This is a genomic window from Ferdinandcohnia sp. SAFN-114 (assembly GCF_059415045.1).
This window is the reverse complement of sequence record NZ_JBPFDQ010000026.1, coordinates 3079-60660: the sequence shown is the minus strand read 5'-3', so window position 1 is coordinate 60660 and position 57582 is coordinate 3079. Positions and strand designations below refer to the sequence as shown.

Here is a 57582-nt window from a genome sequence, read left to right as displayed (position 1 = left end):
ATCAAATTAATGAAAAAGTGTTAAATTTAATATGGATAGGTGTTTTATATATGTCTCATTTGGCTAGGTCAGTTCAGGGAGTAACCTTTTTACCTAGACTTATTTGTAGTCTAGCTTCAGCAACTAGAAATTCAGGAAACTTCAACTCCTCCGGCAAAGGCAAATTACGCCTCGTAGTCGCAGTATCCAGTTTCCTCATTTCTGGTCAAGTCGCTTCCGCTTTTTTATTTTAAGTTGTTTTTAGCTACAGTTGCTAATTCTGCAAATGCTTTTTCATCGCTAACAGCTAGGTCAGCAAGCATTTTGCGGTTTACTTCGATACCAGCTACTTTTAACCCGTGCATTAAACGGCTGTAAGAAAGTCCGTTCATACGAGCAGCTGCGTTGATACGAGTAATCCATAGCTTACGGAAGTCGCGTTTCTTTTGACGACGGTCACGGTAAGCATACATTAATGATTTCATTACTTGTTGGTTTGCAACTTTATATAAAGTGTGTTTTGAACCGAAATAACCTTTAGCTAATTTTAATACCTTTTTACGACGTTTGCGTGTAACTGTTCCGCCTTTTACTCTTGGCATTTTGTTTCCCTCCTAAGATCAATAACCGATTATTTAATGTTGTCTAACATGTGGCGAATACGTTTGAAATCGCCTTTGCTAACTAATGTAGCTTTACGAAGCTTACGCTTTTGCTTTTGAGATTTATTTCCGAATAAGTGGCTTGTGTATGCATGTGAACGTTTAAGTTTACCAGATCCTGTTTTCTTAAAACGCTTTGCAGTACCACGGTGTGTTTTCATTTTTGGCATAGGGAGTTCCTCCTCAATTCATTACTTTTCGATTTTAGGTGCTAGTACTAAAAACATGCTTCTTCCATCCATTTTTGGGTGGGATTCAATCGTAGCTACTTCAGCACAAGCTTTAGAAAAACGATCTAAAACACGTTGACCGATTTCTTTATGTGTAATCGCACGACCTTTAAAGCGAATAGACGCTTTAACTTTGTCGCCCTTTTCAAGGAATTTAATTGCGTTACGAAGCTTTGTATTAAAATCATGCTCATCAATTGTCGGACTAAGTCTAACTTCCTTAATATTGATAACCTTTTGGTTTTTACGAGCTTCTTTTTCTTTCTTCTGTTGCTCAAAACGGAATTTACCGTAGTCCATTATACGACATACAGGTGGTTTCGCGTTAGGTGCAACCAATACAAGATCAAGATTTGCTCTTGCAGCAATTTCTAATGCTTCATTTTTGGATTTAATTCCAAGCTGATCACCGTTTTGACCAATCAAACGAACTTCGCGGGCACGAATGCCTTCGTTTACCATCATGTCTTTGCTAATAATTAGCCACCTCCAAGGTTTTTTAAAGAATGCCTCGTTTGAAATCTTGCGCATTTTACAGATTTGAGACAAACAAAAAAGTGTGAATGTATACACACCCACACTATTACAATTCATTTACACATTAATGATTAATGAACGTAAGACCTACCAACTGCAATTTGCGTCAATCAGGTGAGAAGCGGGTGCCTCTACTTTCTCAAACAAGTATTCAATTACCTACAAAAGTATAACATCTATGATGATAACTGTCAAACGGTGCAACTAGAATAGTGCAACGAAATTCATTCTAGCATGCACCTTTATGTTTGACAAGCTTTTTTTATTTTTTTACTTCCTGTAGGATCGCTGAAAGGAAAGCATCAAAGGACATAGTCTCAGATTTCTGCTCACCGTATTTACGGACATTTACCGCTTTTTCTCCCATTTCATTGTCACCTACAACAAGCATAAATGGAATTTTTTGCATTTGTGCTTCACGGATTTTATAGCCTATCTTTTCATCACGGTCGTCAATTTCGACACGTAATCCTTCTGCCTGAAGTTTCTCTTGAACACTCTTCGCATAGTCAAGATGTACATCAGGAGAAACTGGAATGACTTGAACTTGAACAGGGGCTAACCAAGTTGGAAATGCCCCTTTATACTCTTCAATCAAGTAAGCAACAAAGCGTTCCATTGTTGATACAACACCACGGTGAATAACAACTGGACGATGTTGTTTTCCATCTTCACCAATATAAGTTAAATCAAAACGTTCTGGTAATAAGAAGTCAAGTTGAACAGTTGAAAGTGTTTCATCTTTTCCAAGTGCTGTACGAACCTGAACATCAAGTTTAGGACCATAGAATGCTGCTTCACCTTCTGCCTCGAAGTAATCCAGACCAAGGTCATCCATCGCTGCCTTTAACATAGATTGAGCTTTCTCCCACATTGCGTCATCATCGAAATATTTTTCAGTGTCAGCAGGATCGCGGTAAGAAAGTCGGAAGCTAAAGTCTTGAATATCAAAGTCTTTATAAACCTCTAAAATAAGATTTACAACGCGTTTGAATTCTTCCTGAATTTGGTCAGGTCGAACGAAGATATGTGCATCATTAAGAGTCATTCCTCTAACACGTTGAAGACCCGATAATGCGCCACTCATTTCGTAGCGGTGCATTGTTCCTAATTCTGCAATTCGAATTGGAAGCTTGCGATAGCTATGAATACCATTTTTATATATCATCATGTGATGTGGACAGTTCATTGGACGTAACACAAGCTCTTCATTATCCATTTCCATTATTGGGAACATGTCTTCTTGATAATGATCCCAGTGACCAGAAGTTTTATATAAATCAACGTTTGCAAGTACTGGTGTATACACATGGTCATAGCCTAGTCTTACTTCTTTATCTACAATATAGCGTTCGATAACGCGGCGTATCGTCGCGCCTTTTGGAAGCCATAATGGCAATCCTTGACCTACTTTTTGTGAATTTGTAAACAGGCTTAGTTCCTTACCTAATTTACGATGGTCACGTTCTTTAGCCTCTTCTAGTAAACGAAGGTATTCGTCAAGTTCAGCTTTTTTAAAGAATGCAGTTCCGTAAATACGTTGTAGCATTTTATTGTCACTATCTCCACGCCAGTACGCACCAGCAATGCTTAATAGCTTAAATTCTTTAATTTTTCCTGTTGAAGGAACATGGACACCACGGCAAAGGTCAAAAAATTCACCTTGTTCGTAAATTGATAAAGGTTCTCCCTCCGGAATATCTTGAATTAATTCAATTTTAAGCTCATCGCCGATTTCCTCGTATCTTCTTAATGCCTCATCACGCGAAACCTCGACACGATGGATTTCAAGATTTTCATTTATGATCTTTTTCATTTCTTTTTCGATTTCAGGCAGATCTTCAGGTGTTAATGATTTTTCCATATCAATGTCATAGTAAAAACCATTTTCAATAACTGGCCCTACACCAAGCTTAACATCCTTGTATAGGCGTTTAATTGCTTGAGCCATAAGGTGAGCTGTACTGTGTCGCATGATTTCTAATGCTGCATCAGTATCTTGGGTAATGATTGCTATTTCACCATCTTCATGAATTTCAGTTCGTAAATCAATCTCTTTTCCATTAAACTTACCAGCGATTGACTTTTTCTTTAGGCCTGGGCTGATTGATCCTGCAATATCTTCTGTTGTTGTTCCTTTAGGAAACTCCTTCACTGCTCCGTCTGGGAATGTAATTTTTACTACATCTGACATCAGTTTTCAACTCCTTTTAAATTAAAAGCACAAGGCGCGCATCCTTAGGCTACAAGTATAAGATTAGCGCCGACAGAAGGTGCCTTTTTCCTTCTGAAGCGATTTGCTTAGACCCGAGAGCCGATGGCGCCTTGGGCTAGATATAAAAATGTGAAAATAAAAAATACCCGTCCCCAAAAAAAGGGACGAGTATATGTATCGTGGTTCCACCCTTGTTTCCACTCGAGAAAAATCGAATGGCTCAAGAAACAAATAACGGTTATCCCGTCAGTAATTACAACTTTGATAAGCAAAGGTTCACTACTGAAGTTTAGAGGTGGTAAAAGTATCATTCGTGTTAGGAAGCTTCCAGCCTTGGCCTCCCTCTCTGAAAACCGTAATTATACAATCGTGTCCTCATCATAACTTTTAAATTATAGACTACTCATTCATGAGTATTTGTAATATGTAGGTATTATAGTCTTATTTAAAAGTTAAATCAAGGGCAGTTCGTATATTTCATATTTTTTTTGCTTTCTGCCGTGTGTTTTCAAAGGACTTCTTCGTGTAAATTGTGACATTCTCTAAAAAAATATTGTGGATGGTCTGTACCATTCCATTATCAATCTGGTCCGTATAAATTGAAATTGACTTCGGAGCAATTGATACTAAAGGTGCCAATACTGCAGAATCAATGTACAAGGGCTGGTGTAGGATTAGTTTTCGATCAATATATTTAAACAATTCATCTCGCTTAATTTCAGTAAACTCATGATTATAAAAATAAAATTGCTCATCATGTAAAATATGTAATTGTTCAAGCTTTGGTTCTCGCTTCTCTCTAAATTCCCTCAGTCCTTGAATAAATGTTTGATACTCCTGCTCAAGCTTGTATTCATCAATAGCAGATTCGATTATTTGCAATAATGCCTCATTATACGACCGCATGCGAAACTTTAAAAATGATTCAAACGAGAAAGAAATAGGAATTTCCATAAAATCGTGAAGCGCTTCCTCTATCAGTTGTTCCCGCGGCACGACATCTTGAACCCCTGGGATATCAGGGTTATTCCCATCCATCAATCCTTTGGCAATTTCTAATATTTGCTTCTTCTCTTCATAATCGGTAAAGTAAAATAAATTTTCAATGTAATCGAGAATCCAATTGTCCTCTTTGTTATGAATGATAAACTCGGCCATTACCGGAATGACCACAACCTGAACTGCATATTGTATTTTCTCTGAAATGAAAACAGACACGACATTCTCCTCATCATTGACAACTTCTATGTAATCTATAGAAAGAGCTTTTGCCTTTGCAACTAAGCCCTTATACATTTTTTGTGCATCTGTTATTTCTTGGAAATGCATTTCAATCAAGCTAGTCCCCCCATTTCACCAATACCATTACCCTGTTACATGTATATGGTGAATCGGACAACTTTAGAATAAAAAAATTGGCTTTCTCTTTTTTGAGAAAGCCAATTCGATTAGTATCGTCTGTTTTTTCCTTTAAGTTCAACTGGTTTTGCTAAATATTTGATTCGTTCCATGATTCGAGCAGCTTTGACCTTTTCCTCTTCACCACGTTGCGTATATGATAAATGGTGTTCAAGACCTTTAAAATCGAAATTTGATGTAAAGAAGGTCGGTAAGTTTTCAAGCATACGGTATTGCAGGATACTACCAAGAATATCGTCACGCATCCAACTAGACATCGATTCTGCACCAATATCATCTAGCATTAAAACTGGTACTTTTTTAACTGCATCAATTTTTGAATTGATTGATTGGTCCTGTAAGGAACCTTTTAACTCCCTCATAAATTCTGGTACATACACAAGCATCGAAGAGACCTTTTTCTGAGCTAGTCCATTTGCAAGGGCCCCTAAGAAGTAAGTTTTCCCAATTCCAAACGAACCGTGTAAATATAATCCCTGCATCCGTTTGCCAGGTTCATAGTAGTCGAGAAATTCCTGAATTAAAAGAATTGCATCTGACCGTCCTTCATCAAATTCTAGAGATTCGAGGGATGCATCAAGGATATCTTTTGGAACATACATACTCTTAATTAAAGATTTATATTTAATCTGTTCATCGTGCATTACCTTTTTCGGACATCTTTCATAGCTTAATTCAATTGAGTTACCTTTAAGTTCAAGATGAGGATGAAAGCCCTGTAGCATATTTTTACACGAATGAAGGCTTTCACATTTATTACATTCCTTGCTTTGATTGATATATTCGTAAAGCTTAACAAGACTTCTATTAATCGTATCATTAGTAATTTGATCCTGATGTGCGTTAATAAAGTCCCTTACCTCAGAATGGTTTAATACCTCATGTTTAATTTGTTCATATCGCTGCTGAAAGCCAGCATGATTTGAAAGTTTTTTCAAAGAATCCTGAATCGGTTTCATATCCTCACCCCCGTCTTATTGGTTATTCTTTTTTAATCTTTCTTCAAACAGACGCTTCTTCTCTTCAAAGGAAGGACTTGATGCATTTTCCTTTGCTTTTTCCTTTTTGGGAGTTTCTTCTTTTGTACCTTCATCCTCTTGTTTTAACCAGTCAGGTAATAACTCTTTGCGAATCGGTTGTCTTTTATATTTATTTGTCTTTTTATCTGCAGTCCAATTATGCTTTTTGGCCGTCTCCATTGCATCCTTAACTGTCTTTATATTTAATCTTGCCCAGTTACTTGCAATGGTTTCGATATAAGACTTTGTTAATCTCATATCCGATTTTAACATGACATAATATAACAGTACATTCACAACACCTGGAAGTAAGTTTTGACGGAACATCACATCTTCTATAATTTTCAATTCAGAGACAGAAGGCTGTGACCCTCCAGATACATCGATTAGAAACTCTTTTGGTGAGATTCTTTCCAGTTTCTGAATTAATTCTTCTTCCTTTGTTTGAGGAGCTTTGTTTACCATTGTTTGATTTGGTAATGGTTGAACCCTTTCTGTTAAATTAGGTAATTCATTACCAGTTTCAAATTGATACCAGTCTCTTGAAGCCTTTCTTAATTTTTCGATATCAATTTTTTCGTTTGGATCAAAAGCACTCATAACAATCCCCTGCATCTCAACCGGATCGATTCCATAAAGAAAAGAAAGCTTAGTGATTGCTTCTCTTACTCTAGGTGTAATGGCATTTCTCGGAATCATTACATCTGAAAGACCTGCAAAAAACAAATCGAAATTAAAGCTTTCGTTTTCGATTACAAGCTTTTTCTCATGACTACGATCCATGTATTCTGTATTGTCATCACGTTCAAGATTGCTTTTCATTTCATCACTAATCGATGAAATCATTTTCGAGACTTGAGCAGAGGCAAATACCTCATTAAATGCTTTCGTAATCGGTTGATATGAATCTAAATCAGGTTCATGATCTGAAAAGAACTGCTTGAGTTTAAAAAATTTACCTTTTCCTAATCTGTTATACAAATAAACATTAAGAACACCATCTGTAAAAAAAGCTCTAGGTGAGAGTGGTGCCTGCAACTCATAGATAAAACTCCTAGAATGCTCATCGGATTTTACAAATGTTTTTAATAAGCCGATACCTTCAAGCTTTAATCGTTCTTGATAAATATCCTGTAGATTCGTTTGTAACAGTGCCATTAACGTATAATGGGTACTTTCCTCTCCCCATAGTCGGTTTTGCTCTAACTCACTCCACAAAGTCATATATAGACTGAAGGCTTTCATTCCAATAAGAGGTTGGTAAAGCAAAGATACAATTTTCCGGTCATAATCATGCAAAAGGTCTGCAGAATGCACAATATAACGATCAACTGGTACTAATTCCTTCCAATGCTCCATTTCATCAAAGCCTTCCATTTTTATAGGATGTCAAAAAACGGCCGAAAATGACACATCGAATTTCTGCGTAAACTGCTCCAAGTACATTGTAAATAACCTGGTTATGCGCTTGCGTCTACTAGATTATTCAAGATGTAAATTCCTCAACGCAAGGCTGCAAGGGAGTTAACTCAAGCAGTTGCCTCGCTCCGGTACTCGGGAGCGCTGCGCCGCCTTGAAATTTCGACGCACAGGACGTGCTAGTGTCGACAATACATGAGGCCGTGGCGTTTTTGTCGACGTGGTCCTTTTCAACCTCTTTTTTGAACAAGCATTTATAGTTCAAAAAAGAGCTTAACACGTATCTTAAGCCCTTTAGCGTTCTCTTTTTATTAGTTCCTTTAATTCATCGATAAAAACATTTATATCTTTAAATTGGCGGTAAACTGATGCAAAACGAACATACGCAACTTCATCTACCTTTGCCAAATGGTTCATTACATATTCACCAATAATATCGCTATTGACCTCTGCAATCCCTTGACTACGTAGTTCCTTTTCAACGTCATGAGTGATATCCTCTAATTGTTTCAAGGAAACTGGACGTTTTTCACACGCTTTAATTAGCCCCCGCAGCATCTTTTCCCTGCTGAACTCCTCGCGGGTACCTTCTTTTTTAACCACAATCAAAGGAATTTCTTCCACTTTTTCAAATGTCGTAAACCGATACTGGCATTTTTCACATTCTCGTCTTCTACGGATTGAACGACTATCATCAACTGGGCGTGAATCCAAGACTCTCGTTCCATTATGTTGACAAGTAGGGCATCTCATTCCTAACAACTCCCTTCTTAGGAGATCTCTATGTATTCATATTATAAGAAAGATTTTCTTTGGACAAGGGTTTCACATCATAAAATCCGACTTATGATTCTTTTTTACCTATAAGAGGAAGTTCTTTATCTAAGCGTTGATATAAATTCATGATGACTTTTTTACTGTAGCCAAAGTCTATTGGTAATAAAAGTGTTTCGGTTGTAACCGCGAAGTCAATCGCTGTTTCAAACGGTCTTACAGAGACAACAGTTGCAACAACAAAGGCTTTTCTTCCTTTTTTTATTGAAATGCTTATTTCCCCTCGTTCTTCTGATACAGAGTTAATATGGTAACCATCTAAATCATTAATAACCTTTTTTACAGCATCAATCGCCTTTTTATTTGTTGTTTTATAATAATGACTTCTTAACTGCTCGTCCGAATGTTTGTCTCTCGTCTCGCTGTGATTAGAAAAAAACGTTTGCAATCCCATTAGTTCCACTCCCTATTTTTATCTATATAAATGAAAATTACTGTTCTAAATGTAAAAAAGAGGTGTAATTTATACACCTCTTTCTATTTTAGTTGATTCTTATTTATTTTTAAAGTACTTTTACTTGTGCTGGCTTTACTTGTACTGGTCCCATACCACGTGGAAGTTCAATATTCTCGCGTGTTTGTGCACCAAGTGCCTCAGCAATATAGTCTGCAGCAATATTCGGATCTAAATCTCCACATGTGTACACATCTATACTTGCGTATCCATGTTCAGGAAAACTGTGAATCGTTAGATGTGATTCAGAGATGATAACAACACCACTAACTCCCTGTGGAGCAAATTTGTGAAAAGCTACTTCACGAATTTCTGCACCTGACTTTAGTGCCGCTTGAACAAAAGTTTCTTCAATACCTTGCATGTCGTTTAATTTTTCAAAATCGCAACCCCATAATTCAGAGATTACATGACGTCCCATAGTTTCCATAATTTAATTGTTCCCCCTCTTACCATAATTTCGATGAGTTCTTCGCGTAAAGCATGAGCATAACTACCACGGGGGAAAGTTAGTCCAGAGAGGTCCTAACCCTTTAAGTAGCTACAAAAGCATAAGCTTTTAAGAAGTTCACGAAAACTAGTATACTAAGTTTATATACATTTAGCAATACGTTTTATTAAACTAAATAATAAAACCTTCCCACAATTGGGAAGGTTTTTGATTTAGCCGACTTTTGCTTCAGTTTTTTGGATAATTTTTTCGCCAACAAATTTGACTAAATCTACGACTCTACAAGAATATCCCCATTCATTATCGTACCAAGCTAATACCTTTACCTTACGCTCACCTATGACCATTGTAGATAACCCATCGACAATAGACGAATGTGGATTTGTATTAAAGTCAATGGAAACTAATGGTTCAGTCGTAAAATCCAAAATCCCTTTTAATGCCCCAACGGATGCAGTTATAAAAGCCTCATTAATTTCTTCAATCGTTACATCTCGTTCAACATCTACAACTAAATCAACTAAAGAAACATTAGGAGTTGGTACACGTAATGCCATTCCATGTAATTTTCCTTTTAGTTCTGGCAATACAAGTGATAATGCTTTTGCCGCTCCAGTCGATGTCGGAATAATAGATTGTGCACAAGCTCTTGCTCTTCTTAAATCTTTATGTGGATTATCGATATTTTTTTGGTCATTTGTATAAGCATGAACTGTTGTCATTAAACCGTTCACAATTCCAAACTGCTCGTTTAAAACTTTTGCAACTGGTGCTAAGCAATTTGTTGTACAAGAAGCGTTTGAAATGATTGCATGATTTTCATGATCATATTTGTCTTCATTTACACCCATTACAATTGTAACATCCTCATCCTTACCAGGTGCAGTTAAGATGACTTTTCTGGCACCAGCCTGTAAATGAAGGCTCGCTTTTTCCTTTGAATTAAATTTTCCTGTTGCCTCAATCACAATATCTATATTTAATCTTTTCCAAGGAAGCTCTAAAGGATCACGGGAGCTAAGAAGCTGAATACGCTTACCATTCACCAATAATGAGTCGTCCTGTGGAATGATTTCCGCATCGAACTTACCATGGTTTGTATCATATTTTATTAGATGTGCTAGTGTGTCCGCAGGGTAGCTTGCATTGATAGCGATTATTTCTAAAGTATCATCCATAATTGCTTTTCTAAATACCATTCTTCCAATACGGCCAAATCCATTGATTGCGATTCTTGGCTTCATCAAAACCCCTCCACGATATATGTTATACTTTTTGTTGTTATTTTCTACGATTAGTATAACACATTAAAATAGATATGTAACACTTTAATTCATTTTTTTATAAAATTGGTCATTTATACGTCCTTTAGGCTATTTCATATGGTTATTTGACCTAATAAAAAGTATAAAAAGGAATCTTATATAAACATATAGGCTTCATATTGAGTTACAAACAACCCCATTATGTCAAATAATAATAAAACTCATCTGAAAATATTAGTCAGGATAGTCTTCGGACAAGCGAAGATCAAAACAGCATGAGTGCATCGGGGGGCGGATAGCTTACAGTGGGGGGCTATGTCAGTGTGGCTTTGTTCGAAGTGGAGGTATCTTCGGACACAGGAGTGCAATATATGCGTGAATGGGTCTGAAGTTGAGAGATCTTCGGACAATGGATGGATAAATTTGCGCACTAGTGTCGGAAGTTGAGGCTGCTTCAGACAATTGGTTGCTATTTTTGCGTTGCTTTGTCCGAAGTTGCGCTATCTTCGGACAATGATTAGCTATATCTGCGAGGACGTGTCCGAAGTTGTGCTAGCTTCAGACAAATAGTATCCAAATATGCGCGGCTGTGGCCGAAGTTATGCTATCTTCGGACAATGATTAGCTATATCTCCTTAGTCGTGTCTAAAGTTGTGCTAGCTTCAGACAATGAATTGCTAATTCTGCTCGGACGTGTCCGAAGTTCAGCTAGCTTCAGACAAAGATTAACTAAATCTGCGAAGACGTGTCCGACGTTCAACTAGCTTCAGACAAAGATTAACTAAATCTGCGAAGACGTGTCCGAAGTTCAACTAGCTTCAGACAAAGATTAACTAAATCTGCGAAGACGTGTCCGACGTTCAGCTAGCTTCAGACAAAGATTAACTAAATCTGCGAAGACGTGTCCGACGTTCAGCTAGCTTCGGCCAAAGATTAACTAAATCTGCACAGACGTGTCCGAAGTTCAGCTAGCTTCAGACAAAGATCAACTAAATCTGCGAGGACGTGTCCGAAGTTGTGCTATCTTCAGACAAAAGATGGCTAAATTTGCTTATTCGTGTCCGAAGTTGCGCTATCTTCAGACAAAGATTAACTAAATCTGCGAAGACGTGTCCGAAGTTCTGCTAGCTTCGGACAAAGATTAACTAAATCTGCACAGACGTGTCCGAAGTTCTGCTAGCTTCGTACAATGGATGGCTAAATATGCGCGGCTGTGGCCGAAGTTGAGGTAACCTCAGACAAAGGATAGCTAAATCTGCTTAGTCGTATCCGATGTTGTGCTAGCTTCGGACAATGAATAGCAAATTCTGCACAGACGTGTCCGAAGTTCAGCTAGCTTCAGACAAAGATCAACTAAATATGCGCAGACGTGTCCGAAGTTCAACTAGCTTCAGACAAAGATTAACTAAATCTGCACAGACGTGTCCGAAGTTCAACTAGCTTCAGACAAAGATTAACTAAATATGCGCAGACGTGTCCGAAGTTCAGCTATCTTCGGACAATGATTAGCTAAATCTCCTTAGTCGTGTCCGAAGTTGAGGTAACTTCAGACAAAAAATGGCTAAATTAAGCGACTTTGTCCGAAGTTGTGCTAGCTTCAGACAAATAATAGCTAAATCTGCGCAGATGTGTCCGAAGTTCAGCTATCTTCAGACAATTATTAGCTAAGTCTGCTTAGTTGTGTCCGAAGTTGTACTATCTTCAGAAAAGGGGTGGCTAAGTCACCACAGCTGTAGCCGAAGTTAAGATATATGCTATAAAACCACGCTCTAAACGATAATTTACTAACAAAAAATGAAAGCGTGAATTCGTTTATGAATTCACGCTAAATAAAAATGTTATGTTTGTACCCTAATTGAGAACCCGTTAGATTAGACATACACCTGTGTCTTCGCTATATTTTAACTCCCCATTGCTTGCAAATTTTGTGTAATTGATCCTTTGTGGACTCAATTGTACCGTTGTTATCAATTACAGCATCTGCAAGTTGAATTTTATCTTTAAGCGGCATTTGTGATTGGATCCTAGCTTCTGCTTCCCCCATGCTGAGATTATTTCGATTCATTAGGCGTGCTAATTGTGTCTCATAATCAACATAAACTAATAGGGTTCGATCAACTAATGCAGTTAACTTACTTTCAAATAACAATGGAATATCCAATATAACCGTTTCTTCTCCATTGCTAAGGTGTTCTTCTTTTTCTTTCAGCATTTGTTTTCGAACAGCGGGATGAACAATTGAGTTTAATAACAATCGTTTGTCTTCATTGAAAAAGACGATCGATCCTAATTTTTGCCTGTCAATCGTCTCATCAGGTAATAGAATGTCCTTGCCAAATGATTGAACAATTTGTTCATATGCTTCTTCTCCAACCTCAACTACTTTACGTGCAATAACGTCTGCATCTATAACTACAATTCCAGCTTCTTTGAACATCTGGGATACTGTACTTTTTCCACTTGCAATTCCACCTGTTAATCCGATTGTTAATGCCACGTTTCTATTCTCCCTATTGCAATTTTTTTAGAATTTCCATATACCAATTAAAATCAGTAAGATTCCCGGTAAAAATGAAAATTTTTGTACCCATCTTTTCTTTGAAAAAACAGCACCGCTTTTTATACCTGTATAAACAAAAAGCGAGCTCATTACGGCAACCAGTAAAGCCATTACCAACGGAGAAAATCCTAATAAAGCAGCACCAATTCCTGCACCAAAAGCATCTAGAGAAAGGGCAAACCCTAGTAAAAATGCTTCAAAACCGGTAATCGTTCCTGACTTATCAAGGTCAGCTACCATTGGCTTTTTCAAAATATTGATAACAAGTCCAAGTGATTTTATTTCAACTTTCACTAATAGTTTTTCTTCATTTTGTTCAGATGCTTGGGAAGTTGGTCGAAAAAACTGAACCAATACCCAGACACCAATTAACATGAGTACAATACCACCTAGTCGATCAGCGATTGCAGGTGATAGCAATAACTCAATAGACTTTCCTAATCCCATGGCGGCTGCCATCGTTACTGCTGAACAAAATGCGATTGTAATGATTGATTTAAAAGGTATTTTCATCTTCCTCATACCATATGTGAACCCAACACTAAAACTATCTAAGCTTACTGCAAATGCTAATAAAACAAGTGATGCCAATTGGGACATCTCACAAAGTCTCCTTCCTATCGATTGCTAAGATAGTATATGGAGAGAGCCCATTCCATGTGAAATGTCCTTTGGCAGTCAAAAGTCGAAAGAAAATGATGGATCGAATTTCACTGCATGCTTACTATACATTATTTGGTTTTCGTTTTATTTCTTTGGCATTTTGGACAGAAATGGGTGCCCCTGCCACCAACAACTGTTTTTTCAATCTCTGTTCCACATGTTTGACATGCTTTCCCGTTTTGACCATATACAAAGAGTTGCAATTGGAACATGCCAATTTCACCTTGCGTATTAACGTAAGAACGTATTGTACTACCACCTTTCTCAACAGCTTCCTTCAGGGTTTGAATAATCTCTTGGTGGAGTATTTTCATTTCCTTTTTGGAAAGGGAATTGGCTGCACGTTCCGGATAAATGCCCGCTCTAAACAAAGCCTCATCAACATATATATTCCCAAGCCCTACGAACTTTGTTTGATCAAGCAGCGCCACCTTAATTTTACGGTTGGTCTTAGATAGCTTTTCTTCCATATATTTTAATGAAAATTCTTTTGAAAATGGTTCTGGTCCTAATTGAGATAGGGGCAGGCTATTTTCTTCTTCACCTTTTTTAAATAAATGCATCGTTCCAAATTTCCGAACATCTCGATAGCGTAGTTCGGTTCCATCAGTAAAAGTGAACAATACATGTGTGTGTTTGTCGTAGGTTTCATCTTTATCGTAGAGGCCGTACCTGCCTTCCATACGCAAATGAGAAACCATAACATAATCATCTAAAATAAACTTTAAAAATTTACCTCTTCTGTCCACATCATGAATTGTCTGTCCACGTAGTGCATCACAGAACTGCTCTGGTTCTTCCGGTTTTTTGATGATTTTTGACCATAAAACCGTTACCTTTTCAATTGTTTTGCCATTTACAAGCTGGATTAACGTGCGACGAACAGTTTCGACCTCGGGTAACTCTGGCATATGATCACGTCCTTTTTCGTCTTACTTGGCATCATACCAAGTCTTACCGTATTCATAATCAACCTTTAAAGGTACTTTCAAGGAAATGGCATTTTCCATAACTTCAGGCACGATCTTCTTTAAAATCTCAATTTCTTCTTCTGGTGCTTCGAAGATCAATTCGTCATGAACTTGTAATAGCAACTTCGTTTGAAGCTTTTCTGCTTCTAATCTGTCCGCCATATCAATCATTGCTTTCTTGATGATATCAGCTGCACTTCCTTGAATTGGAGTATTCATTGCTGTTCTTTCAGCAAAGCTACGGACATTAAAGTTACGAGCAGTAATTTCAGGAATGTATCTTCTTCTATGTAGAAGTGTAGATACGTATCCTTTCTGTCTTACGTCTTCAACAATTTCTTCCATATATTCTTTAACACCTGGAAAGCTTGCAAAATACCGTTCAATAAAGTGGCCTGCTTCCTTCCGAGTGATTCCAAGATTCTGAGACAATCCGAAATCACTAATACCGTACACAATCCCGAAGTTTACAGCCTTTGCCTGACGACGCATATTGGAGGTTACTTCATCTTCTGTTACATGGAACACATCCATGGCGGTCTTTGTATGAACGTCAAGATCATTCGTAAAGGCACTAATCAGATTTTCATCATTAGCTATATGCGCTAATACCCTTAATTCAATTTGGGAATAGTCAGCGGCAAATATAAACCAATCCTTTTTTGAAGGGACGAAAGCTTGTCTGATCTTTCTTCCTTCTTCCAAGCGAATTGGAATGTTCTGTAGGTTCGGGTCTGTTGAACTTAGTCTTCCTGTTTGCGTTAAAGCTTGCTGGAAACGAGTATGAACCTTACAAGTATCTTCATGCACAACTTTTAATAAGCCTTCAATATAAGTTGATTGAAGCTTACCTATTTGACGATAATGCAAGATATATTCAATAATTTCATGTTCTTTAGACAGTTTCTCAAGGATATCAGCAGAAGTGGAATACCCCGTTTTTGTTTTCTTGTACACAGTTAGTTGAAGCTTTTCAAAGAGAATGACACCTAGCTGCTTAGGGGAATTAATATTAAACTCCTCACCAGCGAGTTCATAAATTTTTTGTTCTAGCTCCTGAAGGTGTTCCTTTAACTCTTCTCCCATTCCTTTTAGACGTTCTACATCGACCTTTATCCCTATCGATTCCATGTCTGCAAGGATTAGGGATAATGGCATTTCCAAATCAGTAAAAAGCTCATACTGTTCATTTTCTTGAAGTTCGTGCAAGAATAAATCTTTTAATTTTTTAAGGCTAACTGCTTTTCTCACTAAGTGTTCAGAAAGAATTTCTTCGTTAGGAATGCTTTGTTTGGCTCCTTTTCCGTACACTGCTTCATCGGATTTTACATCTGTTATTCCCTTTAATTTTGCCACAGCCGCAACATCTTCAGTTGATTCAGACGGATTTAAAATATAAGATGCAATTAAACAATCAAAGTCAATTCCTTGTAGATTAATACCCTTCCATCTCAAAGCCACAATTGATTTTTTTGCATCAAAAACGATTTTCTTTTTCTCTTTATCGTTTGCCCACTGTTGAAAAGCCTCTGACTCGAGAGCTAGCATTGTTGGAATATAATAATTTCCATTCTCGTTTGAAATTGAAAATCCTTGGACGTCTGCCTTATGATAACTTTCATCAAGCACCTCCACGATTAATGAAGATTCAGCTGTTAGCACATCTTCTGTAATTTCATCGACGATTGAATAGGAAATCTTTTCTAAAGGCTTGTCCTCATCTGGCTCGCTACCCTCTACTTTATCAAGTAAGGAATTAAATCCAAGCTCTTTGAATAGTTTTGTGACTTTTTCTGCATCATAGCCGTTGTATTCCAGCTCAGGAATTCCAATTTCAATTGGGGCTTCACGATAGATAGTCGCAAGCTGCTTACTCATGATCGCTTGGTCTTTATTTTCCTCAAGTTTTTCTTTTAGCTTCTTCCCGCTCACCTTATCGATTGAGTCTAATAATTCTTCTAATGTTTTGAACTCCTGCAATAATTTTAGGGCTGTTTTTTCACCGACACCAGGAACACCTGGAATGTTATCAGAGTTATCTCCCATTAGCCCTTTCATGTCAATTATTCGTTCAGGTGTAATCCCATACTTCTCTTTAATAAACTCAGGAGTGTAAGAATCTACATCTGTGATCCCTTTTTTCGTTATATCTACTGTAATATGCTCTGAGGCTAACTGTGTTAAGTCTTTATCACCTGTGATAACTTTAACCTCAAAGCCTTCTTTTTCAGCTTGAAGAGATAAAGTTCCGATTATATCATCGGCTTCATAGTTTTCTAACTCATATCTGGCAATCTTGTATGCATCTAGCAATTCGCGTAAAAATGGAAACTGTTCCGAAAGCTCAGGAGGAGTTTTTTGTCTGCCACCTTTATATTCGCTAAAAGTACTATGTCTAAAAGTTGTTTTGCCTGCATCAAAGGCTACTAATATATGTGTCGGTTTCTCCTGTTCTAAAATTCGATTTAAAATCATAGTAAAGCCATAAATGGCATTGGTATGTACACCTTTATCATTATTAAGAAGTGGTAGAGCAAAAAATGCACGATATGCGATACTATTTCCATCCACTAAGACAATCTTTTTATCCAAGAAAAATCCTTCCCTTCTATTACGGCATTCGGACCTTCCATGCACACATCCCTTAAATCATTAAAAATAGCCGTTATTTCCTACTGTTCATTTTATCATGTCATGAACAGAATGAAAAATAACGGCTACCTAATTAATTGTTATTCAGTATATCCCATTAACAATCTCGCATATGGAGAGTCCGCTGGTAAAATGATTACTGTTTCTCCATCAATTGTAGTCTTATAAGATTCTAATGTACGGAATAGGTTATAGAATTCCGGGTCCTTTGAGAAAGCCTCATTGTATATACGAGCCGCTTCTCCTTCCCCTTGGCTTCGAATAATTTCTGCTTCTGCCTGCGCTTTTGCAATAATTTCTTTTACTTCCCTGTCAGTTTCAGCTTCGATTTTGTTTTTCTCAGCATCTCCTTCAGAGAGATAATTTTGTGCTGTTGATTGACGCTCAGAAATCATTCTAGTATATACGGATTGTTCGTTTTCGGCTGGAAGATCTGTACGCTTCATCCGAATATCTGTTACAACAATTCCATATTTATCTTCCTCAAGGTTTTTATTTACAATTTCCGTAATCCGGTCATTAAGGCTACCACGTTCTGATTTCTCATCATTAATGATTTCATCATAATTCAATTGACCTAGCTCTGTTCGAATGGCAGAATAAACGAATTCATCGAGTTTTGCTTCGGCATTCACAACCGTTCTTGTTGTAGAAATCATTTGTTTTGGATCTTCAATACGCCAAATAGCGTAATTATCAATCATCATTCGCTTTTTATCTTTCGTATTGATTTCAGCCTCTTCAACATCATAAATCATTTGATATTTTGGTAATGTCTCAACAGACTGGATAAATGGAATTTTATAGGAAAGTCCAGGTGTTTCTATAATTCGGACAACTTCACCAAATTGGCGAACAACTTTGTATTCTCCTTCTCTTACAATGAAAATATTTATTATTACGATTCCAAGTAAGATGATAGCTATTAGGATGCCAATTCCACCCTTTGTATATTTGCTAAAATTATTGGAACCCTTTTTTTCGTTTAAATCCACAACGTTTTCACTCATTGGTTACCACTCCCTTCTGTTTCTACAGGAGGAACCTGCGTTTGGCTTCCAGCTTGTCGAATTGGCAAGTACTTCATTGTATTGCCATCATCCTTCATAATGTAAATCTCTGTATGTGGTAATACTTCATCTAATGTTTCAAGAACTAGACGTTTTCTAGTAATCTCTGGATTTTTCACATATTCGTTATATAAAGCATTAAATGTGGCAACATCCCCTCGAGCAATTTCGATACGTGCTGCTTTATCCCCATTAGCTCTAGAAATAAGAGCTTTTTCCTCACCTTTTGCTTCATTCATTTTTTGGTTACGGTATTTATTTGCTTCGTTTACTTTTGTATTTCTTGTTTCACGAGCATCTGTTACATTCGTAAATGCCTTACGAACTTCATCGTTTGGTAATTCAACATCCTGTAATTTAACAGCTGTTACTGAAATTCCAATATCATATTTCACTAAAAGATCTGCTAATAAATCTCTTACTTCAGCTTCAATTTTCGCCTTACCAGAAGTTAATGCATCATCAATTTTTGAACTTCCGATAATACTTCTTAAAGAAGCAGAAGTAGAATTATATAGGATTTGCTCAGGATCCTCAGAATTAAATAGGAATTTTGATGGATCTGTAATTTGCCATTGAACAACCATATCTGCTAAAACAATATTTTCGTCACCGGTGATCATTTTTGTATCCTTTGGCACGTCAGTGATTTCGCCATTCTTCTGATCATAGCCAAATTGTAAACTAAATGTTGTTTTAGGCAGTTTCTCTACATCTTGAATTGGCCATGGCATTTTAAAATGAAGTCCTGGTTCTGTAATTCCTTCATCTGCTTTCCCAAAGGTTAATATAATTGCTTGCTCTGACTCATCAACAGTGTACCATGATGTAAAACCAACGACACCTAAAATCAAAACGAGCACACTTAGTCCAACAATCGTATATATTCGTTTTAAACTAACCATGCTTTCCCCCCTCAATTTATTGCTACATTGTTTTATACGAATATCATGTAAAAAGGTTTCAAAATTTATCAAAATACGCCTTGGCGTATTTGCGCCCAGATTTTAGGCCCACAGGAAGTGGGTCATAAAGACGTTGCCACAGGAGGTGGCGTTTTTAGTCTTTGATCCTACTGCTCGAAAAGTTACCTTTGAAGATCTGTGGCATCCGCCCGGGGCTTTTTTACTTTATTCAGTCATTTACTGAATAAAGTAAAAAAAATGACAAGGATATTACGTCCTTGTCAAAAAAGTTTGGCCTTCTGAATGAAGGGGTTCTCATATACATCATACGGTTTGTATATTAAGAGAATGTTTTTCCAGTGTAAACATTTTGTAAATTAGGACTTCCTATACATTATATTTTCTTCTTTAAGCGAAATGTAAAAGTCGTTCCTTCCCCTACTTTACTGCTTACTTGTACAGCCCCTTCATGTGCCTCAATAATATGCTTAACAATTGCAAGACCTAAACCTGTTCCTCCAGAATTTCGGCTCCTTGCTTTATCGACGCGATAAAATCTCTCAAAAATACGCGGAAGTTCTTTTTCTTCTATTCCAATCCCCGTATCAATAATTTGAATTTGAACATAATCACTAATGTTTGTTGCTTTTACCTCAACCTTAGCTCCATCCGGAGAGTAGGACAAACCATTATTAATCACATTGATGAAGACCTGCTTCAACCGATCCATATCTCCATCGATCACTGTTGATTCATCATCTAGTGTAAGCTCTAATTGGATCTCTCTTTCTACTGCTTTGGATTTAAGCATCTGTATACTATTTTCTAAGAGCTCTTTCACATTAACCTGTGAAAGATTAAGTGAAAAACCTTTGTTCTCTATTTTCGATAAATCCAATAAATCTTGAATGAGTAATTGGAGACGATGACTTTCTTCAAGGATAATGGTTAAAAATTGTTTTAAGACATTCCTGTCATTCATAGCACCGTCCAGTAAAGTTTCCGAAAATCCTTTTATAGATGTAATAGGTGTACGAAGCTCATGGGATACATTTGCAACAAAATCCTTCCGCATCTGTTCAAGCCTTTTCAGGTTTGATATATCGTGAAATACAAGAACAACTCCCTTCCATTCTACCTTCGCTCCTAAAACGGGTGCAGCGTATACTTCAAAGTCCTTTTGTTCATTTCCAATTATGAGGTGGACTTGTCTTCGTAATTTTTGTTCGGTCATAAAAATCTCTTCGACTAGCTTTACAATTTCTTTGTGGGTAAGCGCTTCATAATAAAGTTGACCCAATAAATCATCTTGATCAACCTTGAAGATCTCATTTGTTGAGCGATTAACAATGCTTATATATCCTTTACTATCGATAAATAATAAGCCGCTCCCCATATTTTCAATCAGGGTATGTAATCGGTCATGCTGCATTTCATAGGATTTTGTCATTTCTTCAATATTTCTAGCAACGATATTAATGGACTTGCCTAGTAATCCAGCTGTACTTACCTCGTCTTCATATGTTCTAGCACGATAATCTCCTTTGGCCAATTCTTTGACCGCTTCTGTTGCTGAATCAATCGGTTTTGTATAGGTAGTCGTGATTCTTACAATAAGTGAAAGAATAATAATTAATGCGATACCTAGGCAAATTGCCAGAGCAATCCAGACCTGCTTAACTGTTTCTTCGATTGAGGTTCCATGCATTGCATTATTCGTGATAAGACTACTAATAAATTGCCCCAGCATAAAACCCATACAAAGAAAAACAATAATGATTAAAAAGATAATCGCAGTTAGAAGCCTCGAGTGAAACTTATTCATAAATTTTAGGCTCCTCGAGCTTATAGCCTAATCCCCTAACTGTTTTAATAATATTTGGCTTTTTAGATTCTTTTTCAATTTTCTCACGTAAATGACTTATATGAACATCTACAATTCTTGTGTCACCAGCAAAATCATAATTCCAAACCGCACTCAGGAGTTGGTCTCGTGTTAGTACTCGCCCCTTATTCTTTGCCAAATAGGCAAGAAGTTCAAATTCCTTAGGTGTTAAATCAAGCGCTTCTTCGTTAAAATAAGCCTCAAAATTTTCTGGTAAAATACGTAGTGGTCCTATTGTGATTTGCGGAGCTGAAGTATCATCTTGGCTTTTGACAATGTTTTTACTTGTTCTCCTTAGTATTGCTTTAACACGTGCCACAACTTCTCTTGGGCTAAATGGTTTAGTCATATAGTCATCTGCTCCAAGCTCTAAACCTAATACCTTATCAAATTCGTCATCCTTCGCGGTCAGCATTAAGATTGGGATATCTACTTTATTTAAACGAAGCTGCTTACATACTTCGATCCCATCTATCTTGGGCAGCATTAAGTCAAGGACAATAATTTGCGGTTTTTCCGCTAAGGCTTTTTCTAATCCTTCTTCTCCGTCCATTGCAGTAATAACCTCGTATCCCGCCTGTTGTAGGTTATACTGAAGTAATGTAATGATTGACTGTTCATCTTCCACAACCAATACTTTATTCTTCATTGTTTTCCTCCATAAAAAAAGATAAACCCCATCATTTTTCTATCTCTATATAAGATTATTATAGATTAACATTTCGATACTTACCACGAAAACAAAAAAAAGAGAGGCTAAGCTCTCTAAAAGTTCTCTAATATTTTTCCGTCCATTGGCGTTATTCGGTGTGGAGGACAGACTAAAAGTCTTCCTTCAATTGCCAATGATTCATCTTCGTCAAATGCCGTTACTGCTATTTCGACAGTATGGTCGTGAATATTAATTTTGGATACTTCAAATAAAAATTGTATAGTTGCATAGTGATAAAGTGGCTGCAAAAATTCAATTTCCTGTTTGAGAATATGACTTCCTGGCCCTGGTAAATACTTCGAAATCGCAGCTGTGATAATTCCAGTCAGCATGACAGTTGGAACAATCGGTTTCTTAAATGGAGTTTGGGATGCATAATCATGTTGAATATAAAGCGGATTCGCATCATTCGTCAAACCTAAGTATAAAAGCAGATCTTTATCTTCGATTTTTTCAGTTAGTGATAGCTTTTCACCAACTGACATTTCCTCAATCTTTCTACCTAGTTTTCGCTTTTTCCCTAATAGCATGAAAAAGGTTACACCTCCATAGAAATTAAATAGAATATGTACAAAAAATTCGGGGGTTAACCCCGAATTTTTTTCGTTAACTCATTATTAGACTAGGATATTCATTACATTTTTAACAGAATCAGCGGATTTGGCAAGTTCAGCTTTTTCTTGTTCTGTAAGGTCTAGCTCAATGATTTTCTCAATACCATTTGCACCTAAAATAGTAGGGACCCCAAGGTAAATTCCGCTGAATCCATATTCACCTTCAAGATATGCAATGGCTGGGAGGACACGTCGTTGGTCTTTTAAGATGGCTTCAACCATTTCCACCAAGGAAGCCGCCGGTGCATAATAAGCACTTCCGTTGCCGAGAAGGTTGACAATTTCACCGCCACCTTTACGTGTACGTTCAACGATAGCATCTAAACGATCTTTTGAAATTAAAGTTTCTAGTGGGATTCCTCCTGCATAGGAGTAACGAACAAGTGGAACCATGTCGTCACCATGACCACCAAGGACAAAACCAGTGATATCTTTTACAGATAAATTTAGTTCTTGGGCAATGAATGTACGGAATCTTGCAGTGTCAAGTACGCCTGATTGCCCTATGACACGATTTTTTGGAAATCCTGATTCCTTAAACACAGTATAAGTCATAGCGTCAACTGGGTTTGTTAAGACAATGATATAGCTATTTGGAGAATGTTTTGCAATTTCCTGAGCGACACTTTTCATGATTTTTTGATTTGTTTGAACTAGGTCATCACGGCTCATACCAGGTTTCCGAGCAATTCCCGCTGTAATCACAACGATATCTGAATCTGCTGTATCCTCGTAATTTGCAGTGCCAGTAATATTTGCATCAAACCCTTGGACAGGACTAGCTTCCAACATATCGAGAGCTTTCCCTTTTGTGGGATTTTCCATTTGTGGGATATCAACTAAAACGACATCTCCTAATTCCTTTTGCGCAAGTAAGAAAGCGGTTGTTGCACCAGTAAAACCACTACCAATTACAGAGACTTTTTTTCGTTTAAATTGACTCATTTTAAATCCTCCCTATTCACATATACAAATAACTACCCTAAGAGGATGTTCAAAAAGTGCAGTGAATATGACGCATCGAATTTCTCTGTTGGCTTGTTTAGCGTTCCTCACGTATTAACTGCTCGGGAGCTTGCTTCGCCTTGAAATTCTCCGCCTCTTCATCCTCCTTTTTGAACTCCACACTATTAGGGTAGTTACTTGTTCTATGATTAGCCTAAGTTTTTGATTAGTTCATTAGCGAACTCTGAACATTTTACTTCTGTAGCGCCTTCCATTAGACGAGCGAAGTCATATGTTACAACCTTAGATTCAATTGTTTTTTCCATTGAATTCATAATTAGAGTTGCTGCTTCATTCCAACCAAGGTGTTCAAGCATTAATACACCTGATAATAGTACAGAAGAAGGGTTAACTTTATCTAAACCAGCATATTTTGGTGCAGTTCCGTGTGTTGCTTCGAAAATTGCATGGCCAGTTTCATAGTTAATATTTGCTCCTGGTGCGATTCCGATACCACCAACTTGTGCAGCTAGAGCATCAGAAATGTAGTCACCATTTAAGTTCATTGTAGCAACAACATCGAACTCACGCGGACGAGTTAGGATTTGTTGTAAGAAGATATCAGCGATTGAATCTTTTACAATGATCTTACCTGCAGCCTCAGCATCAGATTGTGCTTTATTTGCAGCATCTTTACCTTCTTCTTCAACGATGCGGTCATATTGAGCCCAAGTGAATACTTTATCGCCAAACTCTTGTTCAGCTAGTTCATAGCCCCAATTTTTGAAAGCTCCTTCTGTAAACTTCATGATATTACCTTTATGAACAAGTGTTACAGATTTACGGCCTTGTTCAATAGCGTAGTTGATAGCAGCACGAACTAGACGCTTTGTTCCTTCTTCAGAAACTGGCTTGATACCGATACCAGAAGTTTCTGGGAAACGGATTTTATTTACACCTAGTTCATTTTGTAGGAAGTTGATAAGCTTTTGAACTCCTTCAGAACCTTGTGCATATTCGATTCCAGCGTAAATATCTTCTGTATTTTCACGGAAGATAACCATATCTGTGTCTTCTGGACGCTTAACTGGTGAAGGTACACCTGTAAAATAACGTACTGGGCGAAGACAAGTAAATAGATCTAATTCTTGACGTAATGCAACGTTTAATGAACGAATACCGCCACCAACTGGTGTAGTAAGAGGTCCTTTAATCGCAATTATGTACTCACGAATAAGATCTAATGTTTCTTCTGGTAACCATTCACCAGTTTGGTTAAAAGCTTTTTCCCCTGCTAATACTTCTTTCCAAACAATTGATTTTTCGCCGTTGTATGCTTTTTCAACAGCTGCTTCTAATACACGTGACGCTGCTGCCCAAATATCTGGACCAGTTCCATCACCTTCAATAAAAGGAATAATTGGATTGTTTGGTACGTTAAGTACACCATTTGATACTGTAATTTTTTCTCCTGCCACTAGTATTACCTCCTAAAGTTCTTAAGAAGTATTTCGGGGAAAAAATTCCCCTGAAATACTTCAACCTATTAATATATATATTGTTAGATTTATTAACCTCTTTGTTCCATCGGAACGTATGTCTGCATTCCTGGACCAGTATATTCAGCACGTGGACGGATTAAACGGTTGTTATCATATTGCTCTAGAATATGAGCTAACCATCCAGAAACACGACTTACTGCAAAGATTGGAGTAAATAAATCATGATCAATACCTAAGCTATGGTATACAGATGCTGAATAGAAGTCAACATTTGGTGGTAAAGGTTTTGCACTTGTAACAATTTCTTCAATCTTTGTTGACATCTCATACCATTTTGGTTCGCCAGTAATCGCTGTTAACTTTTGAGACATTGCCTTTAAGTGCTTTGCACGTGGGTCGCCTTTACGGTACACTCTATGACCAAACCCCATGATTTTTTCTTTGTTAGCTAATTTTGTATTAATATAATTCTCTACATTTTCAACTTCACCAATTTCAGTAAGCATCTTCATTACAGCTTCATTAGCTCCACCGTGAAGCGGACCCTTTAAAGCTCCAATTGCAGCAGTAATACCTGAATAAACATCAGATAGAGTTGCAACACAAACACGTGCTGTAAATGTAGATGCATTGAGTTCATGGTCAGCATGAAGTACTAATGCTTTATTGAATGCCTCTACTGCAATTTCGCTTGGTTCTTGCCCGCTAAGCATATATAAGAAGTTTGCTGCGAAGCTTAGATCTGTGCGTGGAGCAACTGGCTCTAATCCTTTACGAACACGAGAAAAAGCGGTAACAATTGTAGGTAATTTTGCTTGTAGGCGGATTGCCTTTTGATAATTAGCTTCTGGTTCCATTACATCTGCTTCTTCATCATATAGTCCTAATAGTGAAACAGCTGAGCGAAGTGCCCCCATTGGATGAACCTTATCAATTGGGTAAGTTTTGAAATGATTGATTAATTCTTGAGGTAAACTCGCATTTTCAGCAAGTTGCTGTTTTAATTCAGCTAACTCCTCTTTATTTGGAAGTTTGCGATGCCATAATAGGTAGATAACTTCTTCAAAACTAGCATTTTCAGCTAAATCATCAATATTGAATCCTGCATACGTTAAAGTGTCATCAATAATTGAACTGACAGAAGATGTTGTAGCTACAATTCCTTCAAGCCCCTTTGTTGCTGTCATATGACCCTCTCCTTTTTTTTATTCCCCTAATCATTTTATAAGGTAAATTGAGCGCACGCTCAAAAACAAAACACATTATCACATCGTTATTTATGCTTTCAACATTGTAATCTAGTGAAGTAAATGCTTTCATTTTTGAAAAAACGCTCATCGTCACAAATATCAATATAATATTGATCGTGACAATAAAAGTTGTTTATGCAAGTGAAAGCGAATCAATAAATATGTAGGAAATAAATAACCTTGACTCTATTATAATAAATAATCAGACTTTTGTGAATCAAAAGCGACAAATTTCCCCTAATAAATTATTATTACACAAAAACATTTTTACGAATAGTTTTGATTTTTCCAGTTAACAGAGCCGTTTACTAGATTTGAAATCATTTAATATGGCTTATTTTGTATTTTGCACTTTAAATTTTTCACTTGCTCATAACGTATGATATCATAAATAAAATTTTTTCTCCATAATTGGAAACTTTATATTTCATTTCTTCGTAATACTTTTAAAGTAATCAAAGAGATTGTAAAATAAAAATATGCAAGAAATTCCTAGGGAGGAAAAAGTTTGAACATTAATTATGTGTATGGTTTTCTTCGATTTTTATTGGTTGTTGCATTAATTGTGATAGGTTTCATCTTGTTCTATTTTCTATTTAGACTTACATATCCGTTTATTTTTGCCTTATTCATTGCATTCCTTATTAATCCACTTGTCAATTTTTTGGAGCGTAAAGCCAGGATACCACGTGGGTTATCGGTATTTATAGGGATTTTGCTTGTATTTGGCATTGTAACAGGTTTACTTACATTATTAATAGCAGAGATTATCTCAGGTGCAAACTATTTAGCAAAAGAAGTACCACAGCATTTTGAAAACCTAGTTGTTTATTTCGAAAATTTAATAGTTGGTCAGATTATTCCTTTCTATGAAAGAATAACGAGTATGTTTGATAATTTGGACCAAGGCCAACAACAAACGATTATGGATAATGTCACAAATGTTGGTACAACTATTGCGACAAATGTTGGAGAATTTGTTAAAGCGTTTTTAGAAAATATTCCAAAGTTCCTCGGATGGCTACCAAATGCAGCAACAGTGATTGTTTTCTCTCTATTAGCCACATTTTTTATTAGTAAAGACTGGAATAAGTTTGTGATTATGGGCCGAAGATTTATTCCAACAAAAGCTCGTACAAGTGGTAAGTCCGTATTTATTGAATTGAAAAAAGCATTATTTGGTTTTATCAAAGCACAAGCAACATTGATTTCCATCACAGCAGGGATCGTATTAGTTGGCCTGTTAATATTACGAGTTGACTATGCAATCACAATTGCGTTATTAATTGGAATCGTTGATCTACTTCCGTATTTGGGAACTGGACTTGTGTTCGTACCATGGATAATTTATTCGGCTTTCAGTGGGAATCTAGCATTTGCAATAGGGCTTGGTATATTATACCTTGTTGTAATTGTACAACGCCAGGTAATGGAGCCTAAGGTTATCTCTTCTAGTATTGGATTAGATCCATTGGCAACATTAATATCACTGTTCGTTGGATTTCAATTATTTGGATTCGTTGGGTTAATTATTGGACCCGTCACGTTAGTAATCATTAGAACTTTATATACTACAGGTGTATTTCGAGATGTATGGGGATTTATTATTGGAAAAGAAACATAAATAAAGCCATTGCTTCGCAATGGCTTTATTTTTTTACCAACGACGAATAACTGTGAAATTACCTCTCTCCATTCTTCGTCTTATCCAGTTAGCAATAATCGGTTTTATCAGATTTCTAGTTGCAGGAATAAGTAAGAAAAAACCAGTAAGATCAGAAATATAACCAGGACTTAAAAGCAATACTGCCCCGATCAAGATGCAAATTCCATCCATAATGGCTTCACCAGGGACCTGTCCATAATTCATTTGCTGTTGAGCGCGGTGAAGTGTATCAATTCCTTGTTTTTTCGCTAACCACGCCCCCATTACACCCGTAAGAACAATCAACAACAGAGTAATTGGAATTCCAAGTGTTTTACCTGAGAATATAAGGACACTTATTTCTAATGCCGGTACGATAATAATCAATGCTAGTAAAATTCTCATATTGTCCTCCTTAGATGAAGGCTTTTCTTATATTATACGTTTCCTTTACAAATATGAGTAGTAAAACCTAAAGAAAACTGCATGCGGATTTGAAGAGAAACATCGACTAACTATTACCAAGTCCTATGCATGTACGACAAGTACAATTCAATCCAACTGTATGGTTGCTCTTTGACCTTTTGGATTGACTTGTGACATCGAGGGGCTAAGCGCAGGAACTAGACATCAAAAAAAGAGAAGGTTTCCCTTCTCCTTTTTATAAAACATTTGCATGTCCTTCGTATATCACTCCACGAGATGAATCAACAGTAATATCTTGTCCATCTTTTAAAAGTGTTGTTGCATTTTCTACACCAACAATCACAGGAATTCCGATACTTAATCCTACTACAGCTGCATGGCTAGTAAGACCGCCTTCTTCCGTAATCAAAGCAGATGCCTGTTCCACGTATTTTACCAAATCACGATCTGTTGCAGTTGTGACTAGAACTGCACCGTCATACATTTTTGCTTCTGCTTCCTCAGGAGTGTTTGCTACAACTACTTTACCAAAAGCAGATTTTCTTCCAATACCTTGTCCATTTGCAAGGGTATTACCAACAACATGAATCTTCATAATGTTTGTAGTTCCGCACTCACCAACTGGTACACCTGCAGTTATCACTACCAAATCCCCAGGTTTAATAATTCCAGTATTTAATGCACTTTCAACTGAGTTGTCAAGCATTTCATCTGTTGATTTAGCTACATTACCTGTTTGCGGGTACACACCCCAAACAAGAGAAAGCTTTCTAGTTGTTGATTCGTTGGAAGTAACGGCAATGATCGGAGCCTTCGGACGATATTTTGAAATCATTCTTGCAGTATGACCACTTTCTGTAGGCGTCACGATTGCAGATACGTCCAAATTAAGCGCTGTATGGGCAACTGATTGTCCAATTGCATCTGTAATTGTGATTCCTGAGATTTTACTTCGTTGTGATAAAATTTCACGATGTACTAAAGCACTTTCTGCACGAGACGCAATATTATGCATCGTTTGTACTGCCTCAACTGGGTATGAACCTGCAGCAGTTTCACCTGAAAGCATAATCGCATCTGTACCATCAAAAATAGCGTTCGCAACGTCACTTGCTTCTGCACGAGTCGGTCTAGGATTTCGTTGCATAGAGTCTAACATTTGTGTCGCTGTAATAACTGGTTTTCCAAGGGCATTACATTTCTTAATTAATGTCTTTTGCACTAGTGGTACTTCTTCAGCAGGAATTTCAACACCTAAGTCACCACGTGCAACCATTAATCCATCAGATACTTCAAGTATCTCATCGATGTTATCTACACCCTCTTGGTTTTCAATTTTAGGAATAATTTGTATAGCTTCCCCATTATTTTCTTCAAGCAATTCTCTGATTTCTAATACGTCAGAAGCACGACGAACGAAAGAAGCAGCAATATAATCGACATCTTGTTGGATACCGAATATGATATCTTTTGCGTCTTTTTCAGTGATACCAGGTAAATTTACACGAACCCCAGGTACGTTAACACCTTTTTTATTTTTTAATGTTCCACTATTTAATACTTTTGTTAGAATCTCACGCTTTTGTTGATTAATTTCTAATACTTCTAATCCGATTAATCCATCATCTAATAGAATTCTGGAGCCAGGATGAACGTCTTCAATTAAGCCCGGATATGTAATTGAGAATTTTTCCGGTGTACCGACAACTTCTTCCATTGAAAGAGTAATAGTTGAACCTTCAACTAATTCAATCGCACCATTTTCCATTGTATTAGTGCGAATTTCTGGTCCTTTAGTATCTAGTAGGATCGCAATGTTTTTGCCAGTGATTTTGGCAGCTTCACGAATGTTTTTAATACGTGCGCCATGCTCTTCAAAGTCACCATGCGAAAAATTAAGTCTAGCTACATTCATTCCTGCATTCGCTAAAGCAACAAGTTTTTCAATACTTTCACTGGCAGGTCCTATTGTACAAACTATTTTTGTTTTTCTCATTACATTTTCCTCCTCTATAATCGCTTTATATCAGCGATTAGCAACACTTCTATAAGAATTTTACTCAAATGTATTTTAAATGGATAGCTCTTGGGATAGGTCATACATCTTCTTATCAACTGTATGTTTACGGTCTAAAATTTCCATAATATCATGGTCAACTAAATTGTTTTGTTGAATCCCCACAGCTCGTCCACCTTTTCCTTCAAGCAACAATTCAACAGCCTTTGCACCTAGACGACTTGCCAATACTCTGTCTGATGCAGTTGGAGAACCACCACGCTGAATATGTCCAAGGACACTCACTCTAGTTTCAAAGTTTGTAGCTTCTTGAATCTTATTACCAATTTCAACACCACTACCTACACCCTCAGCTACGACAATAATACTATGCTTCTTCCCACGTTCATGGCCACGGTTAAGCTTAGCGATAACTTCATCCATGTCGTGATCTGCTTCTGGAATAATGATTGTTTCAGCACCACCAGCTAATCCCGCCCATAATGCAAGGTCACCAGCATGTCTACCCATAACTTCAATTACATATGTACGCTCATGTGAAGTTGCTGTATCTCTTATTTTATCTATAGCATCAATTACTGTATTTAGCGCTGTATCAAAACCAATCGTAAAATCAGTACCTGGGATATCATTGTCAATTGTACCTGGAACACCAACGCAAGGGAAACCAAGTTCAGTTAGTTTTTGGGCACCACGGTAAGAGCCGTCACCACCGATAACAACTAAGCCTTCTATTCCTAGCTTTTTTAATTGCTCAATACCTTTTTTACGACCTTCTTCTGTTTTGAATTCCTCACATCGAGCAGTATAAAGCATTGTACCACCGCGATGAATGATATCTCCAACAGATCCAATCTCTAATTGTTTTATCTGTCCACTTATTAGTCCAGAATATCCTTGATAAACTCCATATACTTCAACGTCGTGATAGATTGCTTTACGTACAACAGCACGAATCGCAGCATTCATTCCTGGTGAATCCCCACCACTAGTTAAAACACCTATTCTCTTCATTTTTCCACCTCTATGTAAAAAATAATCTAAAAATAATCATAAATCACGAATTGTGATTATTCGCTTTTACTATTTTGTGCAATATGTATAAAATAACACTAATATATAAGTAAAACAACTAAGATAATGTAATAAATACAGAAAAAATTGTGAAATTGTGTAGAAAAATCGAGAATTAAATAGAATACTATGTAGGGGGAATTTTGAATACTGTGTATATTTTAAAATCAGTTGAATATCACTTTCCGATTTCGAAGAATTTCGATTTATTCAATCGTTTTCTAATTATGCGGAAACAAAGTAAAACGTGCCCTAAACATTTCGTTAGATGCACGTCCACTTTATTACTGAACTCCGATAAACTCTTCTTCAGCTATTGTAAATTGGCCTATCTTTTTATATTTTTGATAGCGTTGCTGAACTAACTCATCTTTGTTTAATTTGCGTAATTCTTTTAATGATTGTAAGAGAACGGTATCGATGGAAGCTGCTTGTTCTGCAACATCCTTATGAGCTCCACCTCTTACTTCCGGGATGATTTCATCTACAACCCCTAGTTCTTTTAAGTCTGGCGCTGTTATTTTCATAGACTCTGCAGCTTTTTTAGCAAGTCCTGCATCTTTCCAAAGTAGTGCAGCAGCACCCTCAGGAGAAATAACCGAATAGGTTGAGTTTTCGAGCATATGAATTTGATTTCCTACACCTAATGCTAGTGCTCCACCACTTCCACCTTCACCAATTACAATACATATAACAGGAACCGTTAAGCCTGCCATTTCAAAAATATTTTTTGCAATAGCTTCACTTTGACCACGTTCTTCGGCTGCTTTGCCTGGATATGCGCCCTTCGTATCAATGAAACATATGATTGGACGACCAAATTTTTCAGCCTGCTTCATTAAACGTAGTGCTTTACGATATCCTTCTGGGTGTGGCATTCCAAAATTCCTTCTAATATTTTCCTTTGTATCTTTACCTCGCTGGTGTCCAATTACAGTTACAGGTAAACCGTGGTACTTGGCAATACCACCTACTATAGCAGCATCATCGCCATAGTAACGGTCACCATGACACTCGAAAAAATTTGTGAAAATGCGTTCAATATAATCAAGGGTAGTCGGTCTTTCTGGATGACGGGCAATTTGAACGCGGTCCCATGGTTTTAAATGACTATAAATTTCATTCTCCAGTTTTTGAAGTCTTGTTTCTAGTTTTGAGATTTCATCTGTTAGATCCATATTCGAATCGCTTGTAAATTCTTTTAACTCAGTAATCTTTTTCTTTAATTCTACAACTGGTTTCTCAAACTCTAGTTCACCTACCAATTAACCGCACCCCCGTTCATATGAATATCAACAATATTTGCTAATGTATCTTTTAAATCCTGACGATGAATAACAGCATCCAGTTGACCATGTTTTAATAAGAACTCAGCTGTTTGGAAGTCTTCTGGGAGTTCTTCGCGAATTGTTTGTTCAATGATTCTTCTACCTGCAAATCCAATTAAGGCACCAGGTTCTGCGAAATTAAAATCACCTAATGATGCAAAGCTTGCAGATACACCACCCGTTGTTGGGTGTGTCATGACTGAAACAATGAGGCCACCTTGATCACTAAATAGTTTTAATGCGGAACTTGTTTTAGCCATTTGCATTAGGCTTAGAACACCTTCTTGCATTCTTGCACCGCCAGAAGCTGTGAAAATAAGAAATGGAACCTTCAATTCCATCGCCTTTTCAACTGCCCTAGTAATCTTCTCACCAACAACAGAACCCATACTTCCCATACGGAAGCTTGAATCCATGATTGCCAAAACGATACGATTTCCTTCAATAGTACCTTCACCGGTTACCACGGCTTCATTAATACCTGTCTTATCTTGGTCCTTTTTCAGTTTTCCAAGATAATCAGGAAAGTCTAGCGGATTTTCAGAAACCATTTCTTTATCAAGTTCGATAAAAGATCCTTCATCAAGTAAGCTATCGATTCTTTCATAAGCAGTCATTTGATAGTGATAGTCACAGTTCATACAAATTTTATCGTTTTTCATTAATTCTTTCGTGTACATTATTTTTTTACAATTTGGACATTTGCTCATAATACCCTCTGGAACATCTTGTCTAGCTTGTTCCGAAGGAATTGAAGCATATTTTTTCTTTTTTACAAAAAAGTCTTTTAGCAAAAAGGAACCTCCTCACACTTTCAATAGAATAGCTTTTTCGACTTAGTTTATCTGCTTATATTAAGACAAAAAGTTGTGTAACGAAAAAAAGGAAAATCTTATATCTTCCTTCGTTGCCAAAAAAGCATGTACTTATACTTTACTGAATGTCTTCTTTATTTTTTGTAGGAATATGTCAACAAAAACACGACAAATTCCTACAAATGAGAGTGTTCAAAAAGAAGGATGAAAAGGACCACGTCGACAAGAACGCCACGGCCTCATGTCTTGTCGACACTAGCACAGCCTGTGCGTCGAAATTTCAAGGCGGCGCAACTTTGAGTACCGGAGCGAGGCAACTGCTTGAGTTAACTCCTTTGCAGCCTTGCGCTGAGGCATTGACATCTTGAATAATCTAATAGACGCAAGTGTATAACCAGGTTATTCACAATGTACTTGGAGCAGTTTACGCAGAAATTAGACGTGTCATTTTCACCGGAATTTTTGAACATCCTCTACAATTTTATTTTTTCATAGGCAGATAGAGCTCTTGCCACATCTTTTTCACGTAGTCCAGTTACTAACTCTTCAAAGCCTTCTTTGTTTATTACATGAGTCTGTTCCTCATAAATAAACTTAACATATTCATATATGACGACCCATATTCGTAGTAATAATCGATTATTCGTCGCTTCTACAATAGATTTAAAAAGGAATTCCTCTGGGTCCTCAGTATCCCAAAGCTTTTCTTCCAACTCTGTAAGCATCTCTTCGTTCATCTTAGGACATGCTATTTCGATACAAGATTTTTCAAGACTTTGTTTTGTTTCAAGGAGATCACCCTTTGTTTTATCTCCTTGAATTATGAAGGTACCTAATAAATGAATCAGTTGATGATCACCGAAATCTTTTAAAAAAGTACCTTCACCTCTTCTTGTCTCTATGAGGCCTAATAATTCTAATGACCTTAGTGCTTCCCGAACAGAGGAACGACCTACATTTAGACGCTCGGAAAGTTCCCGCTCAGACGGAATTTTATCACCAGCGGAAAGTCCATCATCTTGAATGATGGACCTAATTTTCTTAACAATTTCAATGTAAACCTTAGAGTTAGGAGATGTCACATTAACCTCTTCCAATCCATTATTCAATGATTGCTAAACGACGTGTCTTCTCTGCAACTTCCTCTGGATTTACAGTAATTCTAGCTACACCTGTCTCCATTGCCGCCTTAGCCACACTTGCTGCAACAGCAGGTGCCACACGTGGGTCAAAAGGTGCAGGGATTACATAATCTGAACGTAGTTCTTCAGAGCTTACCAATGATGCAATTGCTTCTACAGCCGCAATCTTCATTTGTTCATTTATATGAGTTGCTCTTGCATCTAAAGCTCCTCTAAAAATTCCTGGAAATGCGAGAACATTGTTTACTTGGTTTGGAAAATCTGATCTTCCTGTACCAACAACTTTAGCACCCGCTTCTAATGCTTGATCCGGCATAATTTCAGGATTAGGATTCGCCATAGCAAATATAATTGGGTCCTGATTCATCGTCTTTACCATATCAGTTGTTAGTGCTCCTGCAACAGACACTCCAATAAAGACATCAGCATCCGCAAGGACATCTGCAAGAGTGCCTTCTAGACGGTTGCGATTTGTATATTTCGCTACTTCTGCTTTTACGTTATTCATTCCATAGGTACGCCCTTCATAAATAGCACCCCTAGAGTCACACATGATGATATCGCGGACTCCATAGCGATATAAAAGCTTAATAATTGCAATGCCTGCAGCACCTGCTCCATTTGCAACAACTTTTATTTCTGACATTTTCTTGCCCACCAGCTTTAATGCATTCACTAATCCCGCTACTGTAACAATTGCGGTTCCGTGTTGATCATCATGAAAAACTGGTATATTCGCTTCTTTCTTAAGACGCTCTTCTATCACAAAGCAATTCGGAGCTGCAATATCCTCTAGGTTGACTCCACCAAAAGTAGGCTCTAATAGTTTGACTGTTTCCACAATCTTGTCAACATCTGTTGTGTTTAAGCAAATTGGAAATGCATCTACTCCTGCAAAGCTCTTAAATAGCACAGCCTTTCCTTCCATTACAGGAAGAGAAGCTTCTGGACCTATGTTACCTAATCCAAGTACGGCAGTCCCATCAGATACTACCGCTACCATATTCCCCTTCATCGTGTATTCATACACTTTAGACTTATCGTCATAAATAGCTTTACATGGTTCAGCTACTCCCGGTGAATAAGCTAAACTTAAATCCTTCGCATTTCTTACTGGTATTTTTGACTTTGATTCAAGCTTACCCTTATGAATTTGATGAATATGTAGAGCTTCTTCTCTTAGAGTCATTTCCATATTTCACTCCTTGTTATAAAGACAACTTGGTAGTAGCAATTTTCCCACCAGTTGTTTGTCATATTAATTAGGTAGTTAAATCTTGTACAACATATTATGAATAAAGCTGGTAAAATAGAATTTTCTAATTAATCAAAAATAAGTGGTATGGCCACTTCGCTTTTCTATTACAATATAACATAATTGCTGGTCATGTAAAGTGGTTTATTAGTGAATCACCACATTTTGAGGTCCCATCAATTCTCTTAATTCGGATAAAAATTCTTGATTAGGAGTAACCCATAGTTCTTGTTGAAGCTGCATTGTTTTTTGCGTTTCTTCATAATACAAGACCACTGGGGTATCCCCAGGAAATTGCTTTAATAATTTTTTTAAGTGTACTAGTACTTGAGCTGCTTGAACCTTTTTTTCCATTCTGACAAAAAGTTTCTTTTCATCTTCCGGCATCTCGATTTTATCGGGTAAGGCCCCAACTTGATTAATAATCAGTTGTAGTTGATTATTTCGACTATCAAGCTTACCCTTTAGTAAAACTAAAACATCATTTTTTAAAAGCTTTGCCGACTGTGTGTAGGTTCTTGGAAATGCAACTCCTTCTAATTCACCACTTTCATCACTAACCGTCAAAAAGGCCATTACCTCGCCTTTTTTTGTACGAATCGTTCTTTCTTTTGTAATGAATCCACCTATCACAACATTTTGATGTAGATAATGTGAAGCTTCCGAAATCGAGATTGCTCCGTGCTTCTTTAGATAAGCCGAATAACTACTGATTGGATGACTTGATAAGTAGAAACCTAGTGCATCCTTTTCAAAGCGCAGTTTTTCCATTTCCTTAAAAGGTTCAACCTCTACATATTTAGGTTTAAGTCCAAAATCATCTTCAAAAAACATTTCGACTTGATTCTCATCATTTTTTGGTCGTACGAGTTCAGCATGTTCTATCGCAACATCCAAAGTTGCTAATAGAGTCGCTCGGTGTTCCCCGAATTCATCAAAGGCTCCTGAACAAATTAGCGCTTCTATTGTACGACGATTAATACTCCTCATCGATGTTCTGACACAGAAATCAAAGAGGTCTGAATAAGGCTTAACTTTTCTCGTCTCAATAATTTCCTTTAAGGCTGCAACCCCTACACTCTTAATTCCCGCCAAACTAAAACGGATTGCTTTTTTCTCTACATTAAAAGGATAATAGCTTTTATTAATAGATGGGGGCAAAATGGAAATCCCCATTTGTTTGGATTCTCGTATATATTGCCCAAGCTTGTCATCATTACCTACTACACTTGTAAGTAATGAAGCCATAAAATAGAGCGGATAGTTTGCTTTTAAATAGGCAAGCTGATAAGCAATCATACTGTAAGCAACAGCATGGCTTCGGTTAAACCCATAATTAGCAAACCGAACGATTAAGTCATAAATTTCGTTTGCTGTTTGTTCGGTGTATCCTTTTTTTAAACTACCTTGCACAAAATGTTGTCTTTCTTTATCTAGTACTTCTTTTTTCTTTTTACTTACGGCCCTTCTCAATAAATCAGCCTCTCCAAGACTAAAACCAGCCATTGTAGAAGCAATCTGCATAATTTGCTCTTGATACACAATCACGCCATATGTCTTCTCAAGTATGGGTTCAAGGTCTGGGTGCGGATATTGAACCGGTTCCTTTTTATGTTTCCTAGCAATATAGAGCGGAATATTTTCCATTGGGCCCGGCCGATATAGTGCGTTTACAGCAACAATATCCTCTAATTCGCTTGGCTTAAGCCTTACGAGAACACTGCGCATTCCACTTGACTCGAGTTGGAATACCCCCGTTGTATCTCCTTTACCTAACAATGCAAATGTTTTTTGATCATCCATTGCTATCTTAGAAAGATCCAATTTCTTTCCAGTTCCCCGTTGAATCAAGGAATGAATATTATCAATCAACGTTAAATTTCGTAGTCCTAGGAAGTCCATTTTTAAGAGGCCAATTTCTTCAAGCACTTCCATCGGAAATTGCGTTAAATAGATTTCATTATGTCCATCTTGAATGGCAATTAATTCAGTTAATGGCTGTTCACTAATCACAACACCAGCCGCATGTGTAGAAGTATGTCTAGGAAGACCTTCAATTTTTTTTGCTGTTTCAAAGATTTTCCGTCCAATTTCTATATTTTGAATATAGTCCCGTAATCCCTGTGATTCCTCGTATGCTTGCTGTAGGGTAATTCCGAGCTTACTGGGAACTTGTTTGGCAAGAAAATCTGCCTCCTTAGGAGAGATACCCATTACTCTTCCAACATCACGTAATGCAGCTCTTGCAGCTAAAGTTCCAAACGTGATAATTTGGGCAACATGAAGTCTGCCGTATTTTTTTGAAACATACTCAATCATTTCATCTCGTCGATTATCAGGAAAATCTATATCAATATCAGGCATAGAGATTCGTTCTGGGTTTAAAAATCGTTCAAATAATAATTGATGTTCGAGTGGATCAACGTCAGTGATATGCAAAACATATGCCACCAAAGAACCTGCAGCAGAACCCCTTCCTGGACCCGTCACTATTCCTTTCTCATGAGCATACTTCATAAAATCCCAAACAATTAAGAAATAATCACTAAAATTCATTTTTCGGATTACTTGAAGCTCATATTGAAGTCTTTCAAACTGTTCATCCGTAGGATCGTGATATCTTTCATGCAATCCTTTTAAACATATTCGTGATAAATAATCCTCTGCAGATTCTTGATTTGGTACTGGATATTTGGGTAATGCAAATTTCCCTAATTCTATATCCACATTACATCGCTCAGCAATCCGCAATGTATTTTCAAGAACCTCTGGAGTATCAGAAAAAAGCTCACTCATCTGTGATGGACTCTTTAAATAATATTCGTTGCTTGGAAAAACAACTCGATTTTCATCTGATAGTTTTGTATTGTTTTTAATCGACAATAAGCATTCATGAGCAAATGAATCTTCTTGATCTATGTATTGAACCTGGTTTGTAGCAACTAATGGGACTTTTAGTTCTGTTCCAATTTGGAATAGTTTATTATTGACCTGTACATTCTCTCGCAAGTTATGATTTTGAACGGCTAAGTAAAAACTATCCGGTTCAAAAATTTGTTTATAAGAATTTGCTCGTCGAATGGCTTCTTCATAATTTCCATCCTTAATACTTCGTTCAATGTCTCCTTCACGACCAGGAGAAATCCCAATGATTCCTTCTCGATATTGCGAAAGCCACCTTCTTGGGATTCCAACCTTTGACCTTGTCTGAATAGCACTGCTAATTTTTAATAGATTTTGATAACCTTTATTATTCTTTGCAAGTAATACAACCGGATAAGCCATTTCATGACCTTGTTCCTCTTCTGATAATACCGAAGCCGTCATGCCAATAATCGGCTTAATACCATGTTTCCTGCAATGCTTATAAAAGGCTATCGCCCCATACATTATGTTTTCATCGGTTAATGCCAATGCTTTAAACCCTAAGCTGCTAGCTTTTTCAACCAAGGCTTCAACTTTTGCAGCACTTGATAACAGGCTATACGCACTTTGAACCTGAAGATGAACAAAAGGCAATCAAATCACACCTTTTTCATATAATTAATTTCTTCGTCCCACCTATTTGATATTTCAATTATAGACCTATTTATGAAACAAGCAAAACAAAACTCATAGAATGGATTGTTTGTCCATATACATGTATTAAAAGCTTCCGCAACTACAATTATTTAAAAGAAGGTGTCCATATGGAAGTAAAAGAGGCGTTTATGCCTGCATTTATTCATAGTTTTTTTATTGCACTTGGGGTACTTTTAGGTGGTTCCCTTATTGGAGGTCTTGGAGCCTTCATTTCGGGTCAAGCGCCTTTATCTGAAATCTATTCGGTTGCCAGCAAGTTAAAGATTTGGGCACTTGTTGCTGCAATTGGTGGAACATTTGATGCTTTTTATAGTTTTGAAAGAGGAATATTTTTAGGTCAAACGAAAGATGTTTTTAAACAATTTCTGCTAATTGTTTCTGCTATGGGTGGAGCACAATTCGGATGGAGAATAATTGAATGGTTCACCCAGGAGCATATATCATAATGAGAGTCCCCCCTTATCATCAAAAACCAGGCTGGCAACGATTTTTCGCAGGTGTCGTAATCGGTGCCTTGATTAGCTGGTTTGTCTTTTTATTTCAATTTGGGATACTGCAAGATAAACAAATACAAAAAATATCAGAACAAGAGCTTGAAATTGCCGATTTAAAAAAAAGCAAAGAAATTTTAATTGAAGATGCAAAAAAGCTAAATGAAGAAAATAAAAGCAAGTTAAAAATCCAAGATTTTGAAATCGTGTTTGCGAACAGAAAAAAAGTAGAACTCAGTTCACTGGATCTCCACCATATGAAAACCGCTGTGTTGGAGGACCTTAACTCATTAATCGGACAGGATATTCAATCATTATCGAAAAACAAAGAACTTCTTTTTAGAACAATTGAAAATAGACTTTACGAAATGGATGATAAAACTTACAAACTCAAAATCCACACGGTTTTTGTCGATACAACACTTGAAATTTCATTAAATATCGAACTTGTTAAATGACAAAGCTTCCTTCCGGAGGCTTTTTTTGATTTAGGAAAAAGTGACTATTTTGTTACAAATATGTATTAATTTTTAGAAAATTTAAAAATAATGTAGCATTTTTAGGCAAAAATGCAATAAAATAAAAGAAAACACTTAAGGAGGGAATTTATGTATATTAACCGGAGAAAATTATTAAATGAAAAAATGGCTAGAATCAAAAAAGGGTATTCAGCTTATGCAGAATCCCCAGAAGTTGTAAATGCGTTAAAAAAAGAAATTCAAGCATTAGACCTCAATGTCCTTGAAGAAGTAACAGATCTAGGTTCATGGTTCATTCCCGTAAAAGTAGATAGCTGATAAAGTCGCACGCAAATGGAGCGACTTTATTTTTTTAGTTTACCTGATTGCATACCTTCCGTAGGTCAGAAATGACGTTTTCTACCTCTTGCCACGAGTAAATGGTGGCTCCTGATGCAAGTGGGTGCCCACCACCATTGTATTTTTTTGCTACCCCGTTTATCACAGGTCCCTTAGAACGCAGGCGAACACGGATTTGTTCTTTTTCCTCCACGAAAAACACCCATGCCTTAATATTTTCAATATTTCCTAAGTTACTAACCAATTGAGATGCTTCTGTAGGCGTTACTTTGTATTCTTTCAGGATCTCATTTGAAATTACCATAGACCCTACACCATCTTCGGTGACTTTGTAATTTTGAAGGACATAGCCACTTAGGCGTGCTACATTTTCCTTTGTTTTATATAAATTTTCGTAAACATCTGGAAAATGAAAACCAAATTCAATTAATTCTCCAACGTATGTAAATGTCTTTGGATTTGTACTAGGAAATAAGAATCTACCTGTGTCTCCTACAATTCCAGCAAAAAGAAGTCTCGCTGCATCCGTTGAAAGAGTTAATCCGTGATTCTTCCCTTGGAGGTAAAACTCATAGACCATCTCACTGCAAGAGCTGGCACTTGTATCCACCCATAAAAGGTCTCCATATGGATCTTCATTGGGATGATGGTCGATTTTAATTAATTTTTTCCCGCGATTATACCGCTCGTCTGAAATTCTGCCTTGGTTAGCTGTATCACAGACAATCACTAATGCTCCTTCATACATCTCATCTGAAACTTGGTCCATTTCCTTTAGAAAAAGTAAGGAGGGTTCATCCTCTCCAACAACAAAAACTTTTTTAGAAGGGTAGGATGCTTTTAGAATTTCTGCTAGACCACACTGTGAGCCATAGGCATCAGGGTCTGGTCGTACGTGGCGATGAATGATGATTGTCTCAAAATCACTAATTGTTTTAAGAATAGATTGAATCATTAGAGTTCTCCTTTTTCGCTTCTTTTCGTCACCAAGTTTCCACATTCTATTCACTAGCAATTTGAATTGGTTCTGGTTACAATAGGTATAGTAATCTAGAATTGGAGGAAACTTCTCATGCAAATTCTCGTTTTTCTAATCATATTTGCACTTGTATTTTATTTTTATTATAAAACAAAATACTTCCGCACAAGACGTCCAATTGAAAAACAATGGCTCTCAGCGAAATCTAGTATTGCCTTAGGACTTTTTGTTGCGCTATTTGGTTTAAATACGTATTTCGTTCATCCATCTACAATCTCATATGTAATTGGGACAGTCCTACTATTAGTTGGTGGTGGAAGCATTTGGGCAGGCATTCGTGCTTATAAGCATTATCTTCCATACGTACTTAAAGAAGCTGAACAACAAAGTTAATTAGACCGAGAAAAAGACGCGTAACAGCGTCTTTTATTGTTCCTGCTTATCCTTATCGTTCAATTAGCTGTGCCATCATCATAGCTTTTCCTACAACGACTCCGCCATGGAAAACTTCAACATCAACCTTACCAAATCTTCTTCCAACCTCTAGAACTCTTGGATGAATTTCCATTAGACTATCAATTTGAACGGGTCTCATAAAATAAACCGTCATATTCTCGATAACCAAATCTCCCTTTTTAAAGGATTTTAATACCCTACTTGCTGCCTCAGTGACAATCGTTGTAAATACCCCATAGGAAATAGTGCCCAAGTGGTTTGTCATTTGTGGAGTTACTTCACATTGATATATGGCTTCACCATCAGCAGAAATATCCACGAATTGATTTGTCACGATATCATCAATCGTTTCTCCTACTTGAGGTTGGCGACCAATCATTTGCATAGCCTTTAGTACGTCCTGACGACTAATAATCCCTTGCAAACGATTCGATTGGTCCACGACTGGCAGCATTTCAATACCTTCCCACACCATCATATGTGATACAGATGCAACCGATGTTTTTCCATTAACAGTCATTGGTTGTTTGGTCATCACCTTTTCAATGAGCGTATTCAGGTCCTGTCCCATAATATCCTTTGCTGTTACCATTCCAACAACCTTTGATTGATTATCAACAACAGGATAGCGACCATGACCAGTTTCGATATTATGTTCATACCATTTCTCTACCTTATCCGAGGTATGGAGGCTTACCGTCTCAGTTTTTGGCGTTAAGATATCCTCAACTAAGACAATTTCTTTTTTTATAAGTTGGTCATAGATAGCACGGTTGATCATAGTCGCAACCGTAAACGTATCATAACTACTCGAAATAATTGGAAGTTGGAGCTCGTCTGCAAGCTTTTTCACTTCATCTTCTGTGTCAAAACCACCTGTTATTAAAACAGCAGCTCCTGCATTTAAAGCATACTCATGTGCCTTTGTCCGGTTACCAACTATTAAAAGGTTTCCTGCACCTGTATAACGCATCATTGCTTCTAGTTTCATAGCACCGATAACAAATTTATTGAGTGTTTTATGCAGCCCTGCTTTTCCCCCAAGCACTTGTCCATCAACAATATTGACAACCTCAGCAAAAGTTAGCTTTTCGAAGTTTTCTTTCTTTTTTCGTTCAATACGAATGGTTCCGACACGTTCAATAGTACTCACGTATCCCTTATTTTCCGCATCTTTTATAGCTCGATAAGCCGTTCCTTCGCTCACTTTCATATCCTTTGCAATTTGTCGAACTGAAATTTTCTCACCAATCGGAAGTGTGTCAATATACTGTAAAATCTGCTCATGCTTTGTCGCCAAGCTCTTCACCCTCTAATAATCATTCTTTGTCTAGTCCGTTAAATTCTATCAAATGCGCCTTGGCGTATTTGCGCCCAGATTTTTTAGGCCCACACGAGGTGGGTCACAAAGACGTTGCCACAGGACGTGGCGTTCTTATTCGTCTTTGATCCTATGCTCGAAAAGTTTCCTTTGAAAATCTGTGGCATCCACCGGAGGCAGTAACTTTATTCAGCCAAAGTTTGTTCCCATACTGAATTTAGTTACTCTAACGGCATTCATTCTCACTAATAGAAGTAGAGAATTTCTGATGAATAAAGTTATATCTTATTATACGGGTGAAGCAAGGTTTATTCAATTTTATTAGTTATGGAGATATTAGTAATTCCGCATTCTTTGTCGACGTTTTGCAGAGACTGCTTGTGGACTTGTCGTTTTCTGAGCAGACTTCGGGTTATATAATAACCCAATTAAATTTCCACTAACTACAATCAAGGCAAAAACTAACCATGAAAGAGCGAATACTCCTTCTAATCCTTCCGCCCCGATTGATAGTCTAGGAACCCCGTAGTAAAGTAAGACACCACAGAGCAATAAACATAGTAACAATCTATTATGCATCCTTTTACCTCCTCTAGCCTATGCTTGTATCATTCTATGAAGCATGCATAAAAAAAAGACGTGATTCCTCACGCCTTTGTTCGATTTACAATTCAATTGTGTCACCTGCTGTTAAAACCTTGCCATCAGCAGATGTAAGTCTTGAGACAAAATCGTCCGCATCCTGCTTAATAACAGGGAAAGTATTATAGTGAATTGGCACGACAGTTTTTGCTTTTAACCACTCTGCTGCAATTAGCGCATCGTCTGGTCCCATCGTGAAATTATCTCCAATTGGTAGAAAGGCAACGTCAATCTCATTAAGCTCACCAATCAATTTCATATCATAGAATAGTGCGGTATCTCCTGCATGGTAGATTGTTTTTCCTTCAGCACTAAACAAGATACCACCTGGCATTCCTGTGTATACAAATTCCTGTTTTTCAGGAATTTCAACGCTTGAACCATGAAAGGCTAGGGTAAACTTTACCTTCCCAAAATCAAACTGATGGGCACCACCAATATGCATTGGATGTACATTCAAGCCTTGCCAGCCTAAATAGACTGCAAGTTCATTTGGCGCTACCACAAGACTCGAGTTGCGTTTAGCAAGGTCTACAGTGTCTCCGACATGATCTCCATGACCATGTGTAAGTAAAATGACATCCACCTTTTCCTCAGATGCTTTTAAATCTGTATTAGGATTTCCTGTGATAAATGGGTCAATGATGATCGTTTTTCCACCTGTTTCAATTTTTACAACAGAATGACCATGATAGGATACTTTCATATGTATCTCCCCTTCCATAATTCTATATCGGAACCTTACTATATAGTACTTCTTTTTAAAAGCTTACTTTCCTTCTTTTTTATACCCTTTTCCTTCGTAAAACAAACCCTGCTCCAAAAACGAATATGATAATAGGAAAAGGCTCACACCTTCCGCTTCATTCCACAAAGTGCTAAAATAAAAAATGTCCCTTATTATTAAAAAGGAAGTGTTATGAATGAATCAACGATTACAACAACTTTCTAGTTGGTTAACAGAAAAGGACATTACATGTAGTTTTATTACGTCTACTCCAAACGTATTTTATTTAACAAACTTTTATACCGAACCACACGAAAGACTCCTTGGTTTATTCGTTTTTCAACAGGAAGAGCCCATTTTAATTTGTCCAAATATGGAACTTGCCCAAGCACGTAATGCTGGCTGGGAATATGAAATCATTGGATATAGTGATACAGATAATCCATGGGAACTCATCCAAAATTCACTATCTAAACGAAACATTACTGTCTCTACATTAGCTCTTGAAAAAGAACATTTAACCGTTGATCGTTTTGAACAAATTCAAAAATTATTCCCATCCACATCTTTCGTTTCTGCTGAGGAAAAATTACATACTTTACGGATGATTAAAGAAGAGAAAGAGATTTCTATTCTAGAAGATGCAGCAAAGCTTGCGGATTATGGAGTAGAAGTGGGTGTACATGCAATTGCCCAAGGTAAATCAGAATTAGATGTTCTTGCCACAATTGAATTTGAATTGAAGAAAAAAGGAATCCGTCAAATGTCCTTTGATACAATGGTACTAACAGGTTTAAAAACCGCAGCTCCACATGGAAAACCTGGACTTGAAACCATTCAAAAAGGAGATTTTGTTCTTTTCGATTTAGGTGTTGTTCTTGATGGTTATTGCTCCGATATAACTAGAACAGTTGCATTTGGAGAGGTCTCTGACCAACAACGTGAGGTTTATGACACTGTGTTAAAAGCTCAATTAGCAGCGGTGGATATTTGTAAGCCAGGAACCAGAATTGGCGATATCGATCGTGCAGCTCGTACCATTATATCCAATGCTGGATTTGGTGAATATTTTACCCACCGAATTGGACACGGACTTGGAATTGATGTTCATGAATTTCCTTCTATGAATGAAACAAATGATATGCTCTTACAAAAGGGTATGGTATTTACAATTGAACCAGGAATCTATGCTCCAGAAATTGGCGGAGTTCGAATTGAAGATGATATGATTATCACCGCTGATGGAGCCCAAACACTTACAAAATTCCCTAAGGAACTACTCATAAAATAAATGAAAAAAGGACCCTGAGCGGTCCTTTTTGTACTTTATTAGTCGTGAGATTTCCTAATTCACTGCATTTTTTTCCTCCTCAAATTGTGAGCAGAGGTATTCAAACAGTTTATGGTTAAAATTATCCTGATTACGTAAATAATCAAATAAAATATCGTATTGCTCTTTATTATCCTGTAAACCATTTAGTACCTTGAAAAATAGTTCCTTTTGCTCTATCATGGTTGATGCAAATTCTTGGTCTTTTTCGTCATTTTTCTCAAAGTAATTAGCAATGGTTTCATTTATTATTTCATGATTTTTTAGAGAATCAATAATTTGGTCAAATTGCTTTTTCACTAGGTTAATATTTTCAGAGACTTTATTGTTAAATAGTTCTTGATTTTGTACAATTTTTTGGAGAATTTCAAGCTGTTCTTTATGATCCACTTGTTGCTTCGCAGTTGTCTCATTATATTTTTCCTGTTTCTTCATAAAGCCAATAAATACCTCCAATAAGTTTTTCTGTTCCGTTATTTTTTTAGAGAACTTTTCATCCTTCTCCATTTGATTTTGTTCAGATTTAAAAAACTGGCGTTGTAGTCCTTTTTGTTCTTCTGCTAAATGCTTGATTAGCCCTTCATTACTTTTAATGTACTCTTTGACGAGCCCATTATATTTTTCCTGCTGTTTAATATGTTCAGAAACAAAATTAGAATAATAAGTTTGTTGATTTGGATTATCTGGTGAGGAACTAGCTGGTCGATGAACAAATCGGGCTAACGATTCATTATAATAAACAGATGAACCCATTTTTCAGCACTCCCTTACTAGTTAGGTAGACGTTTGTCTTCATTCAGACTTTCTTTATCTTATTTTTATGCATAAAAAATGGTGACAATGATTAAGAACATAAAAGGGATACCTAAGGAAAGGTATCCCCAAAAAATTATCTGTTTTCTAAGAGTGTTTTTGCATCTGAGTAAGAAGTTCCATGTGCTTCTGCAACTGCCTTGTAGGTAACATATCCATCTAATGTATTAATCCCTTTAAACAACGCATCATTTTCTATACAAGCTTGTTTAAATCCTTTATTAGCAATTGACAATGCATATGGAACGGTTACATTTGTCAGTGCAAACGTTGATGTACGTGGTACAGCTCCAGGCATGTTCGCAACTGCATAGTGAACCACGTCATGTTTGACATATGTTGGATTATCATGGGTTGTTATTCGATCTGTCGTTTCAAAAATTCCGCCTTGGTCAATCGCGATATCTACGACCACAGAACCTGGTGTCATTGTTCTAATCATTTCTTCCGTTACTAGTTTTGGCGCCTTTGCCCCAGGAATGAGGACTGCACCGATTACAAGATCTGATTCCTCAACCGCTTCCGCTATGTTAAGTGGGTTTGACATTAGTGTAGTTACATCCGCACCGAAAATGTCATCAAGCTGGCGAAGTCGCTCAGGATTTAAATCAATAATTGTCACTTGGGCACCAAGACCAATTGCCATTTTAGCTGCATTCGTACCTGCAACTCCTCCACCAATAACCGTTACTTTACCACGATGAACGCCTGGAACACCAGCAAGTAAAATCCCTTTTCCGCCATGTGGCTTTTCTAAAAATTGCGCGCCTATCTGAGTTGCCATTCTTCCTGCAACTTCACTCATTGGGGTTAGTAATGGAAGTGAACGGTTTTGGAGCTGCACTGTTTCATATGCTATCCCAATTACTTTTTTCTCGACTAGAGCTTTCGTTAATTCAGGCTCTGCAGCTAAATGTAAATATGTAAATAAGAGTAAGCCTTCACGGAAATATTGATATTCCTCTGGAAGTGGCTCTTTTACCTTCATAACCATGTCCACTTGCCATGCCTCACTTGCAGTACTAACAATGGTAGCCCCTGCATTAACATATTGTTCATCCGTAAAACCAGATCCAAGCCCCGCATTTGTCTCAATATACACTTCATGACCGAAGCCTACAAGATTCACAACACCTGCCGGAGTCATTGCAACACGGTTTTCGTTATTTTTTATCTCCCGAGGTACACCAATTCGCATGAAAAACACTCCTCATCTCATTTTCAATAGATTAATTACTTGAACTAAAAATACGATTACAACAATGATGAAAACACTTACATAATAGTATTTTTCTTCCTAATAATCAAGGAAAAGTTCAAATATTATACAATTATGTATGATATTCAATGTTCTTGCCAGGACTATAATAAATGTAGAAAGATAATTTTATATTTTAGGGGGCTAAAAAATGCTAGTTACCTATAAAAAAGTTCTTGTAGCTGTTGATGGTTCAAAGGAAGCGGAATGGGCATTTAAGAAAGCAATCGATGTTTGCAAGCGGTATCATGCCACACTTAGTATTACTCATATAATTGATTTAAAACAGTTTGCGACGATAGGAGCTTATCAATACAATTTAACAGAACAATCAGAGCAATATGGAAAAGAATTACTTAATCAATATAAGGATATTGCAAGTGAAGCTGGTATTGATGACATCGAAACAATACTAGAATTCGGTTCACCTAAAATAAAAATCGCTAAAGAAATTGCACCAAAACATGATATCGATTTAATCATATGTGGTGCAACTGGGTTAAATGCTGTCGAGCGCTTCCTATTAGGCAGTGTATCTGAAAATATTACACGATATGCAAAATGTGATGTTATGGTTGTACGAACAGAGAAAGACCTTTAACTTAATCAGTTAGGTTTGTAACCCAACTGATTAAGTTAATGCCTCCGGCGGATGCCACGATTTTTCAAAGGAAATTTTTCGAGCAAGCTCGAAAAAAATCTGGCGCAAATACGCCAAGGCGCATTTGATCATTAAACAAACAAAAAAATCGTGAATCAATCACGATTTTTTTGTTTGTTTTATTTTCTCTAAAACCTTACGTACTTCTTCAAAGCCAGTACCGCCTGCACTCTTGCGGCGAGCAACAGCTGTTTCAGGCAGCAATACTTCATAAATATCATCTTCAAATAATAAAGAAGCTTCTTTCAACACATCAAGTGGTAAATCGCTTAAAAAGACACCACGTTTAATACAAATTAACACAAGCTTTCCTACCACTTCGTGTGCTTCCCTAAATGGTAGTCCCTTTGAGGCTAAATAATCAGCTAGTTCTGTCGCATTGGAGAAATCCTTTTTAACAGCTGTTGCCATTACTTCCTTTTTCACCTTCATTGTTGAAACCATTCCTGCAAAGATCTTCAAAGATCCTTTTACCGTCTTCACAGTATCAAACATGCCCTCTTTGTCCTCTTGCATATCTTTGTTATAAGCAAGTGGTGTTCCTTTGAGAACCGTTAATAAGCCAAACAGATTTCCATAAACTCTTCCTGTTTTACCACGAATAAGTTCAGCCATGTCCGGATTCTTCTTCTGTGGCATAATACTACTTCCCGTTGCAAAAGCATCATCCATCTCAATAAAGTTAAACTCCTGTGAGGACCATAAAATCAATTCTTCACAAAAACGTGATAGATGCATCATAACCATTGAACTATTGCTTAAAAATTCAATGATAAAATCACGGTCACTAACAGCATCAATACTATTCTCATAGATTTTTTCAAATCCTAAAAGCTCAGCACTGTAGTATCGGTCAATCGGAAACGTGGTACCCGCTAGAGCACCTGCCCCTAATGGGGATATATTGATTCGCTTTAGCGAGTCTGTTAAGCGTTCCTTATCACGCTCAAGCATCCAATAATAGGCTAATAGATGATGGGCAAATGAAATAGGCTGTGCTCTTTGTAGATGGGTATAACCAGGAGCAATTGTTTCTACATGTTGCTCCGCTTGTTCCACGATTGCATCTTGAAGCTCCTCGACAAGATGAATGATTTCGTCTACCTGTTGTCGCAAATATAAATGCATATCTGTTGCAACTTGGTCATTTCTGCTTCTTCCCGTATGAAGCTTTCCACCAACCTGTCCAATTTCATCAATTAGCATCTTCTCGATATTTAAATGAATATCTTCATTTGCAACAGAGAATTCTAATTCATCACTTTTGGCTTTTTCTAATAAGGTAAGTAGCCCCGACTTAATAGTAGTTGCTTCTTCCATAGAAACAATGCCGCATTTCCCCAGCATTGTCACATGTGCAATACTTCCTTCGATGTCTTCCTTCACCAGTTCCTGATCAAAGGAGATCGATGCACCGAATTCATCTACCCAGCTTTCCGCACTTTTTGTGAATCTTCCTCCCCAAAGCTTTTTCATACTTCAACCTTCTTACTGTTATTTACAATGCTGTTAACCTTTGTTGGTAAGCCCCATAATGAAATGAATCCAACTGCTGCATTATGATCGAACTCATCATCAGAAGTATAAGTTGCAAGTTTCTCATCGTACAATGAATTTTCAGATTTACGTCCTTCTACAATTGCATGACCTTTAAATAGTTTTACACGAACAGTTCCATTTACATTTTTTTGTGTTTCCTTTAAGAAACCAAGTAATGCATCCTTAAGTGGTGAGAACCAAAGCCCATTGTAAATTAATTCAGTAAGCTTTTGTTCGATGACTGGTTTGAAATGAGCGGCTTCTTTTACAAGTGTAAGGTCTTCAAGTTCTTTATGTGCTGTAATTAAAGTCATCGCACCAGGACATTCGTAAACTTCACGAGATTTAATACCTACAAGACGGTTTTCTACATGATCGATGCGGCCTACACCATGTTTTCCAGCGATTTGGTTTAATTCAAGAATTAATTCAGATAATGGGTACTGTTGACCATTAATCGACTTTGGAACACCTTGTTCAAAATCGATTTCGATGATGTCAGGTGTATTTGGTGTTTCTTCAAGAGCTGCTGTTAATTCATATGCATCCGCTGGAGGAGCAGCCCATGGATCTTCTAAAATACCACATTCATTACTACGTCCCCAAAGGTTTTGGTCAATAGAAAATGGGCTATCTAGATTGATTGGAATCGGAATATTATGCTTCTTCGCATACTCAATTTCTTCTTCACGAGACCAGCTCCACTCACGAACAGGTGCCAATACTTCAAGGTCAGGATTTAATGCCTTAATTGAGACTTCAAATCGAACTTGATCATTACCTTTCCCAGTACAACCGTGTGCAACGGCTACAGCATTTTCTTGTTCAGCTACTTCAACGAGTTTTTTCGCGATTAGCGGACGAGATAAAGCAGAAACTAACGGATATTTTCCTTCGTAAAGGGTATGTGCTTGTAATGCAGCAAGCGCAAACTCATTTGCAAATTCTTCCTTCGCATCAATTACGTATGAAGATACGGCTCCAACTGTAATAGCTTTCTCTTTAATAAAGGCAAGGTCTTTTCCTTCACCTACATCTAAACAGCAAGCAACGACTTCATATCCTTGCTCCTGTAACCATTTAACTGCAACGCTTGTATCTAGACCACCTGAATATGCTAAAACAACTTTCTTTTTGCTCATGTTGTATCTCCCTCTCGAATATTAATTCATCTGATTTTATATTTATACATTTATAATGTATTACTTTAGCAACTCTTTCTACTTTTTTCAATAGTAAACTGAGAAAAATAAAAAAATTCTTTTAAGATAGAATATAAATTAGTAGTATTGTAAAATGATAGCAAGACCTACGAGGGGTGGTAATAATGGATTTTTTTCATTTTAATGACCGACTTGGGATTCTTCTACCGTATTTAGAAAAAGAGTGGGAAGAATATACAGTGGAAACACAGCAGCTTATCTTGTTCCATTGGGAAAAAATCAGAGGACATATTCCTGATCGAATTGCAGAAATTGAAACCATTATTAACGAAAAACAAGAACAACTCGGCAATGAACTTGATTTTGTCCGTTCATGTGAACTAAACAACGAAATCTCCGATTGTGCGTCCATCATTAATGATTTATGGATATGGTATAGAATGAATCAAGGAATATCTAAAAAAATTCACCAATAAATAAATGCGAAAGGATCCTGTTTACCGGTGACAACCATAAGACGAGCCTAACCTTCAGAAGCGACTGGCTTATGACCTCGAGCAGACGGCTCCTCGAGTTAGACAATATAAAAGGTCTAATCCAATATGATTAGACCTTTTTGATATCCTTTTTTATTTCACTGACAACATGGCCAAGTTCCGGTAGGATTAATTTATTCATTGCAAGCTTTACAGCACCGGAAGAACCTGGTGTTGAAAAGATCGCTGTATCATTGCTAACACCGGCAATTGCTCTTGAAAGAATAGCCGCTGAGCCTATGTCCTCTGTATAACTTAACATTCGAAACAGTTCACCAAACCCGACAATTTCTTTATCTAATAATTTTGTGACCGTTTCAATTGTGACATCACGTTTAGCGATTCCAGTGCCCCCATTTGTTAAAATTACATCAATCTCTTCATGTTCACAGCCTTCACGTATCACTTTTTCGATAAAAGATTCCTCATCCTTTACAACCTCATATTGTAAGACTTTGAAATTATTTTCCTCTAGTAGCGAAATCATAAGCTTACCACTTTTGTCTGTTTCTTTCGTTCTTGTATCACTTATTGTAACCACTTTGCATCTGACTGAGGAGGGTGTAGCTTTTTTATGCTCTTGAACGCTCATTTCTTAATACTCCTTTTCCTTCAAAAAACGTAAACGGTAATAATTATGGGCATAATCGCTAACCTGTCTTGTTAGTTGATAATTCATTCCTGCCCCAATCGCCATGCTAACAAGAGGAATTCCTTGTATCATCCGCTTTCGTAGAATTGAAATGGCCACCGCTTTTACAATATGTTTTAATGGGAGTTCAAGCCAAGTTTCGTCGGTTAAGTCCTCTGATCCATTATAAAAGTATTGGTTCTGGTTAGACCCATCAGTTCCCTGGGTGAGTTCCTCCCAGCCCTGGAAGCGCATGCGCTTTGGCAGCGTAGCAGCATGAAACACTTTTAAAGATGTCATCATTTCATATGGTGTATTTACTTCATAACCATATGTCATCGCAATGAGTTGAACAATACGAAGATTAAGGACCGTTATCCCAGGTATATCCGTTCCAAGTAGGAGAAGTCCCCCTGTACCAGATAGGCCCCCTTGTGCAAAAGAATAAAGGCGATGCTTCGCAATCTGGTTTTCGGTTAAATATATAAGCTGATCTATAGTTAATTCTTTTAAATCAGATATTTCTTCAATATCCTGATTAAAAACACGTGCCGAACGAATAAGACGCTCCCTTGCATCCACTTGAATTTGTGTTCCTTGAAGTATGGCATGTAAATGGAATAGCCAATTATCTAATTTTGAAAAGAACTCCGTTCGTACATTCTCAGGGATAAGGCTTAACGAGTTTTCCAGCCATTTGTCATACGTCATTTCAAAATCGGTTTGCTCATGTTGCATTTGATCCGACCATTTTTCAATCTCGGTTAAAATTTGTATTTCTCGTTCGGTAAGACCCATAATCATCCTCCGTTTCCAGCATTCACTATGTGTATTATACCACCACAAAGAAAAAACCGAAAACCATTAGGAGGAGAATCAACCGTTAGAAAAAGGAAAAAGACAAACCCACTAAGAGTTTGTCCTTCAAATCCTTTATTTTGTTAAACGCATAACATCACGAGCAATCATGACTTCTTCATTCGTAGGAATAACGATAACCTTCACAGGTGAATGTGGATAGCTAATGAAAGTCTCCTTACCTCTTACTTTATTTAAAACTGGATCCCAATATACACCCATGAATTCAAGTCCTGTTAATACCCTTGCACGGATGGTATCACTGTTTTCACCAATACCCGCTGTAAAGATAATTGCATCAACACCATGCATACGTGCTGCATATGATCCAATGTATTTATGAATTCTGCTTGCAAATACTTCAAGAGCTAATTCAGCACGGTTATTTCCTTCAGTTGCTTCTAACTCAATATCACGTAAGTCACTTGAAAATCCAGAAACGCCAAGCATTCCACTTTCTTTATTTAAAACATCTAAAACCTCATCTGCAGTTTTACCTGTTTTCTCCATGATAAATGGAATTAATGCCGGGTCAATATTTCCGGAACGTGTCCCCATTGTTACACCAGCAAGCGGTGTAAAGCCCATAGATGTATCAATTGATTTTCCACCTTCAATTGCAGCAATACTTGCACCATTACCAAGATGGCAAGACAATATACGAAGCTGTTCTACAGGTCTTTCTAAAATTTCAGCTGCACGTTGTGAAACGTATTTATGAGATGTTCCGTGGAAACCATATTTTCGAATTCCATAGTCTTTATAGTAATCATAAGGAAGGCTGTATAAAAATGATTTCTCAGGCATTGTTTGATGAAATGCTGTATCAAATACGGCTACCGCTGGAACATTTGGTAATACTTCTTTAAATGCCTTAATTCCTGTTAAATTAGCTGGGTTATGCAATGGAGCTAATTCTGATAGCTTGTCTATTTCATCAATAACCTCATTCGTAATCACGGCTGAATCTGCAAAAGTTTCTCCTCCATGAACAACCCGGTGACCGATCCCGTCGATTTCATCCAACGATTGAATAATCCCTAATTCTGTCAATTTATCAAGGAGTATTTTTACAGCAACAGCATGGTCAGGAATTTCTGTTTCAGTTGTTTGTTTTTCATCATTAACTGAGATTGTGAAAATTCCCTTCTCAAGTCCAATCCGTTCGAAGATCCCCTTTGTAATAACCTCTTCACTCGGCATTTCAAATAGTTGAAATTTAAGTGACGAGCTTCCTGCATTTATGGCAATGATTTTCGACATTATGTCCGCTCCTTTGTTTAAATCTATACATGTATGTAAATTTTTACTCTACATTATTCTATGCAAAACGACATTGTTTCATAGATACCATTTTCATTTAAACATCGGTACCAAAACATTTCAAGGAGAGTTCTTAATTGGTACCGTTTTCGCCATAAAGTTCTTTAATTCAGATAATAGAAAACGCTACAATTCAAAAAAAGACCCCATTAGTGGGGTCTCCGTGCTCAAACATTTATAGTTTAATTTCGTGTTTCTCTTGTTTAAACCAATCATCAATTTGTTTAATGATACCTGCCATTGCCGTTCGATTTGAAAACTTCGGTAAATTGACAAGTAACGCTTGCTTTGGTGCCTTTACTTCTGGCCCCTTTTTCTGAATGACAAAGATGCTTTTAGCAGCATTTTCATTTTTAAATAAGGATAAAGGTAACTGAATCATCCCTTGTATAACGGATTTCTCTTTGAGGAATGCATTTAATTCCTTAGCATATTCGCTTGTAAATAAATGATTAGGAACTAAGAAAAATAAATAGCCACCCTCTTTCGTATATTTAAGACTTTGCTCGATGAACAGATGATGGGCATACGAATGACCTTCTTTAGCATGCAGCTCAAAGTTAGCCGCTCCAATATCATTCGGATAATAACCGACAGGTAAATCACAAACAATCACATCAACTGGGTCTATGTATAATGGCTGTAGACTATCTTGATTATAAAACTGAATGGAGTGCTGTTGCAGGTTTGCACTTACATATGCCACTTTAACCAAGAGATCATCAACATCGATAGCTGAGGCTTCAATTTCTTTTGATTGATTTTGATTAAGTACGGTTGTGAGTAAGTTTCCTGTACCTACTGCCGGATCAAAGATACTAAATCCCTTCCAGCCTTCTGTAAATTTTGAAACAAGGTATCCAACAAAAATAGAAACAGCATCTGGAGTCATTTCATGGTTTGGTTGGGTCGCCTCTTTCATCCCTTTTAAAGCAGCAAGCTGATAGGCTTTGCGAATTTCTTCAGCAGAATATTGTTTTAGGTTTACCTGGCTGTATTCTTTCTCAATACGCTTTTTTGATATTTCACTTACCTCCTCCTGAAGAATCGTGTTTTGGAAGAGGTTTTCGCCTGTTTCTGCAACTGCCTCAAGATAAGTACATGATAATTCTTCGACCAAGATCATTGATGTGTTATCGATAACGGTAAATAGTTTTTCAACTGCGGATAATTGTGCCATTGTTTTACTCCTTTTTTCGAACTCTCGACATATCACTCTATTTTAAAAGAAATCGTGGTGTAGTTCAACAAAGTTAAAAAAAGAACCCCAAACATGATTGGGATCCTCTTCGTTTTAATCTATTAGTTAGCTGCTTTTGCTGCTTCTAGGGCTGCTTCGTAGTTTGGATGGTTTGTTGCTTCACTAACGTACTCCACATATGTTACAGTATCGTTGCTATCAACAACAAATACTGCGCGAGCCAATAAGCGTAGTTCTTGAATTGCTACACCATAAGCTTCTCCGAAAGAAAGATCACGGTGGTCGGAAAGAGTTTGAACATTTTCAATACCGTTTGCACCACACCAACGTTTTTGTGCAAATGGCAAATCAACACTGACTGTTAAGATTTTAACATTATTTAGACCGGCTGCTTCTTCGTTAAAACGACGAGTTTGTGCATCACATACACCTGTATCAAGTGATGGTACAACGCTAATTAAACGAACAGATCCTTTTGAGTCTGCAAGTGATACTGGTGATAAATCGTTTGCTAATACAGTAAAATCAGGAGCCTTGTCCCCAACTTTTACTTCATTCCCCAATAAAGTGACTGGATTGTTTTTAAATGTGATATTTGCCATTTTACCAAAATCCTCCTTAAATTTTTATGTACAGTGTAAATCATATCTTTTATCTCCCACAATTGCAATTATTTGGTTTTATATTTGTTAAGTAAATCCTTGTGTTTAGTCAGTTTTTTATATCGGTTCTAGCAGGAAGTGAGTATAGAGGTTTTGAGGTATTAGGTTCCTTTTTCTTAGTGTAGGTGGGCTCAGTAGAGTAGAGTTTTGGGGACTGAATTTGAGGATAGGCGAAAAAGTTTGATACGCACTTAATTAGTTTGGCTGAGAAGGGAAAGGCGTTCAGAATCTTGGGCAGAATCCTCTTCATAGGCTGAATGAAGAGGAAATGCATTCAGTTTCTTGCACGGAATCCTCTTCATAAGGCGGATGAAGAGGATATGTAGGATGATTATTGAGTTGAATCCTCTTCATAAGCTGAATGAAGGGGATATGCAGGATGACTTTTGGACGGAATCCTCTTCATGAGCACGATGAAGGGGATATGCAGGATGATTTTTGGACGGAATCCTCTTCATAAGCTGAATGAAGGGGATATGCCGGATGATTCTTGAGTTGAATCCTCTTCATTAGCTGAATGAAGGGGATATGCCGGATGATTCTTGAGTTGAATCCTCTTCATAAGGCGGATGAAGAGGATATGTAGGATGATTATTGAATTGAATCCTCTTCATAAGCTGAATGAAGGGGATATGCAGGATGACTTTTGGACGGAATCCTCTTCATGAGCACGATG

Annotated in this window: 53 protein-coding genes and 2 other annotated features; of the genes, 9 read left to right on the top strand and 44 right to left on the bottom strand. The window is 37.2% G+C overall.

Going from position 1 to position 57582, the window contains the following annotated elements:
* On the top strand, nt 1-233 hold a 233-nt coding region (locus tag ACR65M_RS10575), incomplete at its 5' end, for a hypothetical protein (RefSeq protein WP_440273289.1).
* Here ACR65M_RS10575 and rplT read toward each other — a convergent pair.
* From rplT to citZ, 23 genes are all read right to left on the bottom strand, one after another.
* Nucleotides 225-581, bottom strand: a complete 357-nt coding sequence (gene rplT / locus ACR65M_RS10570; RefSeq protein ID WP_010678372.1) for a 50S ribosomal protein L20 — start codon at nt 579-581, stop codon at nt 225-227. The genes ACR65M_RS10575 and rplT overlap by 9 nt on opposite strands.
* A gap of 29 nt (nt 582-610) precedes the next feature.
* The gene (rpmI, locus tag ACR65M_RS10565) at nt 611-811 is read right to left on the bottom strand and encodes a 50S ribosomal protein L35 (RefSeq protein WP_057999468.1); all 201 of its coding nucleotides are present in this window, start codon (nt 809-811) and stop codon (nt 611-613) included.
* A 21-nt stretch (nt 812-832) separates the two neighbouring features.
* Nucleotides 833-1351, bottom strand: a complete 519-nt coding sequence (infC, locus tag ACR65M_RS10560) for a translation initiation factor IF-3 (RefSeq protein WP_121447745.1) — start codon at nt 1349-1351, stop codon at nt 833-835.
* A gap of 65 nt (nt 1352-1416) precedes the next feature.
* Nucleotides 1417-1551, bottom strand: a sequence feature (ribosomal protein L20 leader region).
* A gap of 119 nt (nt 1552-1670) precedes the next feature.
* Nucleotides 1671-3602 (bottom strand): threonine--tRNA ligase, encoded by a 1932-nt coding sequence (thrS, locus tag ACR65M_RS10555; protein ID WP_341330673.1) that lies wholly within the window; start codon nt 3600-3602, stop codon nt 1671-1673.
* Between the two features lie 178 nt (nt 3603-3780).
* Nucleotides 3781-4014, bottom strand: a binding site (T-box leader).
* Between the two features lie 86 nt (nt 4015-4100).
* Entirely contained in the window at nt 4101-4952 is an 852-nt protein-coding gene (gene ytxC / locus ACR65M_RS10550) for a putative sporulation protein YtxC (protein ID WP_341333509.1), read from the bottom strand.
* Nucleotides 4953-5071: 119 nt separating this feature from the next.
* Entirely contained in the window at nt 5072-6001 is a 930-nt protein-coding gene (gene dnaI / locus ACR65M_RS10545) for a primosomal protein DnaI (RefSeq protein WP_440273288.1), read from the bottom strand.
* 15 nt (nt 6002-6016) lie between these two features.
* Nucleotides 6017-7420 carry a replication initiation and membrane attachment family protein gene (locus ACR65M_RS10540; protein WP_440273287.1) on the bottom strand — a complete coding sequence of 468 codons (1404 nt, stop codon included), beginning with the start codon at nt 7418-7420 and terminating at the stop codon, nt 6017-6019.
* Between the two features lie 354 nt (nt 7421-7774).
* A complete protein-coding gene (gene nrdR, locus ACR65M_RS10535) occupies nt 7775-8233 on the bottom strand; it encodes a transcriptional regulator NrdR (protein WP_121447629.1) in 459 nt (152 codons plus the stop codon).
* Nucleotides 8234-8324: 91 nt separating this feature from the next.
* Nucleotides 8325-8708, bottom strand: coding sequence for a cytosolic protein (locus tag ACR65M_RS10530; RefSeq protein ID WP_440273286.1), 384 nt, complete (start codon nt 8706-8708; stop codon nt 8325-8327).
* Nucleotides 8709-8817: 109 nt separating this feature from the next.
* Nucleotides 8818-9198, bottom strand: coding sequence for an adenosylmethionine decarboxylase (gene speD / locus ACR65M_RS10525; protein WP_010678381.1), 381 nt, complete (start codon nt 9196-9198; stop codon nt 8818-8820).
* Nucleotides 9199-9431: 233 nt separating this feature from the next.
* The gene (locus ACR65M_RS10520; protein ID WP_341330669.1) at nt 9432-10463 is read right to left on the bottom strand and encodes a glyceraldehyde-3-phosphate dehydrogenase; all 1032 of its coding nucleotides are present in this window, start codon (nt 10461-10463) and stop codon (nt 9432-9434) included.
* A gap of 1915 nt (nt 10464-12378) precedes the next feature.
* The gene (gene coaE, locus ACR65M_RS10515) at nt 12379-12981 is read right to left on the bottom strand and encodes a dephospho-CoA kinase (protein WP_440273285.1); all 603 of its coding nucleotides are present in this window, start codon (nt 12979-12981) and stop codon (nt 12379-12381) included.
* Nucleotides 12982-13008: 27 nt separating this feature from the next.
* Nucleotides 13009-13644, bottom strand: coding sequence for a sporulation membrane protein YtaF (gene ytaF / locus ACR65M_RS10510; protein ID WP_341330666.1), 636 nt, complete (start codon nt 13642-13644; stop codon nt 13009-13011).
* Between the two features lie 131 nt (nt 13645-13775).
* Entirely contained in the window at nt 13776-14618 is an 843-nt protein-coding gene (gene mutM / locus ACR65M_RS10505; RefSeq protein ID WP_341330665.1) for a DNA-formamidopyrimidine glycosylase, read from the bottom strand.
* Nucleotides 14619-14639: 21 nt separating this feature from the next.
* Nucleotides 14640-17270: a DNA polymerase I gene (gene polA, locus ACR65M_RS10500; protein ID WP_440273284.1), complete on the bottom strand. Its 2631-nt coding sequence runs from the start codon at nt 17268-17270 to the stop codon at nt 14640-14642.
* A 140-nt stretch (nt 17271-17410) separates the two neighbouring features.
* Nucleotides 17411-18340 carry a protease modulator HflC gene (gene hflC / locus ACR65M_RS10495; RefSeq protein ID WP_341330663.1) on the bottom strand — a complete coding sequence of 310 codons (930 nt, stop codon included), beginning with the start codon at nt 18338-18340 and terminating at the stop codon, nt 17411-17413.
* Nucleotides 18337-19305, bottom strand: coding sequence for an FtsH protease activity modulator HflK (gene hflK / locus ACR65M_RS10490; protein ID WP_440273283.1), 969 nt, complete (start codon nt 19303-19305; stop codon nt 18337-18339). The genes hflC and hflK overlap by 4 nt, the downstream gene beginning before the upstream one ends.
* A gap of 394 nt (nt 19306-19699) precedes the next feature.
* Entirely contained in the window at nt 19700-21130 is a 1431-nt protein-coding gene (gene pnpS / locus ACR65M_RS10485; RefSeq protein ID WP_440273282.1) for a two-component system histidine kinase PnpS, read from the bottom strand.
* Nucleotides 21123-21839 (bottom strand): response regulator transcription factor, encoded by a 717-nt coding sequence (locus ACR65M_RS10480; protein WP_440273281.1) that lies wholly within the window; start codon nt 21837-21839, stop codon nt 21123-21125. The genes pnpS and ACR65M_RS10480 overlap by 8 nt, the downstream gene beginning before the upstream one ends.
* A 116-nt stretch (nt 21840-21955) precedes the next feature.
* Nucleotides 21956-22432, bottom strand: coding sequence for a MaoC/PaaZ C-terminal domain-containing protein (locus ACR65M_RS10475; RefSeq protein ID WP_341330659.1), 477 nt, complete (start codon nt 22430-22432; stop codon nt 21956-21958).
* A gap of 87 nt (nt 22433-22519) precedes the next feature.
* Nucleotides 22520-23461, bottom strand: coding sequence for a malate dehydrogenase (mdh, locus tag ACR65M_RS10470; protein WP_121447440.1), 942 nt, complete (start codon nt 23459-23461; stop codon nt 22520-22522).
* 209 nt (nt 23462-23670) lie between these two features.
* Nucleotides 23671-24945 (bottom strand): NADP-dependent isocitrate dehydrogenase, encoded by a 1275-nt coding sequence (icd, locus tag ACR65M_RS10465; protein WP_440273292.1) that lies wholly within the window; start codon nt 24943-24945, stop codon nt 23671-23673.
* 86 nt (nt 24946-25031) lie between these two features.
* On the bottom strand, nt 25032-26150 hold the full coding sequence (citZ, locus tag ACR65M_RS10460) for a citrate synthase (protein WP_440273280.1): 1119 nt from the start codon (nt 26148-26150) through the stop codon (nt 25032-25034).
* Nucleotides 26151-26721: 571 nt separating this feature from the next.
* Between citZ and ytvI the strand changes: the two genes are divergently transcribed.
* Entirely contained in the window at nt 26722-27837 is a 1116-nt protein-coding gene (ytvI, locus tag ACR65M_RS10455) for a sporulation integral membrane protein YtvI (protein WP_440273279.1), read from the top strand.
* A 33-nt stretch (nt 27838-27870) separates the two neighbouring features.
* On the opposite strand, the gene ACR65M_RS10450 is transcribed toward ytvI, so the two are convergent.
* From ACR65M_RS10450 to ACR65M_RS10415, 8 genes are all read right to left on the bottom strand, one after another.
* Complete coding sequence (locus tag ACR65M_RS10450) at nt 27871-28263, bottom strand: FxsA family protein (RefSeq protein WP_341330656.1); 393 nt, start codon at nt 28261-28263, stop codon at nt 27871-27873.
* A gap of 256 nt (nt 28264-28519) precedes the next feature.
* Nucleotides 28520-30280, bottom strand: a complete 1761-nt coding sequence (gene pyk, locus ACR65M_RS10445; protein ID WP_440273278.1) for a pyruvate kinase — start codon at nt 30278-30280, stop codon at nt 28520-28522.
* A 75-nt stretch (nt 30281-30355) separates the two neighbouring features.
* On the bottom strand, nt 30356-31315 hold the full coding sequence (pfkA, locus tag ACR65M_RS10440) for a 6-phosphofructokinase (protein WP_341330655.1): 960 nt from the start codon (nt 31313-31315) through the stop codon (nt 30356-30358).
* 344 nt (nt 31316-31659) lie between these two features.
* Nucleotides 31660-32640, bottom strand: coding sequence for an acetyl-CoA carboxylase carboxyl transferase subunit alpha (gene accA / locus ACR65M_RS10435; protein WP_121447433.1), 981 nt, complete (start codon nt 32638-32640; stop codon nt 31660-31662).
* Nucleotides 32634-33497, bottom strand: a complete 864-nt coding sequence (accD, locus tag ACR65M_RS10430; RefSeq protein ID WP_121447432.1) for an acetyl-CoA carboxylase, carboxyltransferase subunit beta — start codon at nt 33495-33497, stop codon at nt 32634-32636. The genes accA and accD overlap by 7 nt, the downstream gene beginning before the upstream one ends.
* A 494-nt stretch (nt 33498-33991) precedes the next feature.
* A complete protein-coding gene (locus ACR65M_RS10425; protein WP_440273291.1) occupies nt 33992-34600 on the bottom strand; it encodes a FadR/GntR family transcriptional regulator in 609 nt (202 codons plus the stop codon).
* Nucleotides 34601-34619: 19 nt separating this feature from the next.
* The gene (gene ystJ, locus ACR65M_RS10420) at nt 34620-35849 is read right to left on the bottom strand and encodes an NADP-dependent malic enzyme (protein ID WP_440273290.1); all 1230 of its coding nucleotides are present in this window, start codon (nt 35847-35849) and stop codon (nt 34620-34622) included.
* Between the two features lie 213 nt (nt 35850-36062).
* The gene (locus ACR65M_RS10415; protein WP_440273277.1) at nt 36063-39434 is read right to left on the bottom strand and encodes a DNA polymerase III subunit alpha; all 3372 of its coding nucleotides are present in this window, start codon (nt 39432-39434) and stop codon (nt 36063-36065) included.
* Between the two features lie 170 nt (nt 39435-39604).
* On the opposite strand from ACR65M_RS10415, the gene ytrH reads away from it, so the two are divergent.
* From ytrH to ACR65M_RS10400, 3 genes are all read left to right on the top strand, one after another.
* Nucleotides 39605-39943: a sporulation membrane protein YtrH gene (ytrH, locus tag ACR65M_RS10410; protein WP_099362160.1), complete on the top strand. Its 339-nt coding sequence runs from the start codon at nt 39605-39607 to the stop codon at nt 39941-39943.
* Nucleotides 39916-40446 carry a sporulation membrane protein YtrI gene (gene ytrI / locus ACR65M_RS10405; RefSeq protein WP_341330652.1) on the top strand — a complete coding sequence of 177 codons (531 nt, stop codon included), beginning with the start codon at nt 39916-39918 and terminating at the stop codon, nt 40444-40446. Before ytrH ends, ytrI begins: the two co-directional genes overlap by 28 nt.
* Before the next feature lie 150 nt (nt 40447-40596).
* Nucleotides 40597-40785, top strand: coding sequence for a YtzJ family protein (locus tag ACR65M_RS10400; protein ID WP_121447429.1), 189 nt, complete (start codon nt 40597-40599; stop codon nt 40783-40785).
* A gap of 34 nt (nt 40786-40819) precedes the next feature.
* On the opposite strand, the gene ACR65M_RS10395 is transcribed toward ACR65M_RS10400, so the two are convergent.
* Nucleotides 40820-41761 carry a DHH family phosphoesterase gene (locus tag ACR65M_RS10395; protein WP_440273276.1) on the bottom strand — a complete coding sequence of 314 codons (942 nt, stop codon included), beginning with the start codon at nt 41759-41761 and terminating at the stop codon, nt 40820-40822.
* Nucleotides 41762-41878: 117 nt separating this feature from the next.
* Between ACR65M_RS10395 and ACR65M_RS10390 the strand changes: the two genes are divergently transcribed.
* The gene (locus tag ACR65M_RS10390) at nt 41879-42178 is read left to right on the top strand and encodes a YtpI family protein (protein WP_341330650.1); all 300 of its coding nucleotides are present in this window, start codon (nt 41879-41881) and stop codon (nt 42176-42178) included.
* A 52-nt stretch (nt 42179-42230) separates the two neighbouring features.
* Here ACR65M_RS10390 and ACR65M_RS10385 read toward each other — a convergent pair whose 3' ends face one another.
* From ACR65M_RS10385 to ACR65M_RS10375, 3 genes are all read right to left on the bottom strand, one after another.
* Nucleotides 42231-43541, bottom strand: coding sequence for a DRTGG domain-containing protein (locus tag ACR65M_RS10385; RefSeq protein ID WP_121447426.1), 1311 nt, complete (start codon nt 43539-43541; stop codon nt 42231-42233).
* Between the two features lie 357 nt (nt 43542-43898).
* Nucleotides 43899-44141 (bottom strand): hypothetical protein, encoded by a 243-nt coding sequence (locus ACR65M_RS10380; protein ID WP_440273275.1) that lies wholly within the window; start codon nt 44139-44141, stop codon nt 43899-43901.
* Between the two features lie 85 nt (nt 44142-44226).
* Nucleotides 44227-44910 (bottom strand): metal-dependent hydrolase, encoded by a 684-nt coding sequence (locus ACR65M_RS10375; RefSeq protein WP_440273274.1) that lies wholly within the window; start codon nt 44908-44910, stop codon nt 44227-44229.
* Between the two features lie 217 nt (nt 44911-45127).
* On the opposite strand from ACR65M_RS10375, the gene ACR65M_RS10370 reads away from it, so the two are divergent.
* Nucleotides 45128-46222, top strand: coding sequence for a M24 family metallopeptidase (locus tag ACR65M_RS10370; protein WP_440273273.1), 1095 nt, complete (start codon nt 45128-45130; stop codon nt 46220-46222).
* A 54-nt stretch (nt 46223-46276) separates the two neighbouring features.
* Here the strand turns inward: ACR65M_RS10370 and ACR65M_RS10365 are convergent, their stop codons facing one another.
* Complete coding sequence (locus ACR65M_RS10365; protein ID WP_440273272.1) at nt 46277-47014, bottom strand: hypothetical protein; 738 nt, start codon at nt 47012-47014, stop codon at nt 46277-46279.
* 136 nt (nt 47015-47150) lie between these two features.
* Nucleotides 47151-48272 (bottom strand): alanine dehydrogenase, encoded by a 1122-nt coding sequence (ald, locus tag ACR65M_RS10360; RefSeq protein ID WP_341330645.1) that lies wholly within the window; start codon nt 48270-48272, stop codon nt 47151-47153.
* 211 nt (nt 48273-48483) lie between these two features.
* Here ald and ACR65M_RS10355 point away from each other — a divergent pair, with 211 nt between their 5' ends.
* Nucleotides 48484-48933 carry a universal stress protein gene (locus ACR65M_RS10355; RefSeq protein ID WP_341330644.1) on the top strand — a complete coding sequence of 150 codons (450 nt, stop codon included), beginning with the start codon at nt 48484-48486 and terminating at the stop codon, nt 48931-48933.
* A 159-nt stretch (nt 48934-49092) separates the two neighbouring features.
* Here the strand turns inward: ACR65M_RS10355 and argH are convergent, their stop codons facing one another.
* Nucleotides 49093-50469 carry an argininosuccinate lyase gene (gene argH / locus ACR65M_RS10350; RefSeq protein WP_440273271.1) on the bottom strand — a complete coding sequence of 459 codons (1377 nt, stop codon included), beginning with the start codon at nt 50467-50469 and terminating at the stop codon, nt 49093-49095.
* Nucleotides 50466-51674 carry an argininosuccinate synthase gene (locus tag ACR65M_RS10345; protein WP_440273270.1) on the bottom strand — a complete coding sequence of 403 codons (1209 nt, stop codon included), beginning with the start codon at nt 51672-51674 and terminating at the stop codon, nt 50466-50468. Before ACR65M_RS10345 ends, argH begins: the two co-directional genes overlap by 4 nt.
* A 185-nt stretch (nt 51675-51859) precedes the next feature.
* On the opposite strand from ACR65M_RS10345, the gene ACR65M_RS10340 reads away from it, so the two are divergent.
* The gene (locus ACR65M_RS10340) at nt 51860-52171 is read left to right on the top strand and encodes a hypothetical protein (RefSeq protein ID WP_440273269.1); all 312 of its coding nucleotides are present in this window, start codon (nt 51860-51862) and stop codon (nt 52169-52171) included.
* 130 nt (nt 52172-52301) lie between these two features.
* Here the strand turns inward: ACR65M_RS10340 and ACR65M_RS10335 are convergent, their stop codons facing one another.
* The 5 genes from ACR65M_RS10335 to tpx all read right to left on the bottom strand — a co-directional run bounded on the left by ACR65M_RS10335 (nt 52302) and on the right by tpx (nt 56846).
* A complete protein-coding gene (locus ACR65M_RS10335; protein WP_341330641.1) occupies nt 52302-52823 on the bottom strand; it encodes a MogA/MoaB family molybdenum cofactor biosynthesis protein in 522 nt (173 codons plus the stop codon).
* A 3-nt stretch (nt 52824-52826) separates the two neighbouring features.
* Nucleotides 52827-53660 carry an EcsC family protein gene (locus ACR65M_RS10330; protein WP_341330640.1) on the bottom strand — a complete coding sequence of 278 codons (834 nt, stop codon included), beginning with the start codon at nt 53658-53660 and terminating at the stop codon, nt 52827-52829.
* A 135-nt stretch (nt 53661-53795) separates the two neighbouring features.
* Complete coding sequence (locus ACR65M_RS10325) at nt 53796-54983, bottom strand: acetate kinase (protein WP_341330639.1); 1188 nt, start codon at nt 54981-54983, stop codon at nt 53796-53798.
* Nucleotides 54984-55218: 235 nt separating this feature from the next.
* The gene (locus ACR65M_RS10320; protein ID WP_440273268.1) at nt 55219-56223 is read right to left on the bottom strand and encodes a class I SAM-dependent methyltransferase; all 1005 of its coding nucleotides are present in this window, start codon (nt 56221-56223) and stop codon (nt 55219-55221) included.
* 122 nt (nt 56224-56345) lie between these two features.
* On the bottom strand, nt 56346-56846 hold the full coding sequence (gene tpx, locus ACR65M_RS10315; RefSeq protein WP_341330637.1) for a thiol peroxidase: 501 nt from the start codon (nt 56844-56846) through the stop codon (nt 56346-56348).
* Between the last annotated feature and the right edge of the window lie 736 nt (nt 56847-57582).

Excerpts from the sequence above, each read along its gene's own strand:
- rplT (WP_010678372.1), bottom strand. The coding sequence starts at position 581 with ATGCCAAGAGTAAAAGGCGGAACAGTTACACGCAAACGTCGTAAAAAG.
- rpmI (WP_057999468.1), bottom strand. The coding sequence starts at position 811 with ATGCCAAAAATGAAAACACACCGTGGTACTGCAAAGCGTTTTAAGAAA.
- thrS (WP_341330673.1), bottom strand. The coding sequence starts at position 3,602 with ATGTCAGATGTAGTAAAAATTACATTCCCAGACGGAGCAGTGAAGGAG.
- ytxC (WP_341333509.1), bottom strand. The coding sequence starts at position 4,952 with ATGCATTTCCAAGAAATAACAGATGCACAAAAAATGTATAAGGGCTTA.
- dnaI (WP_440273288.1), bottom strand. The coding sequence starts at position 6,001 with ATGAAACCGATTCAGGATTCTTTGAAAAAACTTTCAAATCATGCTGGC.
- ACR65M_RS10540 (WP_440273287.1), bottom strand. The coding sequence starts at position 7,420 with ATGGAGCATTGGAAGGAATTAGTACCAGTTGATCGTTATATTGTGCAT.
- nrdR (WP_121447629.1), bottom strand. The coding sequence starts at position 8,233 with ATGAGATGCCCTACTTGTCAACATAATGGAACGAGAGTCTTGGATTCA.
- ACR65M_RS10530 (WP_440273286.1), bottom strand. The coding sequence starts at position 8,708 with ATGGGATTGCAAACGTTTTTTTCTAATCACAGCGAGACGAGAGACAAA.
- speD (WP_010678381.1), bottom strand. The coding sequence starts at position 9,198 with ATGGAAACTATGGGACGTCATGTAATCTCTGAATTATGGGGTTGCGAT.
- ACR65M_RS10520 (WP_341330669.1), bottom strand. The coding sequence starts at position 10,463 with ATGAAGCCAAGAATCGCAATCAATGGATTTGGCCGTATTGGAAGAATG.
- ytaF (WP_341330666.1), bottom strand. The coding sequence starts at position 13,644 with ATGTCCCAATTGGCATCACTTGTTTTATTAGCATTTGCAGTAAGCTTA.
- mutM (WP_341330665.1), bottom strand. The coding sequence starts at position 14,618 with ATGCCAGAGTTACCCGAGGTCGAAACTGTTCGTCGCACGTTAATCCAG.
- hflC (WP_341330663.1), bottom strand. The coding sequence starts at position 18,340 with ATGAGTGAAAACGTTGTGGATTTAAACGAAAAAAAGGGTTCCAATAAT.
- hflK (WP_440273283.1), bottom strand. The coding sequence starts at position 19,305 with ATGGTTAGTTTAAAACGAATATATACGATTGTTGGACTAAGTGTGCTC.
- pnpS (WP_440273282.1), bottom strand. The coding sequence starts at position 21,130 with ATGAATAAGTTTCACTCGAGGCTTCTAACTGCGATTATCTTTTTAATC.
- ACR65M_RS10480 (WP_440273281.1), bottom strand. The coding sequence starts at position 21,839 with ATGAAGAATAAAGTATTGGTTGTGGAAGATGAACAGTCAATCATTACA.
- ACR65M_RS10475 (WP_341330659.1), bottom strand. The coding sequence starts at position 22,432 with ATGCTATTAGGGAAAAAGCGAAAACTAGGTAGAAAGATTGAGGAAATG.
- mdh (WP_121447440.1), bottom strand. The coding sequence starts at position 23,461 with ATGAGTCAATTTAAACGAAAAAAAGTCTCTGTAATTGGTAGTGGTTTT.
- citZ (WP_440273280.1), bottom strand. The coding sequence starts at position 26,150 with ATGACAGCAACAAAGGGGCTTGAAGGAATTGTAGCTACAACATCTTCT.
- ACR65M_RS10450 (WP_341330656.1), bottom strand. The coding sequence starts at position 28,263 with ATGAGAATTTTACTAGCATTGATTATTATCGTACCGGCATTAGAAATA.
- pyk (WP_440273278.1), bottom strand. The coding sequence starts at position 30,280 with ATGAGAAAAACAAAAATAGTTTGTACAATAGGACCTGCCAGTGAAAGT.
- pfkA (WP_341330655.1), bottom strand. The coding sequence starts at position 31,315 with ATGAAGAGAATAGGTGTTTTAACTAGTGGTGGGGATTCACCAGGAATG.
- ystJ (WP_440273290.1), bottom strand. The coding sequence starts at position 35,849 with ATGACTCTAAGAGAAGAAGCTCTACATATTCATCAAATTCATAAGGGT.
- ytrH (WP_099362160.1), top strand. The coding sequence starts at position 39,605 with ATGGAAGTAAAAGAGGCGTTTATGCCTGCATTTATTCATAGTTTTTTT.
- ytrI (WP_341330652.1), top strand. The coding sequence starts at position 39,916 with ATGGTTCACCCAGGAGCATATATCATAATGAGAGTCCCCCCTTATCAT.
- ACR65M_RS10400 (WP_121447429.1), top strand. The coding sequence starts at position 40,597 with ATGTATATTAACCGGAGAAAATTATTAAATGAAAAAATGGCTAGAATC.
- ACR65M_RS10395 (WP_440273276.1), bottom strand. The coding sequence starts at position 41,761 with ATGATTCAATCTATTCTTAAAACAATTAGTGATTTTGAGACAATCATC.
- ACR65M_RS10390 (WP_341330650.1), top strand. The coding sequence starts at position 41,879 with ATGCAAATTCTCGTTTTTCTAATCATATTTGCACTTGTATTTTATTTT.
- ACR65M_RS10380 (WP_440273275.1), bottom strand. The coding sequence starts at position 44,141 with ATGCATAATAGATTGTTACTATGTTTATTGCTCTGTGGTGTCTTACTT.
- ACR65M_RS10375 (WP_440273274.1), bottom strand. The coding sequence starts at position 44,910 with ATGAAAGTATCCTATCATGGTCATTCTGTTGTAAAAATTGAAACAGGT.
- ACR65M_RS10370 (WP_440273273.1), top strand. The coding sequence starts at position 45,128 with ATGAATCAACGATTACAACAACTTTCTAGTTGGTTAACAGAAAAGGAC.
- ACR65M_RS10365 (WP_440273272.1), bottom strand. The coding sequence starts at position 47,014 with ATGGGTTCATCTGTTTATTATAATGAATCGTTAGCCCGATTTGTTCAT.
- ald (WP_341330645.1), bottom strand. The coding sequence starts at position 48,272 with ATGCGAATTGGTGTACCTCGGGAGATAAAAAATAACGAAAACCGTGTT.
- ACR65M_RS10355 (WP_341330644.1), top strand. The coding sequence starts at position 48,484 with ATGCTAGTTACCTATAAAAAAGTTCTTGTAGCTGTTGATGGTTCAAAG.
- argH (WP_440273271.1), bottom strand. The coding sequence starts at position 50,469 with ATGAAAAAGCTTTGGGGAGGAAGATTCACAAAAAGTGCGGAAAGCTGG.
- ACR65M_RS10345 (WP_440273270.1), bottom strand. The coding sequence starts at position 51,674 with ATGAGCAAAAAGAAAGTTGTTTTAGCATATTCAGGTGGTCTAGATACA.
- ACR65M_RS10340 (WP_440273269.1), top strand. The coding sequence starts at position 51,860 with ATGGATTTTTTTCATTTTAATGACCGACTTGGGATTCTTCTACCGTAT.
- ACR65M_RS10335 (WP_341330641.1), bottom strand. The coding sequence starts at position 52,823 with ATGAGCGTTCAAGAGCATAAAAAAGCTACACCCTCCTCAGTCAGATGC.
- ACR65M_RS10330 (WP_341330640.1), bottom strand. The coding sequence starts at position 53,660 with ATGGGTCTTACCGAACGAGAAATACAAATTTTAACCGAGATTGAAAAA.
- ACR65M_RS10325 (WP_341330639.1), bottom strand. The coding sequence starts at position 54,983 with ATGTCGAAAATCATTGCCATAAATGCAGGAAGCTCGTCACTTAAATTT.
- ACR65M_RS10320 (WP_440273268.1), bottom strand. The coding sequence starts at position 56,223 with ATGGCACAATTATCCGCAGTTGAAAAACTATTTACCGTTATCGATAAC.
- tpx (WP_341330637.1), bottom strand. The coding sequence starts at position 56,846 with ATGGCAAATATCACATTTAAAAACAATCCAGTCACTTTATTGGGGAAT.